We start from the raw sequence: 57476 nt of genomic DNA on the forward strand, positions 1-57476 counted from the left end.
GCAATGCAGCAAGCAGCAATAATCCGCCACTGAGGCAGCGAAGTGATTTTATTGCAAATACAGTGATAAAAATAAGGCAGTGAATAAGCACACTCAGGCACACACTGAACAACACAGCATCAACTTTGGAAACGGGAAGCAGTAAACTCATCAGGCTGATAGTTAGCGCTGTGAGTGCATATCCTCCGAAAATAGCCATTGCAAACCGGGCAACGACATTCAGTCGGTAAGCTGTAAAGCAAGCAAAGTAGGACGATAGCGGCATACTTGTTCTTTGATCAAAAATAGGGAGACGAATTATTACTGAATCGAGCTATAAATGACAGTAATTATCATTAGCAAATGCGTTAAATGTACAAATATTAATGGCAAAAGGAATATCAAATTCCGCTTGACCCAGGTTTTGGATGTTTTGTGAACTCGCGCTGACACTCTTTAATTAGAATGCGGCCTGATATACTTACAGTAACCAATGGTGTTGTGAGGAGAATATAGTCTTGGATATTATTGAGCGTGTCAGGCAATGCACTTTATGTCGGGGCACTTTACCCTTTGAACCCAGACCCGTGATCCAGGGGTTGTCCTCAGCAAAAATACTGATTGCCGGTCAGGCACCGAGCCTGAGCGTACAAAAAACGGGCAAACCGTTTAATGATGCTAGTGGTCGACGACTCCGAGAGTGGCTGGGTGTGACAGAGGCGCAGTTTTACGATCCTGCCTTGTTTGCAATAATCCCGATGGCGTTTTGCTACCCGGGCAAGGGAAAATCAGGTGATTTGCCCCCGCCAAAAATCTGTGCTCAGACATGGCGTGCACCGCTGCTAGCGGTATTTGAGAAGATAGAGTTGACCATTTTGATTGGCCAATATGCACAAAACTACCATTTAGCTGATTTTGTGAGTGTGTCGCAGGCGGTGAGTGATTGGAAAGCTCACTTACCCGGGCAAATAGCACTGCCCCACCCTAGCCCGCGCAACCAATTATGGGTGCGAAAACGCCCTTGGTTTGAAACCGAAGTATTACCAGCATTAAGAGCCAGAGTTCGTGACGTTTTGGTGCCTTTTTGCACAGAGAGAACCCAGAGTTTATAGGCTTTTTGGTACGATTATGTAAACTTTTAGAAAATGAATTAACTCATATGGGTTGCTATTTGGTACTGTATCGCTCATAATTTGGGGTGAGTTAGAATTACAAATTTTAACAAATTACATTCAAAGGATTTGAACATGTTATATCGAATTTCGGGTTGGTCAGCTATCGCTCTTTCCCTGCTGGCATTATACCCAAGCTATCAAACGGGTGCGCTGTCCGTTATTGGATTCTACCTTGGTTTATTCGCATTACTCCTCTCCTCTTTTGCCAGCCATACAGGCAATTTAATTTATTATCGCAGCGTATTTATCTTTTCTGTGTTAAATGTGTTTTTTGTCAATGATGGTACGTGCGTTATGTTATTGGCAGAGAATAATGACTGGGTGTATATCGGATCTATGTATGGGATCTTCGTTGTCATTAGCAGTATTTGTGGTTTTTTGGTTAATAAAGACAGCTTTTTAATGAGCATGGCGCCAAAGGTCAAGCGTATGCGATAATGCGTACGGGTAATGACTAAATACCGACGCGCTGGTTTACAAAGCAGCTGCAGGCTTATACACTTGTGTTGGTTTTTAAAACAGCTGAGCTGATAATGAAGATTCGCAGGGAGCGGCAAATAGTGTTCGTTGTTAATATCACTTACACCGTTGAACTGGCGGAAATCGATGCACATTTACCTGCTCATATCCAGTTTTTACAGCGGTATTATCAGCAAGGTGTGTTTTTGGCGTCTGGTAGAAAATTACCCAGAACTGGGGGCATGATATTTGCCACTGCACAAAACCAAACCGAGTTAGAAGCAATTCTACACAACGACCCTTTTTATCTCGCCGGACTGGCGAATTACGAGATCACAGAAATTGAAGTAAGCAAGACTGCCAGTGGTTTATCACAACTGCTAACCATTTAAATCAGCAACTCGGTATTGCTGAATACAACCTATGACTGAACGTTTATTGAGAACGTACATTTGTGGTGGTATAGCAAGGTGGCCACACGCCAGTTTTGATGCTTTGATATCAATTCAAGCTTACGTATTCTCTCTACTTTGCATGATATCGCTGCGGCTTTTTCTGCTTGCCTGACTCTGACTGCGCTTTGGTTACTCTGTTTATCGCTACCACTTTGCTGCAATTTATACCAATTTTACTTAATACCTGTTCAATTTGAAGGAGTTAATTTGCCGCTAACTAGGTTAAAAATTTCTCATTTAGAACCTTTTACCTTAGACATAGGTTCATAAATTTTTGCCTCGCCTATATGGGATGTAGGTGTCTCAGCGGTAGCAGAACGCGAGAGCGGTGTTATCGACCCTATTTTCTCGCCTCAAAATAGAACACTTAATTAAGCAAATTGGTATTAACTGATTGCTATAAAAGGAGAATATTATGCCCAGACTAAACAATAAAATAGCCCTGATCACCGGCGCTGCACGTGGTATTGGCACTGCGGTTGCGACATGCTTTATTGAGCAAGGTGCCACCGTGATCATCACAGATAAAAACACGAAAGAAGCAAAACAGCTGTGCGAAAAGCTGGGAAAAAATGCGCATTTTCAGCTGCTGGACGTATCTGAGGAATCGCATTGGCAACAAGTAGAAACCTTTGTAAAAACGCAGTTTGGCCGACTTGATGTTTTAGTGAACAACGCCGGGATAACGGGATTTTTGGAAACCGCAGGTCCGCATGATCCCGAACATTTGGATTTAGAGAGCTGGCACACAGTACAGCGCACCAATAGTGACGGCGTAGCACTGGGTTGCAAATATGGGATCCGGCTTATGAAGGCGTCAATGGCGGCCAGTATCGTCAATATTTCCTCTCGTTCCGGGTTGGTTGGGATCCCGGCAGCGGCGGCTTACGCAGCAAGCAAAGCAGCTGTGCGGAATCACAGTAAATCGGTCGCTTTGTACTGTGCACAGCAAAACTATCCAATTCGCTGTAATTCAGTGCACCCGGGGGCCATCTTGACCCCGATGTGGGATACCATGTTGGGTGAGGGGGAATCTCGGGAAGCGGCCATTGCCGGTATTGCCGCCGATATCCCGCTTGGTCACATGGGTAATGCAATGGATGTGGCTTATGCTGTGTTATATTTGGCATCTGATGAGTCTGGCTATGTGACAGGTATTGAACTGAACGTTGATGGCGGGATCCTGGCAGGCAGCAGCGCGTCTCCGAAGTCAAATTAAGCCATATCAAATCAGGCCGGTATAATCTTAATACCGGCTTTTGTCCGGTGAATTAGTTTGCTAAGCTCAAGTCAACCGGTATCGCAATTGCAAGGAGTTTGAGCCTATGTATTGGGGTTTAATTGTTGTTTTTATTGTGCTGGCCTTTTGGCTCCACAACCGCTATAGCTCGAGTTCTGAGGATTACCCTGCACTGGAAACCGATCCAAACGACCCTCTGCTTCTCCAGGCTGTGGCAGATGCCAAAGCGTCATTAGATGAATTCAAATCCCTGTATCGTCGGTTTCCCAAAGATGCCTTTGTTAAACTGGACTTTGAAAGCGACTGTGGCGTATCCGAACACCTTGGTGCCCATGTTGAGGGGATTAAAGGTGATGAATTAAGCGTCTTTTTGGTCACGCCACCAGTCACCCATCAGGGCAAGCTGGCGCACAATTACACTTGCCACTTCGACGACATTGAAGACTGGCAGATCACAGATAAAGACGGCAACATTTACGGCGGCTTCACCCAGCGGGCCATGTTTGCCATTGCAGAACGTGAGGGCGTAGAGCTGCCCCCTGAGTTGCAGGAAATGCAGGGCAAGTATGTTTAGCCAAACCTGTTCGCTGCAATATTGTGTTCAGGCGATCCGAGCCATACATGGCTGGCTCATGCGCACGGCTGAGAAGTTCAGGGCTGCTCGGCAAATGTCCTCAGCTCATCACCGCTCAGGCGATAGATGATCCATTCGTCCTGGGGTTTTGCGCCAATACTGTTGTAAAAATCGATCGCTGGTTTGTTCCAGTCGAGCACCACCCACTCAAAACGGCCGCAATCTTTTTCGATGGCCAGCTGAGCCAGAAATTTCATCAGTGCTTTTCCTGCCCCCTGCCCGCGCTGATCCTGGGCGACGTACAAATCCTCCAGATACAGCCCATATTTACCAAGCCAGGTCGAGTAATTAAAGAAATAGACCGCAAAGCCAATGGCCTTGCCATCTTGCTCACAGATGAGGGCGTGGGCACGTACATCGTTGCCAAATAACTTTTGCTCAATGTCGGCGACCGTGTTGAGCACGGCATCTGGCTCTTTTTCATAGACTGCTAATTCATTGATAAAGTGTAATATAGTGGCCGCATCGTTTTTCTTTGCGTGGCGGATCGTGATACTCATCGGGGTTTACTTCCATAGTTGACATGATAGTCGCACAGTGTAAGCTCAATTTTTTAATGAATAAAGTGCATAAACTGCACTGGCTAGATGCATAATATTAATGAATAAGTTGCCAAATCTGGATCTTAATCTGCTCAAACTGTTTGCCGCTTTGTACCAGAATGGCTCGGTTACGCATTCCGCCGAGCAGCTTAACCTCAGTCAGTCTGCCTGCAGTCATGCACTAACCCGGCTTCGAGAGCGACTGGGTGATGAGTTGTTTGTGCGGGTGAACAACCGTATGCTGGCAACGGCACATGCACATAGACTGGCGCAAACTGTGTTGCCTGCACTGCAGATGCTTGAACGTGGGTTGCAAGAAGCCAGCCCCTTCAATGCGAGTGACTCTCACACACTAACGATAGCGGCGACGGATTATACTGCCTGGTGCCTGCGACCTTTTGTGACTTATTTGGTTGGCATGTTTGAAAATCTGAATATCCGTTTTGTCCAGCTGGAGGAACGTATTGCAGAGCAGGCTCTGGAGGATGGCAGCCTGGATCTGGTATGTGGATTCGCCCATCAGCAGGAATTTTCGGAGGGCCTGGCCCAGCTTAGCTGGTTTGAGGATGCTTACGTGACTGCCCGTTGCCAGTCTCACCCGTGCAAACAAAAGCTGAAACTAAGCACCTTTGTGGCTTATCCCCATATTTTAATTGCCCCATGGAATGAGCGTCGGGGCATCGTCGATAAAGCGTTGGCAAAGCTCAAAAAGTCCAGAGTCATTACTGTGACAACCCCACATGTTCTGGTGGCACCAACCCTGTTACCAGAGAGTAATATGTTGCTGACTATGCCCAGGCGCTATGCCTTGCAGGTGTGTGACAGATTAAATCTCCAGCTACAGTCACCACCGCTCTCGGTGCCTGATTATCAGCTCAAATTATACTGGCACCGGACACGCAAGAGCGATCCTAAAATTGGCTGGTTTATAACCCAGTTTTGCGACTTTCATCAGCTAAAGTGTGATGAAAATCAGTTAGTAAAAAAATGATCTGTTGGCTGTTGCCTGTTAATACCGGTGTGCCAGCCAATACGTCGAATTTAGTTTATATAATTCAACATGTTAATTTAGATCAAGTTTTTACCATATCGACAGCATGGGTACTCATATAGTCACAAATAAAGTCGACGCTGAGTTTTATATTTGGGAGCTGATATTTTGCATGCTGATATACCAGGTTGATTTCAACAGTGTGTGTCTTACCGGGTGATAAGCTAAGGTGCTGTGCAACTGGTGTCACCTCATTTTTAAGGTGTGTGGGGATCAGCCAGTCGGGAGCCAGCAGCAGACCTTCACCATGCGCAAGCGCGTCCAGTAAGGTGGTGCTATCATTGCTGATCAGAACGGGGTTTATTGAGACAGGCAGCCAGTCATCCCCCTCCTGCGCCCACCATGGGACAGGGGCTGATCTGCTGCGAAACATGATGCTAGGACAGTGGCAGAGCTGGTCGAGCGACCATCTGGTGGTACCAAATTCAGTGTTGAGTTTGTCAGCCAGCCGGGTTTGAGCCCACAGTGTAAAACCACTGCGAATAAGGGGCCTGGCGATGAGGCGGGCGTCGTCAACCGGCCCGCCTCTGATGGCCAGATCAACAGAGTCTTGCCCGAACAGTGCATATTCATTGGTGTAGTCAAGGTCGAGCAGAATGTTCGGAAATTGTAGCCGAAAGTGTCGAAACAAAGGAACCAGCAGTGCCTGAGCCAGGCCGGGCGGTGCACTTACCTTGAGTGTGCCACTTGGGTTATCCATGCTCTGCGAGAGCAGTTCATCAGCGTGGGTTAGTTTGCTGAGAACCTCGTCAATATGTTGGTAATAGAGCTGGCCCAGATCGGTAATACTGACATGGCGGGTTGTTCGTTTGACAAGTTCGATCCCGAGCGACGCTTCCAGATCTTTAATCCGCCTCGAAACGGAAGAGGCGGGCACCGAAAATTCTGCGGCGACAGCGCTGAAGCTGTTTAATTCAACGACACGTTTAAAATAGCGTAGTGCTCTGAGTTTATCCATTGTGATCCAGGCAGACAGTTATCTCAAGTAATCTAGTTTATTTTTGTCATAAAGACAAAACTGATTTGTAACTTAGGCGCTTTTTAGTCAACAGAGAAAGCGCAATAATATCCGAAATATTGAAGTTATTTGGTTATAGTTATGAAAAAACAAGTTCTTATAATAAAGTCCAGCCCAGCTAATGAGTTTTCTGTGTCCAGTGAGATAGCTGACTATTTGCAGTCAAAATTGCAAAATAAGAATGAAAGCTTGGATTTTACAATACGAGACCTAAGTAAAACCCCAGCGCCGGTTTATGACAATCAAATTCTCAATAGTTTCTACGGTGATCAGAATGCCCTCACTGCTGAGCAAACTGAAGTAGCACAGCCATCACTGCTTTATATTGACGAGCTGAAACAGGCCGACATTATTGTTTTTGCATCTCCGATGCACAATTTCAGTGTCACGAGTTTAATGAAAAACTACATCGACCAGATATGTCGTTTTGGCTTAACCTTTGCCTATTCAGAGCAGGGACCGAAAGGGCTATTGGAAGGCAAACAGGCCGTGATTATTGCCAGTGCAGGTGCTGATATGTCGATGCCTGAAATGCAATCAGTCGACTTTCAGGTGCCCTATCTGAAGCAGGTACTCGGTTTTATTGGTATTGCAAACATTGATGTGATCACTGCATATGGGATCAGTATGCAGCATATTGGCAGTGAAGTTGCGACTAAACAGGCGAAAGCCCAGGTCGATCAATGGGTAGGTACTATTGCCTGAGCCTGCACCAGCCAGGCTTTATGTTAAATTAACCCTGGCTGATATTTGAGCTAGGGTTGATTCAGGCGCTTTGTTTGCTTTGTGCTTTGACGTATTTTTTGACTTTTTTCATCGCCATTTGGCGCTTGAGTGGCGACAGGTAATCAATAAACAGGTTGCCCGATAAATGGTCGATTTCGTGTTGCATCACGATAGCCAGAAACTCATCACTGTGCACTGTGATGGGTTTACCATGGCGGTTCAGCGCAGAGACAGAAACCTCGGTATAACGTTCCACTTTGGCAAAGTAGTCCGGCACTGATAAACATCCCTCTTCGCCCATTGCTTTGCTACTGCCACTCACTATTTCTGGATTAATGAGGATCAGCGGATCTTTACGTTCTTCTGAAAGATCAATGATCACGATGGCTTCTTCTCGACCCACCTGAGTTGCCGCCAGCCCAATGCCGTTGCTGGTTGCATACAAAGTCTCCAGCATGTCGTCGATCAGTGTTTGTACTGATACTATATCGCTGACTGGTTTCGCTTTTATGTGTAATCTTGGATCGGGTGCGGTTAGGATTTCTAAAACTGCCATCTTATTGTTATCTATCTCTATGAAAAGCCGAAGTTTAATGCTTAATGGGACGTAAAGCTAGTGAAACGCATGGGCTACTGGCAGGCCTGCCGGTACTGCGAGGGAGAAAGCGACTCAAACTGATTCCAGATACGACGAAAGTGGCGCGCGCTGCTATAGCCACAGGCATCTGCAATGGCTTCAATATGCAGGTTGCTGCGAGATAGCAAAGCTTTGGCATGTGCTACTTTGATGCCACTGATATACTCACCCGGTGTGATCCCCAGATTTTGTTTAAAAACCCGGTTGAGTTGGCGAACCGAGAGGTTGGCCTGATTTGCCAGAGACTGCAGGCTATGCGGATGACTGAGTTGGCGACAAACCTGATCTTGCACCTGATGTAAGGCACGGTGCATATGATTTCGATAACGCAGCCAGGGACTGAGTTGAGGGTCCTGTCCGTTGCGACGAAAATAGACCAGCATCTCTCTGGCGACCTGAGCGGCAATCTGTTCGCCAAACTGCAAAGAGACAAAATGCAGCGTCATGTCTATACCTGAGCTAATGCCCGCACTGCTGAATAGCTTGTTGTCCTGAACAAAAATGCGGTTGTCGGTCACTTTGGCGGTCATAAAGGTCTGACGAAAGCGCTCAATAAGCGCAAAGTGTGTCGTACAGGCTTTATGATCCATTAATCCAGCCTTTGCCGCCAATACGGCGCCCGAGCAAATAGTGAGTATATAGGGGTCATATCTGGCCTGTGCTTTTAGCCATTGCTGGGTACGTATCCCGGCTGCGCTGTCATAGATGGAAAACGAATGGCTGCAGCCTGGCAATATAATGACATCTGAGGGGGTTAGCTGAGCAGGGAGCGGCTTGAGCTGATGTAATGCCAGGCCACCATCCATCACCTGCTCATCCAGGGCACTGACATAGTGAATATCAAGTGACAGCCCGACACGGCGGGCTTCGAGCAACACCTGCAATGGCCCTGCCAGGTCAAGCGGTAAGGTATTTTGTAACAGGACAAAGTAAAACTGCTGCGGTGCTGGCATTTTTCCTCCTTCTTTTTAGGCTACATAGTCCTGTGGTTTGCAGATTGTGGCAAAACGTTCAGCCAATACCAGTTCGGTACGGACTTTAATTTCGTCGGCACTAAAGCGCTGACCACTTGGCTGATGCTGCATATCAAACGTTAAGGTTGCATCGGTGACAAATTCGACCTGGAAACCCAAGTCGCTCGCGACGCGAGCGGTGGTCTCGCAACACTGCTCAGTGCGGATCCCCGAGATGGCCACACAATCTATGTTATTTCTTTTCAACCACATAGCCAACCCTGTATCGGTAAAGGCATTGTGTACAGACTTATAAAAAGTTTTATCAAACTGCGTGTCCAAAAAAGCCATGGGCTTAACAAATCCGGATGCCGGATTGAAAGGGCTGTCTGGCATATCGTCACGGCTGTGCAGGATTTTTACCACTTTGTGCTGACTGCGCTGAAATGCCGCTATCAGCTGAGTCAGATTGTGCTGAAAGTCTGCGACATCTCGAGCAGACCAGTAAGGCGTATGATAGAAAGAATCCTGCGTGTCTATGACAAGTAGTGCTTTATTCATAATGTATTTTCCTGTTTATGCCGTCATGTTTTCGAGACCCAGTGTAATGTGGCTCATACTGCTGAGAGAGTCTGATTTAAGACGTATATGGGACTTATCTGGCCATACCAACTGATGCCAAATATTGACTGAGATGACAATTTAATGTGATTTGGGTTGACACCTTTTATTGATGTATATACGTTGTATATACACAGAGGGTGGTCAAACAGGCATTCCCTCCAAGCAGGAAGCTGAGCATGGCAAACAATAAAGACGCACAATTGATTGTGCGTATCAATAAAGCGCAAAGAGATGAGTTTATTGCCCTGTGCAATGAACTGGATTCATCTTCTTCCCGCGAAATCAGAAAGTTTATTAAGCGGTTTGTGAAAAAACACAAGCCAGAACAAGAGAAACCGGTCAAAGGAGATCAAGATGGCTAAGAAAGTTGATGTTAAAAAGCTAAAGAAAGAAGTACAAAAACGTACTGGTAAGATCGCAAAACATGAAGCAAAAATCAAAAAGCTGAAAAAAGCGATCAAAAAAGCGAATTAATCGCAAAAAAAAGGCAGCCAACGACTGCCTTTTTCTTTATCTGTAAGGTTTCCAATTCACAGAGCGTAAAGCCCCTTTACAAACCTATTTTAGAAGCGGCAGTAGCCAGGCGCGTTGTCATGGAAAACCCATCTGCGTTTCGCTTCCCAGACACAGCTGTTAGGGTCCTGAACAACGCGTGTTCTGGTAGTATGCTCAGTGCGATCCAGATCCCACCACAGGTAAGATGCCGGGCAAGAAACATGACCATCGTAGTTGGTTGTGACGCTGTTTGGTGCTCCCTGGTTAGGGTAATCGGTATAAAAGTGGCAAATAGTCACGGGGTAAGATTGCTCAACTGAGCAATTCTTAACATAGTAGGTCTCCCAGTAACCACATTCATCGGCAGCGACTGCTGTGCCAGACAGGGTGAACATAGCAAGCGATAGCAATACTTTTTTCATAACTGTATCCTTTTTCCTTGTTTAATTTATATCGTTTTTTCCTTCTATCAGGGGACAGCTAAACCCTAAATAGAAACACCAAAATACCAGCGTTGACATCGCTGTCAATTGAATGTTAATCATTCATATGTTTACCTCCTTACTTAGTTTGTAAAGCAGAACAACTGGCGTGCAAGCGCACCTAAGTCCTGGTTAATATCAAATCGGCCCCGCAGTGTGGCGGTCGGATCAAGTAAAAAGATCATGGTGGAGTGCGCAACCTGATAGTTGTCGGGGGCTGTATTTACCTGGAATTGTGCACCTGTGCTTCGAGCGAGTGACTCAAGGTGCCCGGGGTGACCGGTAACACCAATAAATGAAGGGCTGAAATGACGTACATATGTGTCGAGTGTTGTTACGGAGTCTCTTTTTGGATCGACGGATACAAATACGTACATGGGTTGCCGGGGGATGGAAAGTGCTGTTAACTGTTTTTCCAGCGCAGCTAAGCGGGACAAGGCGGTTGGGCAAATATCCGGACAATGTGTGAATCCAAACATCATGATTGTCCACTGCCCTTGCAGCACATGCTGATCAAACTGACCGTATGCACTTTGCAGCTCAAATGGTGCCAGAGTACGTTCGGTTTTTTGTATCATGGCCTGTGCGGTGCCGGGTTGCAGGGGTTGCGTAATGGGGAGCAGCACGCCGAGCCCGCAGCCGATAAGCAGGGTGAGCAATAGCGCGTATTTGCTATGCATCTTCGCCTACCCTCTTTGCTTGCCAGCACAACCCCAGCGCCAATAATGCAGGTAAAGTGACGCCAGCAAAATCAATCAGCAGAAAAATTGGCCCGCAGATCCCGACCAGCACCTCCCAAAAATGAAATAGCGCATGGCTGCTCAACCATAAAGCGGGAAACAGCCACAGCTGAAAACGGTAGCGGGCATAAAAAGCACCAAAGTTAAACGCGCCGCCAATCAGCATATACAACATACCGATATCACGTAAAAAGTGCTGATTGTAGAACCCCCGGTCAGGCACACCGGGCACACTCCAGTACCACTGTTGCGGATAAAGCAGCATAAACACGCCGTTGGCCAGCGCTGCCAGTCCAAGCAAGACGGCGACGGCTGTGGTGGTTTGACTTCGCATAGCATTATCCTGTTACTGAACGATTGTTGTCTGACGGCGTCAGCGTTTGCTCATTCACGACCACACGGCTGCATGCTTTGCCATATCCTAAGGTATATTTGAGGGCCGGATAGACACGACATGAGCTGATACTAAACGCGATGGCAATCAGCCCTTGCTCTCCCCACATGGCACGAATATGTGGGCGTATATCATCGGCGCCGGGATTGTGGGCCAACACCAGATCGGTAAACTCCACTATCAGAGCGAGTTCATCAGGCAATGCAGCAAGGTCTTTGTTGACGATTGCGCTAACCTGGACAGCTGGCACGCCAGCTTCCAGTGCCATATTGACCAGCAGCTGGGTACAGGGTCCGCAATCGTCCCACAATATGGCGCGTAACCTGGCGGCATATAACGGTGCCGCAGGCAGGCCACCATGAAAACCCGCCATGGACTGAAATTTCAGGTATTTAAAAAAGGCGCTCAGGTCCGTGGACAGGATGTCCTGCATATAAGTGACGTCGTAGTCATATTTTTTTTGCATCGATATGAGCATTTTGTTCAGTAGGTATTTGATCATCGGAGACTCCTGGTGGTTTGGTATTTATGGTTAGCTGTTGTACTGAGTTGTGAAAGACGCTGTGCGGGACTTTTTAACGGGCGTTGCAGCAAGAGCAGACAAAAGACAAACAGGACTGCAATCGTGCACAGCATAGTGGTGAAGGTGTCGCTACTTAATAATGCTGCACCAAGGAGTGGGCCAGATGCCACCCCTATGCTGGATACCACAGCTGCAACGGATGAGAGCTGCCCTGAGCTATCCTGCTCAGCGATGAGGGCGAGCAGGTAGGCATGCACCGCGGGCCAGGCAAAAAACAGCAGTGCCAGAGCCAGCATATAGACGAGGTCAAAATGTGCATAAATGAGCAGTAAGGCGGCCATGACACAGAGCAAAATGCTGCCGCATAAATACAGAGTGCGGTGCGTCCGGCCGGGTCTCATAATGGGTAACAATGCGCCTGCCAGTCCCAGCAAACCAGTCAGAGCAATGATTTGGCTGATCTGGGGTTGAGGCAGGCCTGCGCGCTGGCCTATCTGGCCCGCAAACGCCCATATTCCGCTCGCTGCAACCAGATAGAGCAGCATCGCCAGCAGCAACCGGGTGCTTTTGGCTGTTAAACGCAGACGTTTTGAATGCTGTTTTGGGCTTTGTGCCGCTGGCAAGGCTGGCAGCAAGGGCAAAAAAAACAAAGCGATAAAAACCAGTGCAGCCATGATATAGAAAACGGCGTAGCCACCGAGCAGGCGCTCAAGTGCAGGCACAGCATAGATCACCACAGAGCCGATACTGAACTGAATAAACAGCAAGGTGCCGAAGGCTCTGTCCGGGTTAGTTAAACGCGCGAGGATGGCAAATGATATACCGACACTAAAGCCACCCAGTACCCCGGCGATAAATCTCCAAGTCAGCAAACCTGTGTAAGTGCTCCATGCTGATGTACTAAGCTCCATAGCGCCTAATGCGATGAAGGTGAACAGTAGAGCGGGTTTCCAGGCAATATGGCGAACCACAAAAATGGCGCAGATACTGCCCACTAATGCGCCATAACCATTGCTGGCCACCAGAGTACCGGCTTGTTGCGCGGAAAAGCCAATCCGGCCTGCCAGCGCATCCACAACGGCGGGTAAAAAGTTGAGATAGGCCAGTCCGGCCATGGCAACGAATGCCAGGCAAAAATAACGTATCCCTGAGTTTTCAGCATGGTTTGCAGTGTGCTGTAACATAGTGTGTCGTCTCCTGAGTCACTTTGTCATCACTCTAAGAGGTTCCGAGAGACGGAAAAACCAGCGATTTTGCCATTTAGTCGTGAATACTATTCATGAATAATTGCTGATATAGTGAAAATATCGACGATGTTTACCCAACACACAGGACTGACTATCATGGATAAACTGAGATCACTGACACTGTTTCTGGCAACCTGTGAGGAACAAAGCTTTGCGGCAGCGGCGCGAGTCTGTAATACCGACCCATCCACCATTAGTAAAGCCGTGAGCCGGCTCGAAGCTGAGCTGGGTGTGACCCTGTTTCAGCGCTCTACCCGACAATTGAAGATCACCTCTGCCGGGCGGCATTACGCGCAAACTGTGCGCTCAAGTATCCAGGCATTGAGCAGCTGTGAAGAAGAACTCAGGCAGCACAATGATGCGCCAAAAGGACGGCTGCGGGTCAACAGTGCTGTTTGCTATGGCCATTTGTATTTGCGTCCCTTGCTTAAAACGTTTTGTCAGCGCTACCCGGAGATCACACTGGAGCTATCCCTGGATGACATGCATGTGGATATCATTGAACAGGACATTGATGTGGCATTGCGTACTGGTTACGTTAAGGACAGTCGCCTGGTTGCACGTTGCCTGAGCCCGATGGACTTTGTGGTCTGTGCGTCACCTGCGTATCTTGAGCAATATGGCACACCAGCTAATTATTCTGAGTTTACAGAGCACGCCTGGATCGGTTTTAAAATCAAAGAAACACAGCAGCTGCAACCGGTTTTTCTGCCAGACGCACATGGTGATTATCAGCTTTGTGAACTAGAACGTACGCATATCACCGATGACGGAGAAGCCATGGCACAGTTGTGTGCCGATGGTTTTGGATTTGCCCAGTTGCCGCACTTTCTGGCTAAGGCGGGACTGGAAAGTGGGTCTTTGGTAACGCTCTACCCCGCGTTCAGGGCACCTATGCCAGACAGCGGGGTGTTTGCTATTTATCCAAAACGAGAATACCTGCCTGCCAGAGTCCGGGTTTTCCTGGATTTTTTGGTTGCTGCTTTAGAAGCGCAACAAGAAACACCTACCCGTACCTGGGCAGAGCATTGGCCGTCGCGCGTCCAGTTTGACTGATCAGCTAAACAGGGGCGCACAGCTGCCCTGTGAGCGGATCTGTTGAAGCTGTGTGCTTAAATGAGTGTGCATACTCTCAAAGGCAAAGTTGCCCATACTGATCCGTTTAACCCCAAGGCCGGCAAGCGTGTTAATGTCTGATAATCCGGGCATTGCCATCACATTCAAAGGTAGTGAACAGGCGTTTGTTATGGCCAGAATGTCCGCGTGTCCGGTAATACAGGGCAGGAACAAGCCATCGGCGCCCGCTTGCTGATATTGTTGGGCCCGACGCAGTGCTTCCTCGCGGGCGTTGTCGAGATCCAGTAAAAAAGCATCACAGCGCACATTGATAAACATGTCGGTCTGTTGTGTCGCTAAGTGATGGCGTACGGCTTTTAAACGTGCTGCAAATTCATCGCTATCAGTCAGCGTGCGCGTTGCATTGATGACCACACTGTCTTCGAAATTAATGCCCACCACGCCCAGCTCCGCCAGTTTTTCAATAAATTGTGCAATTTGTTGTGGGTCGCGACTGTAACCGGCCTCGATATCAACACTCAGGGGCAAGTCGGTCGCTTTGCTGATCCGAGTCACCATAAACAGTAGCTCCTCAAAAGCCATTTGTTCACCGTCCTCGTATCCCAGTACGCTGGCCACCGCCGCGCTGGAAGTACCCAGTGCCTGATATCCTGCTTGCTGCGCTGCTTTGGCGCTGGCCGCGTCCCACACATTAGCCAGTAAAAACGGGGTTGTTTGTTGATGGAGTTGTTTGAATGCTTGCATCTTGTCTCGCTAATTAGGTTGTTGTTTACGGACCTCATAGTGCGGATATAGGCGCTTAAAGACCAACGATAAAAATCGACTTGTACTATAAGCTCTGCTTATAATACGGCTTTTCATGAAGCCGGAATTACCTCAGTCGTGTTTAAAAATATCAATTTGCTGGTGACGTTTGAGTGCGCGGCAAGACACCAGAGTTATAGCCTGGCTGCGGCTGAACTGTGTATTTCACAGGCTGCGGTCAGCCAGCAAATGCGCTTGCTGGAGCAACAGCTGGGGCAGCGATTGTTTGTCAGAGCCGGGCGTAATATGCAGCTAACCCGTGCGGGTGAAACTTTGCTGGAGCACACCGGACCTGCCTTAACTAGGATAGGTCAGGGCATAAACTGCCTGCGTCAGGAGGAGCTGGCGGGAGAGCTCAGCATCAGCTCTACCCAGGCATTTAATACCCTGTGGCTGATGCCCAGGTTGCAGGAATTCGCGAATTTGTATCCGCAGATCCGCATTCGCCTGCACTCATCTGCCAGCTTTGAAGATTTACAACACGCCCGCATTGACCTGGCGATCCGCTTTGGCACACAGGTCGAACAGCACACCCCAAGCGCGCTGGCCTGCGAGTATTTTGGTGCTTCACCGGTATTGCCGATATGCTCGGCAAAGCTAACACAGTCATTACCACTCAATACGCCGGCCGATCTGCTGGCGACCTGGCTGGTATCTTTGGCGCAGCCCGGCGCATACGACTGGCCAAGCTGGTTTGAGGCGCAACAGGTAACGGGGTATGTCGACCACCCTCACTGGACTTATGTAGACAGCACGGATATGGCACTCAGCGCAGTGGCCAGCGGTCATGGCGTGACTCTGGCGGTGCCCTACTTATGTCGTCGCCAGCTCGACAGTGGCGAACTGGTTATTCCATTCAAACTGCCCCACCCAAACCCGGTGAAGCGCTATCTGGTGTACGACCCTAATTCGGCTCGCCTGGCCCGTTTACAGGCATTTATGACCTGGTTAAAAGCGCAGGACATATAGCGTTATATGTTCTGTGCTGACATCATGCTCAGGCTTGATGTAAAACAAAGTTGATTTAATTCCTCATCCTTTTGTTTATAAATTGTGCTTTTTGTTGTTACAGTACCGCCTGTACAGTTTTTAAACACGGTTGTAATTGACCTTTAAAAACAATTGAACAGAGGAAAGGATGAAAAGGAAGCTTATTTCGTCGCTCACTATGTTGTTGTCGGTGACTATACTCACACCACTTCAGGCGCAGGAGGATAGCGTTCTCACCGCTGCCAGTCATTATAGTGCTTATATTTTTAGCGATTTTACTGCGGGGAGCGGACATGCCGAAGGTGGCCTGGCCGTGGGGGGAGATCTATCACTGAATGGCTATGGTCTGGCGACACATGCAGCCACGCTGACAGCGGGTTATGGGCTGTTGGTTGAAGGCAATGCCACTTTTGATAATGGCCGCCTTTACCACGGCCAGGTGAGAGTAGCTGGTGAAGTCAACTTTGCCTATCCCGTGTTGTCTGGATTACCAGCCGGAACAGAGATTGAAAATCAGCCTCTGGATACATCAATTATTGATAGTAAGCCTCATTTTCAGGCTGTCTCTACGCAACTTAGTGAGGCTACAGCGAATGGAACAGTGGAGTTTAAGTGGGGTGGCTTGTACCTAAAAGGAGATTGTCACAGTGACACCCAGGTGTTTACTCTGAATGGCAGTCAAACCAATGTAGCTCACACCTTTGATGTCCAGTGTATTCCAGATAACGCGACGGTTATTTTTAATATTTCTGATGACAACGTTGTCTTTAAGAATAAAAGTCTGGCGACTTTGTTGCCACACAGGTCGAGAACGATTTTTAATTTTTATCAGGCTACAGCGCTGAGTATCGCCGGGGTTAGTATTGAAGGTGTTGTGCTGGCACCAAATGCCGACATAGACGCGCCACACGGCGATGCGCAGGCAACCGTCATCGCCAACAGCTGGCACGGGTCTATGCACTTGGGTAGTGTGCGTTTTCAGGGGGATTTATCAGACCTGGTCAGCTTTAACAAAGCCCCTATTATCGTCTCAGACCCTAATATCTCGGTACAATGGCCGGACACTTATCGCTATGCGGTCGTCGCGCAAGATGCTGATCGGGATCCTATTTCTTATCAATTGGAGTCAGCACCACAGGGGGCGCAAATCAATGAATGGACAGGTTTGATCCGCTGGGAGACTGAGCAGGTCACACCAGGGCATTATTCATTTACTGTGGGAGCCGCAGATGACAAAGCGGCTTTCGATGTTCAGTCGTTCGTTGTTACGGTTAACGCTCCGGACAACTATGCTCCCGTGATCACTTCGGTGCCACCTACACTGGCTGATATTAATACACGTTATGAATATCCGGTAATGGCGACCGATGCCGACGGAGACACGTTGAGCTATCGACTCATACAGGCTCCTGTGGGTATGCAAATTAATGCACAAAGTGGTGAAATAACTTGGCCGGTCGGGGCTGCGCAAACTGGGACTCATCTGATAGTAGTGCGGGTGACTGACGGACAGGCCAGTGATACTCAAAGCTTTAATATTCAAGTGAGCGCACCAGGCAACCAGGCACCGATGATCACTTCAGTACCCATAACCGAGGCGGTATTAGGTGTCCACTATCAATATGCCGTGATAGCTCAGGACCCTGATCAGGATCCTATCAGGTTTGAACTGATTGATGGCCCTGAAGGAATGCAGATCCATCCCCAGACCGGGCTGCTGGATTGGGTAGGCGAGCAGTCTCAACTTGGAGAACATTCGGTTACTGTCCAGGTAACGGACTTAGCGGGGCTTAGTGGCATTCAGCAATTCATTGTCCGACTTACTACTCAGGGCAATCGAGCACCTGAGATTACATCACAAGCCGTTGAACTGGTTGATGAGTTTCAAGATTACCACTATCCGGTCAGTGCTACGGACGACCGGGACCAGCAGCTGAGCTATGTTTTAACTCAATCGCCAACGGGGATGAGTATCGACCCAAACAACGGACTGGTAGCCTGGCCTGCGCCTGAGTTATTGCCACAAGGGCGTTTAGCTGACAATCCCTATTGCCGCATAGTCCAGGATAAAACAACGCGTGTCAGTGGAGCCGCCGACATTTTCTTGGTTGTTGATGAGTCAGGGTCTATGAGTGGTGAGCATCGTTGGATGGATGACCTTGTGCCCGCACTAGAAGCAGGTTTACGCGATGTGGGCGTTGGCAATGCGTATAGTAATTTGTATGGTTTGGTCGGCTATGAAGCTCGTCCTTCGTACAAAACCTATCTGGAGCAGTATGTGGTTGAGGCGGATAGTTTTACCGAATTGTCGCGTCAATTGCGTTTATATGGTGGTACGGAAGATGGATATCGGGCTATGTCCGAGACCCTCGATACGTATCCTTTACGTGATGAAACCGCACATAACTTGATTTTGGTCACTGATGAAGATCGGGATAATACGCTTGCGCTGGACATAAATGGTATGTTGACCCGTCTTCGAGAGTCAAACGTGATTTTAAATGCAGTGGTCAACGCGACGTTTCAATGCGGTGACGGCACGTCTGCAATTGGTATTGCCGCCAATGGTGTGGGATATGTTGCCGATGGGCAGGGAGATTACTACACCTGTGAAAATGCCACCGCAATCTCCGGTTATGGCACGACGGTAAGTGACTATGTTGATCTGGCTATTCTAACAGGCGGTGCAGCCTGGGATCTCAATTTTTTGCGCGCTGGTGGCTTGCGGGCCTCGTCATTCTCGAAGGCATTGGTGGATATCAAAGTCAAAGAAATCGTTGATCAGCTACCACCGATCCTACAGTCTGATTTGCAGCCTAACTTACTATCGGTGAAGCAAAACCCATCAGGCGCTTTAACGCTAAACGTAACGCTTAGAAACCGGGGGTTAACAGCCAGTTTAGATGATGCTGTGGTTGCTTTTTACAGCAATGATCAGTTACTCGGTCAGGTGTCTCCCGGGGTAGTCGAAGTCGGAGCAATGACTTCGGTGCAGTTAAGCGATCTGGCACCACAAGCCATTAATGGCAAAGTGCGTGTGGTGGTGGCAACGGCCAGTGATGAATGTGTCAGCAACAATAACCTGCTGGAGGCGCATGTGGCGCAGGTTACGGTTGCCGACAGTGAAGGCCTGACCGATAGTCAGTGGTTTGCTGTAAATGTTCAGGACATTAATGCTGCACCAGAAATCGCACAAGTCGCACCGGTCACGCTGGAAGTCGGTGAGCGCTATAGCCAAACATTAGCAGTGAGTGATCCAGATTTAGGTGAAGGTTTGCTGTTTAGCTTAGTGAATAAGCCACAGGCGATGGAAATCAACCCTTCCAGTGGGGTGATCACCTGGCGACCTGGTCAGGCTGATGTAGGCCCGCACCTTATTGAGGCGGCGATAGAGGATCTCGCGGGGGAGGTTGTGACCACTCAATTTGAAGTAACCGTACTTGATTTCTTGCGCGCGCCAATTATCAGCAGTACACCTGTCAGGGATGCACAAGTAGGTGCCAGTTACTACTATCAGGTTGTCGCTGGCAGTGATCGTGGCGCAGCGCTGACGTACAAGCTGGCACTTGCACCCGAAGGAATGACGATTGATGCGCAAACGGGAGAGGTGGTCTGGCGTCCGGATATGGCCAGTACTGAGGCCGGGCATGAAGTGATCATCGAAGTGATTGACGATAAGAATCTGGCTGCCATTCAGTCATTCAATCTGGTAGTCAGAAGCACCGGTGTGGCGCCAGAGTTCACGTCTGTTCCGTCTACCTTTATGGCACTTGGCGATACCTTTAGCTATCAGATACAAGTGAGTACATCAGATGGGATGCCAGCTACATTGGCGCTGATAAGCGCGCCACAGGAAATGGTTCTGAATGTCCAAACCAGTACAGTGAGCTGGACACCGATACAGCCTGGCGTTTACGCCGTTGCGATAGCTGCAACCAGTGAAGGTGGCGTGACCACTGTACAAGCATTTGAACTTCAGGTCTCTGAAAGCATCAACCAACCTCCGGTGATTACTAGCTCAGCTCAGTTTGTGGGTGCCGACGATGGAAGCTTACAGTATCAGGTAGAGGCTTCAGATCCGGAAGGGAGTGCCCTCACCTACCAACTGGCTGAGGCACCTGAAGGTATGACTGTAGGACCTCAGGGATTGTTGGTGTGGCCACAAAGTGCGCAAATCGATGGGTTGCATACCGTACGCGTGCGGGCAATTGACGAGCTGGGGATCTTTGCTGAACAACATTTTACCTTTAGTTACTATCCGTCTAATCAGGCGCCAGGGTTTACCAGTACGCCAGTTGGTATTGCGGCTGTGGATGTTTTGTACAGTTATAAACTCAGCGCTACAGACCCGGACGGTGACCCCATTTACTTTTCGTTGCTAAGTGCGCCCGAAGGGGCTGTATTAGATGCAAACAATGAGCTGCTCTGGACACCGGATGCCGCATCACTGGGCAGCCAGCAATTTGAGATACTTGCAGAGGATGCACTTGGTGCAGGCGTTACACAGCGATTTTCTGTGTTAGTCAGAGCGCTGGCCAATAACCATCCGCCAGTGATCCATACATCGCCAGATTTTAGTGCCTTTGTCGGGCAAACTTATCTGTATCAGATCGGTGCCACCGATGAAGACGGTCACCAGCTTCTGTATCGCTTAGGAGACGTGCCTCAGGGCGTTACTCTGACTGCTCAGGGCTTGCTCAGCTGGACGCCAACTTTGGCTCAGGCTGGCGCACAAAGCATTACCGTCAGAGTGATTGATGAGTATGGGGCCTATGTACAGCAGCAGTTCAATGTGTCCGTCAATGCGGGCGATAAGCCGGCATTTACCAGCCAGCCAGTGTTGAGTGGCTATTCTGGTTTGGATTACCTTTATCTTCTTAGTGCACAGGATTTGGATGGTGACTCCTTAACTTTTGAGTTACTTGATGGACCGGCCGGTATGCAGCTGGATCCACAAAACCAGCTCACCTGGCAACCTGATGTTGCGGATTTAGGTGTTCATACAGTGCAAGTCCGGGTATCAGATCCTGTGGGTAACCATTCCGAGCAGCAATTTAACCTGACCATCCGGTATCAGGGGGACAGTCAACCGCCGGTGATCACCAGTGAGCCACCGGGAAGGGCAAAAACGGATGAAGTGTACCGATACACTTTGACGGCGCAAGACCCAGATGGCGATAGCCTGATTTATCAATTGCAAAGCGCACCGCAAGGTATGGCTGTTGATGCGTTGGGGGTTATTACCTGGCAGCCGCAGACCACACAGGTCGGGATCCACAGTGTGACGGTAAGCGTGCGTGATATTACCGGCCAGTCTGTTTCACAGCAGTTTAATATCGCGGTGACGGCACCAGGGCCGTTCAATCGCCGCAAGTGTCGTTAACAGGGAAAAGATTATGACAAACCATACAATACAGCTAGACAATATACGAGCACAGAGGCGTATTCTGGCGCTGATCACCTATGGCCTGGTGCTGTGCATGCTATTTGTGTTTTATTCACCTTCGGCATTGGCGATGCGCCATGCCATGGGGCAGCAGGACCACGAGGTAGCATATACCGATCAGCTCATGACGCAGCTCGAGGTGCTTAAAGACAACACGGAAAAAGCGCTTTATTACGTGAACAAGTATGCCGATAAGCCCGCTCAGCGAGCGCAGGCGCTGACCATATATCGCCAGTCGCTGAAGGCGATGCGAGCACAGCTGAGCACATTGGCCGCGCTCAGTCACAAAGAGATCCACGAGCAACTGGCTGAGGCAATGGCTGAGCAGGATCAGACTGCAATGACATTGAACAAGCGGATTTTGGCCGCCTATGAGGCACACTGGCCGGTGATTGCCGACAACCTCAAGCGTCAGACCCAGACGGAGCGTGCAAACCTCGCGGATGCACAGGCATTGGAGAGGTACCTGAGTAATATTCAGTTTGGTCGTTCGCACCATCAATACGACAATGACCAGCTTCCCTTTGGCCCTTTGCCAAACGTTGCACACCGTCCGGCAGACAGTATCCAGGCACTGCAAGCGAGGTTAGGCATTGCACCTCAGAGCCTGGCAATGTCTGCATTGCAGCGGGCTGAGTCTCAGGACCTCAGTGCCTATCTGGCATTGAATGTGGATACCGCACGTACGGCTGAGCTTGAACAGCTGGCAGCAAGCCTGAACTCTGATCCCGTGCAAATCTACCAATATGTATACAACCACATTGAATATGTCCCGGCTTTTGGTTCCATTCAGGGGGCGGACTATACGCGTCAGACCCAGCGAGGCAATGCGTTTGATCAGGCCAGTCTGATGATATCGCTGCTGCGCCTGTCGGGTGTGCCTGCCCGTTATGTATATGGCTCTGTCGAGGTAGATCCGGAACAGGTGAAAAACTGGGTAGGCGGTGTGGCGGTTATTGAAGCCGCACAAAACCTGCTCGGGCAAGGCGGTGTCCCTAATGTGATTATTAAAGGTGCCGAAGACTCTGTGGTTTCCTACGGTCTCGAACACGTTTGGGTGGAGTTTTACCAAGATGGTCAGTGGCATGCGGCGGATCCGAGTTTTAAGCAGTATGAGTATAGTGAGGGCGTGGATTTAAAGGCTGCACTACAGTTGGATGGGCGCAGCCTGACAGACTCGTTACTGGATGGGGCTGAGCAGAATGAGATTGAAGGTTGGGTTAAACACCTAAACCGGGGAGGGCTTGAGTCAAAGTTGCAAAGCGCAAAGTTACAATTGGAAAATGTCTTAGAACAGTCTTTTCCCGGTGCTACTGTTCAGGAGGTGTTGGGGGAAAAAGTAATACTTCAGCAAAATGGAGTGGTATTACCCACTCTGCCCTACCATACTATTCGGGCCAGTCAGGCATTAAAACACATTCCTGATAACTTACGTCACAAGTTCAAGTATGAGTTGCAATCGGGTGCTTCTGGCCTGCCTCAAACTCATATTAGGCTGGAGAAAAGTTTACCTGAGATTCTGGGCTATCAAACAGCACTGTCCTTTACCCCGGCAACAAGAGCGGACAGTGAGGTCTTAAGAAACTACTTGCCCTCAGATTTGAGTGATGTGTCACAATTACCAAAGACATTTCCTTATGGATTAGCGAACGTTAAAGCTGAAATTAGTATTTCTGGCAATACAGTTGTATCCGGGGGCAATTTTGCAATTGGCGATGAATTGCAGGCATCTATGGGTTTTTGGAGCCCCCGATTTGGCTGGGAATTGAGTGCCAGTCCCCTCATTGCGGGTGAATACCATGGGATTGGTATAGATGCGCATGGTGTTAGCAGAGAAATAATGGGAGATGTGAAAAATCAGTTCATACGCTTAAAAGAGCGACTGGAAAGTGGGCAGACGAGTAATATCTCTCGTCACGAGGCCGTAGGCAGTTTTCTCCAGGCTGGGATTTATACCTATTTTGCTAGCACACAAGCACAAAACGTCATCGCTAGCGTAGTAGATGAGATGGTGACTTATCGTCAGCCAAGTTATGGCACATTTTCAACCAATTTATCTGTGAGTTACCGGTTTGGAGTTCCTTTTCGTGTTGAACCAATTGGTTTTACGATGGATGTAGATCAATTGAGCAACAACACCGAATCCAGTACTAATTGCTGGGATACATGGCATACTTTTAATAAGCATATCGGTGGTATTTCTTCTTATCTGGAAAATCGTATTCCGGAAATTTTATTGACCAAGGGAGGAAATACTGGACAAGGTGTCAGTGCAATTGCTGCGTTAAACATCGCTTCCAATTTAGGACAAAAGATCTATACCCTGACCCAGTCCAACCTGGATTCTTTACAACAAGTGACAATTGATAGTCAGGCAAGGAGTGAAATTCTCATCGCTGTTCAGGCAGGAAAAACAGTGCTATTGCATGAGCGTCCTGTTCAGGTTGGCACATGGCATGGTTCTGGGTATGTGATTTATGATCTGGATTCTGGGGCTGGGGCGTATAAAATTTCTGGGGGGGCCAACGGGGGCTTCTTATCTGATGATGCGGCGGGAACTTTAACGTGGTTAGGATTTGTAGCTGGCGCGATCAGTACGGTAGCACTGAGCTTTTTGTTCTATGTGGCAGCAATAATTACGGTATTGCTCCTAGTCGACTTGCTCCTTGATTACCGGGCCATAGATCATCGTTGTGCCGGTTTAGGTGGCTTGATAATGCTTGCGGTGGGCGTTTCAATTGCTGGAATATTTGCTGCCCCTTTGATGGGGATCGTGTTGATGTATACTGGGCTTTTAGCTGGTAATGCACCGTTGACGGTAGCAATTAGCTCAATTTGTAGAAACTAGCTGGAGCGTGAGAGTGGCTGCACTGGATATATTCATTACCCTGATCCAACTGATATTTCTGTTGTCGGTCAGCGTTGCTTTACTGCTGGGTAAGGTTTTTATGAAAGGCCGCTGGATCTATCGCAGCGAGGGTTGGGAATACTGGGCGGCGACACTCACCCAGTTGTTTGCTCTAGGCCTGCTGCTGTATTTCTTTGGCTTACTGATACCATGAGGGAGCTGTCTGGCAGTATGAGTATCACACAGCGCCTGTTACTGGCAGTACTGGCTGTACTTTGGTTGCTGCTCCTGAAGGAAGTGTTGCTGGATGAATTCAGCGCTTATATCACGGCCTTGCAATGTAAAGAGGTGGACAGAGGCTGGCGGGTCGCAGTGTTACTTAGCACTGCATTTGTTTTTGCTGCGCTGTGCATATCGGGTTGTCTGGGTATCGTTTATTTTAAGTATACCAAAGCCAGGTGTGTATCTGTGGCCCTCGTCATAACCCTGTGTTGTGGTGTACTGGCAAGCGGCGCGGGGGTTTGGGGTATCATGTTATTACCTTGTTAAACCAGGCGAATATATCGCTGATATACAGAGGGAGAAAGTCAATGGAGATCCCCAGGAGAAAAACAATTGCTTCTGGAGCCTCTTTTGAATCTAGAAATGCATGCTATGTATGGGAATCTTTTTGACTGTCAGCTCTGATACCGGCTAGCAGTTCACAAGTGAGGTATGGATGCGTATAAATAGTTTAAAGTTCACTTGTGCCACCATCTGGCTTGCAGGGTTTTATCTGTCGTTTGATACGCTCCATATCAAACAAGACAACCACTGGTTAAGTGGCTTTTTGTTGATGTTGGCGGGTATCGCGATTTATATCGGGCTGGGTTTAAGGCATTTATCCTATCGCTCACTCAGACTGAATCTGTTTTTGCTTCTGAGCTTTTTGGTTTCTATATTGATGCCTGATCAGCTAAATACATTCAGAAACAACTATTTACTAGAGCATCAAGCTCAGGAGGCAGAGGTTTATACCTCGGTACCAGCAAATACCTGTAATGATCGTGGATTTTGTAAACCAAGGTGCCTGGTTTCGTTTGAAGCGGAGGGCCAAATAGCGAAAAACTATTTTAAGCCCGAGGTTTGTGATACGCCTTTGCGTGTCATTTATGCACGCTCCCGGCCTGATGTATTTATCGTTACAGCAAAGTAGAGACGTTTTATCACTCTGTCAGATAACAGGCTGGTTTATAAGATCTTTGCATAGCTAAGTCATTTTTATCTGGGTTGCGAGGTGCTGGGCTTAGTGCTATTTGCCGAAAAAGGAATGTGACTCAGGCATTGGATATGTTTATTACCCTGATCCAGTTCGCCTTTGTATTGTCGGTCAGGGTTGTCTTGTTGCTTGATAAAGTATTTTTGGGGTCGCTTTATGGCGTTAAAAACGCATGCTGATATTTGGGGCGTAGCGATTGGGTTTCAGATTGGCTTTGTCACTTTGAGCATCTACTAAATGGCCATGCAACGTGGTATTGCTGTCGTGCTCAATTTGGTCACTTTGCTGGCCTTGTATGGTTTTACCTTTGAGTCGTCACCTCCGTTTGTATCTTTGTTGCTTGCCTTTGCTGGCGCAGAAGTCATACATCATGTTTGTAATGGCACCAGCTTAGGCGTACGTTGCTACAAAGCTTGTCTGCATTGCTTGTGTGCGACTTATCTGTATGTGTTGTACCGTGAACCAGATGCTATCACACTGATGTGCCTTGGTTGGTTCTTATGCCTGCACCTTTGTCGCGCAAAGTATACTATCAAGTAAAGTGGCCCCATCGGTTTTTCGTACGATGCATTGTAACCTTTTTATCTTTTCAACTAATTCAATGGGCTAGTTGTTTTTTGAAGCGCCTTGGGATGGTGTGCAAGTTACGTTCTTCTTGATATTTCTATAAACATGGAAATATTGGTTGATCTAACTTTATATTTCCATAATACTGGAAATATAAAGTTAGATCAGGAGAGATGTATGTCACCAGAAATGCAGGTCATGCTTGAAGAAGCGGCCGATATGTTTGTGTTCCTTGCGTTGGAGTTAACCGTGTTATTTCTCGTTGTAAGTTATTTGGTAGGGGTACTACAGGAATACATTACGCCCGAAAAGGTGAGGGAAAATCTGAGTGCCCGCAAAGGCAAGGGTTATATGATAGCGGCATTGTTGGGTGCTATTACGCCGTTTTGTTCCTGCTCAACGATCCCTTTCCTGAAAGGACTATTGCAGGCACGTGCCGGGTTTGGGCCAGTTACCGTCTTCTTGTTTTCCAGCCCTTTGCTGAACCCCATTGTTATTGGCTTATTGATTGTCACCTTTGGACTGGATGTTGCGATATTTTACTTTTCGGTTGCTTTGATCACGTCAGTGGTGTCTGGCTACTTGCTGGAACGACTGGGGTTTGAGCGTTATGTCCGGGACGAAGCCTACCTGGCTGCGGTCAGTCAGTCGACCTGCAAGGTTGGCCAGACGAGCAAAGAGACGCCGCTTAACTCGGAAAATCGCCAATGTGGAGGTGAGAAAAACCCTGCTACAGACTTAAAGCTGGCAGAAAATCGCTGGTTGCGAATTTGGCGAACAACCTGGAAAGACTTTCTCGCTACCCTGCCCTATTTACTGCTTGGTATCACCATAGGGTCATTTATATACGGCTTCGTGCCGACAGAGCTCATTGTTGACTATGCCGGTGAAAACAAATGGTATGCCATTCCACTTGCTGCAATTATTGGTATTCCTCTGTATATCCGTGCTTCTGCGGTGATCCCTCTGAGTGCCGGTTTAGTGCAAAAAGGGATGGCTCTGGGGTCGGTGATGGCCCTAATCATTGGCAGTGCCGGTGCCAGCTTGACGGAAGTCATCCTGCTTAAGTCCATTTTCAGGACGCAGATGATCCTGGCATTCCTGAGTGTGGTACTCGGCATGGCGATGTCAGCCGGATACTTATACACCCTTATTTTTTAACTGCTTATTTATCTTGTACAGGCTGTCGACCAAACCGACGGCCTGAGTTTAGATACGATTAATCAAGAGGTAATCTGATATGAAACCAATCGAAGAGGTCATTATTATCGGTGCCGGCCCCATCGGTCTGGCAGCGGCTGCACGACTGGTGGAAAAGGGGATACGTCCCACCGTTATTGAAAAAGGTCACACCGTCGGGGCAGCAATACTCAAATGGGGACATGTGAGCCTGTTTACGCCCTGGTCTTATATGGTGGATGAGGCTGTTGCGAACCTGCTTACTCGGCATGGCTGGTCCGGCGTAGATGCCAATGTTACTCCTACAGGCCGGCAAGTCGTTGAGCAATATCTGCAACCTGCGGCCGAGCTACCAGAACTGGCTGAGCATATTCGCTATAGCACAGAGGTCTTTGGCGTGTCTAAAGCGGGGATCAGTAAGCATACAACGCTGGGTCGTGACAGTGCACGTTTCGTTGTGCATTGCCGAAATGAACAAGGGATCCAGGTACTGCACAGTGATGCTGTGATTGATGCTTCCGGTACCTGGTCGACCCCAAATCCGTTGGGGCTGGACGGCTTGCCTGTACCTGGTGAGCTGGCCAATCAGGAAAGTGTTTATTATGGTATCCCGGATATTCTGGGCACTCAGCGCAATGGCTTCGCAAGAAAACGCACCTTGGTGGTGGGAGCCGGTCATTCGGCAATGAATATCGTACTGGATTTGCTGCGACTGCAGACGGTGGCGTCCGGTACCGAGGTGATCTGGGGGTTGCGCAAAGACAATATCGATAAGCTGCTGGGTAAAGGTATTAACGACAAAGTGCCAGCGCGCAGACAGCTCGGACTGGCGGCCAAAGAAGCCATGGAACATGGTGCGCTAAAGCTGGTTTCCCAATTAGACATTAAAGAGCTCACCCGTACAGAGCATGGGTTAGATATCAGCGCCCTGGCAGCCGGAACGCATATTAAGATGCAGGTTGATAATATCATCGTAGCGACTGGTTTCAGCCCCGATCTGGAGATGCTGCGGGAGCTAAGGCTGGACTTGGACCATATCGTTGAAGCGCCGTCGCGGCTGGCCCCACTGATTGATCCCAACCTGCATAGCTGTGGCTCGGTGCGCACACACGGAGTAGATGAGTTGTCTCATCATGATAGGCATTTTTACATTGTGGGCATGAAATCCTACGGACGCGCTCCTACTTTCTTAATGCTGACCGGCTATGAGCAAGTTCGCTCTATTGTTGAGTCTTTAGCGGGCAATGATGTTGCTGCTCGCTCATCTCAGCTGAGATTTCCCGGTGCACCTGAGACGCAACAAGGCGCGTGTTGCAGCTAGAGCGATCCGCCCTGAGCATCATCGCATGCACTATTACAGCTGGGTTCGTCTGGCTGGTTAACACAACATTCTTCCTGCAAGAAGTCAATCAGTCCTATCAGTGCATCATATTGAGGCACGCAGTAAAGTGTACGGCTTTCTCGTCGTTGCCTGACCAGCCCTACTTTTACCAGCCGATTAATGTGATGCGATAAAGTAGAACCCGGCACATTTAAAGCCGCCTGTATTTCTCCAACGGGTACGCCATGTGTGCCCCCTTTCACTAAATATCGGAAAATACTTAATCGGGTGGTGTGTCCCAGTTCAGCGAGTTTATCTGCCGCAGATGCCAGTTCCATATCTTACTCCTCATTCATATAATTCCATAGTACTGGAAATATATGAATGAGGCAAAACGGAGCAGTTTGTGCTCACTTTAACTGTCTTGATACTCAGCTAAACCGATTGAATAATGCTATCTGAACACCAATTTATCGTCGAGCATACCTTATGTGAATGACGTACTCAATGTTGAACTGTAAACCCCCTTTACAGCCGTGTTGCCAATCATAATAGAGCCGTTATGGAGGAGTATATAAGGCCTGCTTTCAGCCGCAGGTACCAGATAAGAATGGTTTCCAAGGCTAGCAACTGTATCAAACTTATAGTACCCGCAGGAACAATACAGCTCCAGGGCAATTATCAGTCAAACGTTGACAATATTTCAATCTGTAACCAAATTATTGTCTGTACGTATAGGTCCACACTGATCTGCATTTGTTCTGTCGTTTCAGCAAAGGTTTCTTATAGTGGTCAAGTCCAGTGTATTCAGCAGTTTGATAATGGTGAGCGGCCTGTCAATCTTCACTATGCTAATCTGATGTGGCAGAGCCTGCATCCTTCAACGCAGCTCAAGGGGGCAGGCATAGAGCTGGAAAATTTATGGCAGCAAGGCCCGCTGGCTGGTGTATTGGTGAAGTTGCCTGCCAATATCGAGGTGCAACTGTTCAGCACTGGCAGCGAATTTAAAGCGGTGGTTATTCGCGGTGTGCTGAATTTTTTGCAGGCAAAAACACAGCAATACTAGGTGTTACAACCTGGCGATTATCTGGCTGCCAAGGAGCCGGTGCGTATAATGCTTAGTGCAGATGAACCTGCCCTGCTTTACGTGAGAACAAACGCGCCAATTAAGCTCGCGCGAAAATAGCCTTGCACATCATAAAAACCGCCCGGTATTGAACCGGGCGCGTTATGTTAAGCCGGGTTAATTTCTGCTGCAATCACTGAAATCTCTACCAGTAATGCGTCTCTTGCCATAGCCGCTTCTACACAAGCGCGCGCAGGTGCGTGGCCTTCTGGTACCCAGGCATCCCATACTTCGTTCATCTCGCTAAAGTACTGCATGTCTTTAATATAAATAGTGGCAGACAAAATGTGTTCACGATTACTGCCTGCTTGCAGCAATAGCTCATCCACTTTCTCAAGCATAGTGGCGGTTTGCTCTTTAATGCCCTGCTCTGCATCTTTACAGACCTGGCCACATAAATAGATGGTGCCGTTGTGTTTAACGATGCGGCTCATGCGTTGTTTGGTTTCAATTCGTTGTATCACGGGGGATCCTTTCTGGAATAAATAGTGGAACAAAACTCGCTTGCGATCATGGTATCACTGCCTTCTCTGGTGCGTAACTACTTTTTCCTGTCAGCCTGCCTGAGCAGCACACTTACCATTACCGCGCGGGATCACCACGATACTTGATATTTTCGCAAAAAACCTGACCTCTTTACCCAGTAAAAACGAGGACTAATTCATGAGTATAAAATCAAAAATTGACTGTCCGCAATGCGGCATGCCTATTCACTTTGAATCCAGCTTACTGCAGGCGGGGCAAGCGTTTTGTTACGCGAATCCCAGCTGTGGCGTGACCATCTCACTGACTTCGACGTTTAATTAAGCGCCCGGACCGCATTCCATGCAATGCTGGACAATATCCGGACCAAATTTGAGCCTGGCATTGAGGTTTCTCAGCGCAGTACGCAGCCCCTCTTCAATGACCGGATGATAGAAAGGCATATCCAGCATCTGGGGCACTGTCATCTTATTTTGCACGGCCCAGGCCAGCAGATGCGCGATATGCTCAGCGGCAGGCCCGATAAACTCAGCGCCCAGGAACAAACCACTGCCCTGCTCTGCATACAGGTGCATATAACCCTTATTTTTTAGCATCACGCGGCTGCGGCCCTGGTTTTCAAAGCTCACTTCACCAATGGCAAAGCAGCCACATTTGCCATAGCGCTCGTTCAGTTGTTTAAAGCTCTCCCCCACCATCGCAATTTGCGGGTCGCTGAATACCGCTGCAATTGGTGCGCGGCGCAGGCCATTGCGCACATCCGGGAAGCGTCCGGCATTTTGACCGGCAATGGTGCCCTGATCGGCCGCTTCGTGCAGCAATGGGATCTGATTGCTGGCATCCCCGGCAATAAAGATATGGCTGTCGCCACATTGCATAGTGTGCGAGTCAGCCAGCGGCACACCGCGATCATCCAGCTCTATGCCGGTGTTTTCCAGGCCCAGCTTATCGACATTCGGTACTCTGCCCGTTGCTGCCAGCACATAATCAAATTGCTCTGTTTGTGGCTTGCCGTCGTGGTCAATGTAGGTCAGCTGTGCTTTATCGCCAACCTGCTTCATATCTGAGACTTTGGCATCGCTGTCGACATAAAATTCTTCGCCAAACACGGTATTGGCATAGTCCTGAATTTGCGGATCCGTCAGCGGCCCAATGTTGCCCCCGACGCCAAACAACTTCACCTTCACGCCCAGGCGATGCAGGGCTTGCCCCAGTTCCAGACCAATTACGCCAGGACCAAACACGGCCACAGACTCGGGTAAGTCCTGCCAGTCAAACACGTCATCATTGATGATCAAGCGCTCGCCAAAGGCTTGAAAAAAGCCCGGGATATTCGGTCTTGATCCGGTCGCGATAACAAAGCGTTTGGCGGTGATCACAGTATGGTCGTCAATCTGAACCCGATTGGCATCCAAAAAGCGTGCATACCCCTTGATCCTGTCTTGCTCTGGCAGTTCATCCACGGCTTCGAGCACAAAACCGACAAACCGGTCTCGCTCGCTGCGCACCCGGGCCATCACCGCTTTACCATCGATTTCGGGCGCTGTGGTATTAACCCCGAACTTGGGCGCTTCGCTGACGCTGTGTGCAGCTTCCGCCGCAGCAATCAACAACTTGCTGGGCATGCAGCCGACACGAGCACAGGTGGTACCATATGCACCGGCTTCGATCATTAACACTTTGTCAGTAGATTGCTTGGCATTTCGATAGGCGCTGAGCCCGGCTGTGCCCGCACCAATGACGACGACGTCAGTTTCAAGTTGTTTCATGTTTTACCTCTGAGCAAAGGGAGTTGAGGGGCTGTTAAGCCCCTTTACAGATGACTTTTTGAGTTCGTGTGGTTACTGCGCGAAGTAGGTCGCCAGGTCGTCTGAACCACCAATGTGTTTACCGCCAATGAATACCTGCGGAACAGTTTCACGACCAGACAGCGCTTTAAGACTGGTCAGGGTGGCTTGCTGACCTAACACCAATTCTTCATAAACCAGACCTTGTTCGTCCAGCTGGGCTTTCGCCTTGGCGCAGAAAGGACAGCCTGGTTTGGTGATGATCGACACTGGCTGCGGTTTTACCTGCTCCGGGTTGATGTATTCAAGCATGGTATCGGCATCAGATACTTCAAACGGGTCGCCCGGTACATCCGGCTCAATGAACATTTTTTCAATCACGCCGTCTTTGACCAGCATAGAGTAACGCCAGCTGCGTTTGCCAAAGCCCAACTCTTTTTTGTCTACTAACATGCCCATGCCTTCAGAAAACTCACCGTTTCCGTCCGGGATAAGCGTTACGTTTTCTGCTTCCTGATCTTTGGCCCAGGCATTCATCACAAATGTATCGTTGACAGAGATACAGACGATGTCATCAACCCCATTTTGTTTAAATACGCCAGCCAGTTCGTTGTAACGTGGCAGGTGCGTTGATGAACAGGTCGGTGTAAAGGCACCTGGCAGTGAGAACACCACAACGGTTTTGCCTTTGAACAGATCATCTGTGCTGATATTTTTCCACTCGTCGTTTTCACGTACCGGGAAAGTGACCTGAGGAACTGTCTGACCTTCGATATTGTTTAGCATAATGTTTGTCTCCTTTGATTTCGATGAAGCCATTATCAGGTGAATCGATTCATTTGTATAATGGGTTAAATTAATTGGTTCGATTGGAAAAATGGAATGAATCGTCCAGCGTTCAGACGATGATGCTTTTAGATTAGCCGTAATTACATGAAAGTAAAACGGCACTAAGTGAAAGCAAGGGAAAGGTAACTGAGCTTAGTTATCGGATTGTGCGGGTTGTACAAGTGGTAGCGTCAGGGTCACGCACAGACCACCCAGTTTGCTGTGCGACAAAGATAACTGCCCCTGATGCAACTCAGTGAGCTTCTGACAAATTGACAGGCCCAGACCTGAGCCGCCCAGATCGCGGCTGCGGGATTTATCGCAGCGATAAAGTCGTTCGGTGAGGCGGGGTAAATCGGCATCACCGACACCCGGGCTGGAATCTTCAAAATGACAGATCAGGTGTTCAGCTTGCTGCGTAATGGTCACACTGATCTGTCCGGGCTTATTGGTGTAGTGGCAGCTGTTGCGTGCCAGGTTGTTGAAGATTTGATGCATCCGGTCTATATCACAGGCAATTTCCAGTGTGTCGGAAAGAGTATTCTGTGTGTTCAGTTTCAACTCGTGCTGTGCGATTAAAGGTTTAATGGCACTCAGTAACTCATCAAACAGAGCTTTGGCTGGTCGTATTTGCAGGTCCAGTTGCAGGCTGTGTGTGTCTGCCTGTGCCAGCTCATAAATATCGGCTATCAAAGTGTTTAACATAGACAAACGACTTTGCATCAGTGTGTAGGTGGCATCTGGGTCAGTAATTAAATTGTGTTGCAGTGCCTCGATGTTTAATTTAAGCACGGTCAGAGGCGTTCTCAGCTCATGGGAAACGTCAGCCAATAGCTGCTGTTTTAGCGTTAGGGCCTGATTGAGTACGGCGGCCTCTTTTTCCATCACTTTGCGCTTTTTTAGGTGATAGAGGTAAAACATCAGGAAAAAGTTCAACAGCACGATAATGGCAGCTGCCAGAATAACACTTTGCAGTTTATTCTGGCGTTTTTGTTCATCCAGCCCGCTTTGCAATTGATTCACTTTGAGTGTTTCCAAATGAAGCTCAGCATCACGCTTTTTGGCTTCCAGCCGGGTCAGTCGTGACTGTTCAGTTTGCTGTTGGAGCAACTCAGTCGCGTGCGTTTGATAACGTAAAGCTGCTGCAAAGTCTTGTTGCTGCAAATGCGCAAATGCGAGCACTTTAGCGGCTTCCACCATAGTATCGGTTGGTGTGACTTCGAAAAAAGAGGCCAACTGTTCGATAGCCTGAGCTGGATTTTGGTGACTCAAGGCACTGGCATACCAGACCAGGTGCTGGCTGTGGAGTGCCTGACTATGCACCGGATTGATCAAAGCCAGGCCCTGGCCGATTAAGTTAGCGGCTTGTGGGTAGTTTTTTTTGGCAAACTCTACACGACCCAGCCCGGCGATAGCCCAGCCCAGGTTACGTTTGTGAGCGATTGATTCACTGAGGACTTTAGCCTGCTCATATGCCTTATTTGCAGCAATCAAATTGCCCAATTGGAGGAATTGCTCGGCAATTCGGATCTGGTTTTGTCCCATATAGAGGTGATCATTAACCTGCTCATCATAGCGATATGACTGCATGAAGGCGTCGAGTGCGGCCTGGTGGTCACCAAAGTCGACGAAAATATCTGCCAGACCATAATAGGTTGAGGACAGCATGGCCTCGTCCGGTTCACTTTGCTGCCCAAGCCAGCTCAGCTGGGCCTGACGACTTTCCAATGCCCTGTCTAACTGGCCAAAGAGTTTGTAAATTCTGGCTTCTGTGTCAAAGGCTGCATTGTGCAAAGAAATATTGTTGTCGAGCTCAGCATAGTGCTTTGCCAACGCAATGTGCTCAATTGCATTCAGATCCGGGCTGCCCTTTGCGACGGCATTCGCGGCCATACGATAGGTATGGCTAAGCATGCGCCAGTCCTGAGTGCGGGAGAAAAACTGGCTGGCGCTGAGAAAGTGGGATTGGGCGCTTTGATTGTGCCCTAAGCGAAAGGCCAGATCGCCATGCACCCAGTGATACTTACCCTGCATAGAGTCATCAGGATGAGTGCTCAAATGGCTGGCGAGCGCTTCAAGTCGATTGCGGGCACGATCATACTCGCCCAATCGGACCAGATGCAATGCCGTGCGATGTAGCACAAAGGTCCGTTGTTGCGGAGTGAGTGTTGACTGTGTGAGTAACGCCTCGCCTTCTTGCAGTGCCGCGCGGAAAGTCTTTCGTCCCTTTAATGGGAATTGCTGCTCATAAGCGGCAAAATCTGCACTGTGTGACACCGAGGGCCACAGTGCACAGAGTTGGGCTGCAAAGGTTAAGGCGAGTACGTTTTTCAAAATCAGTGTCCAAAAGTATGACACTGAATTCTATGTGTAATGAGCATAAACGCCTATCCAACTTTTCTATTAAATTGGATAGTCCTTCGTTGCACAGACGGCATGTTGACTTCGGAACTGGCCCGGCGAAACGCCATTCCACTGACTGAATGCGCGAATAAAGGTATTGGCATCACTAAAGCCCAGCAGAAAAGCGATTTCCTGCAAAGACATGCTTGAACGCCGCAGATATTGTCGGGCTAACTCTGAGCGCAGTGCACTTAACAGTGACTGAAAGTTAGCGGATTCCCCGTCAAGTTTGCGTTGTAAGGTACGCTTACTGATCGCCAGCTTGGCGGCAACCTGCTCAGCACTCACCTGCCCCGATGGCAGCAGCTCCATCAGCAGGGCTTTGACTTTTTGGGTCATGCTGGCGCTGGCATCCAGCTCTGCTAAACGCCGGGCCAGGTCATTTTCAAAGAAAGACCACATGGCGGCGTTTTCAGTCATAAAGGGTCGGTTTGCATCCTCGGCGCTAAAACGTATCGCGACCTGGCTACTGAGGGTCAGGTGGGTGCCAAAATAGTTGTCAAAATCGTCCGGATTGTCGGGCAGTTGTGTGACATACAGGGCTTTGGGTACCACCTCTGAGCGAGTTGCCAGGCGCGCAAGCTGGGTAAAAAAGGCCAGCTCACATAAGCCCAGCGACTTGGGCAGGGGTTTGTCATACCCATAGCAGTCGAGGCGTAGCAGCAGACCCTGGTTATCTTCTTGCACGTCCAGCGTGAGCGGTCCGATCAGGGGCTTGTAGCTGCTCAGGCGATGCATAGCGCTACTCAGATCTGCACTACACAAACAGGCAAAAATGGCCGGGTCGAATGCTTCAACATTAAGGTGCTGCGCCAGTTTCAGCGGCAAAGTTTCACCGAGCTGTGCCTCCATCGCATGCCACAGATCAAAATACTGGGCCGCATTGACGGAGGTTGGTAAGGTGTGCCACAGATCGGCGGGTAGCTTTGCCTGTTTTAACAGCCGTGCCGGGTCCAGATCGAGATCTTTAAACATGATCAGGCAGTGCGGTGACAGAGTAAATTTCGCTGTGCGCTTCATTATTTTTCCATTGTGCGACGTGACATAGACAGCACCAGGCGACGAGGCAACAACGGCACAATCCAGTTTAACAGCAAGCTTAACACAGGCTCATTGAAAGCCAGTAACTGGCCTTTTTGCATGGCCTGATAGCCACATCTGGCCACAGAGCTGGCGCTTTTACCTTGCTTAAATACCGCCAGCTCTTCGAGGTTGCCTGTTTTGGCAAATTCAGTTGCCACGGGTCCCGGACACAAGGCGGTGACGCTGATCCCCTTGTCTCTGAGTTCTTCTGCCAGCGCTTGAGAGAACGAGGTAACAAACGCCTTGGTTGCATAATAGGTGGCCTGTAAAGGGCCCGGAATAAACGAGGCGGTTGAGGAAACATTGAGGATCTTGCCACGTTGGCGGGCTGTCATGTCCTGAACAAAAAGGTGGGTCAGCGCAACCAGACTATTGATGTTTACCTGGATCATCTCCAGGTCGGAAGACAATTCACGTTGATGAAAAAAACCATGGCCGCCAAAACCGGCGTTGTTGATCAGGATATCGACCTCGATACCCTGTTGTTTGGTTGCGGTGTAGATCTGCTGTGCCGCAGCCTGGTCGGTCAAGTCTGCGGTTATTACACTGGCATTGACACCATAGCTTTGCTCCAGCTCTTTTTTGAGGGCAATCAGTTTGTTTTCAGAGCGGGCAACCAGCACGACATCGCCGCCCTGCTGCGCATGCAAGCGCGCCAACTCTAACCCTATCCCCGAAGATGCGCCTGTGATCAGGGCTGTGTTTGTGTAAGTCATGATGTCACCTTGTTACCAGAAGTTATGACGTCATTGTAGAAGAAGACATCCGGTAATTCACTGGCAGAAGGTGACACTTTACTTGCAAAAAGTGACTATTAATCCCGAATATTTACTTCGCCGCGGACCTTTTCGATGCGTTGTCCGCCCGAGGTGTCGCCTGTGATGGTCAGACCGCCCGCCTCTATCACCTCGATGTCGCCGGAGTCATCATCAATGGTGACATGACCTTTAATATTTTGCAGTACCAGGTTGCCACTGCCGTCGTCTACTTTGGCGTTGCCCTGTAAGTTCTGAACGCGTACAAAGCCGGAATCATCGCGTAAATCCAGGGTGTTACCGCCACGGATCTCGACATTACCCGAGCCATCCACGATGTGCAGGTCGCCACTGAGGTCCATCAGGCTAATGTTGCCGGATTCATCGTCCAGGGTGAGCGAACGTCCGCCAATGATTTGCAGGTCGCCTGAGCCGTCTTCAATGTCCATATCGCCGCTAATATCGGAGATATAGATCTGCCCCGAGTCATCATCGAGCTTAAGCTGGCTGCCGCCTTCAATGGTAATGTCGCCAGAGCCGTCTTCGATATCCAGCATACCGCTGACACCACGGATCAGCATCTGTCCTGAACCATCGTCAATTTTGACGTTTGCAGCGCCGTTAATGCTGATATCACCTGAACCATCCTCCAGTTCGATATCGCCGGTCATGCCGGTGATGGCAATGTCACCCGAACCATCGTCAATATCCAGCATCAGGTGGCTGGGCACGCGCAGGGACAGGTCAATTTTAGGGCTATTACCGCTGTACCAGACAATACCAACCCGGGCGCTATGTTTTGCAATCAGCTTTGCATTGTTACCGTCCTGTTCAAGGCTAAGCTGATAGCTGTGCTCTTTGTCAGTCCGTATCCTGGCATCGACTTCAATCTGGGTAAGGTTGTCGACGCCCACAATATCCAGCGAACCGGCGCTGGTGTCTGCGACCAGGCTGCGCAGTTCGGTGGCGTTGAGGGTCAGGGTTTTTTGTAGTTCCACGTCTGCAACGGTTTTGCTGTGTCCGTCAATGTGGATCACACAGCCACTGAGTGCCAGCGCAGCGAATAAAGGAGAGAGTTTTTTTATCATGATGCAATTCCAATTTGTTCTTTTTTATATAAAAGGAATAAAGCAAAACAAGTGCCAATAAAATAGTTTAATAATATCAGCTGTTTAAAGTTTCTCTGAATTCCGTGCTGAACATATAGTGACTGAATGTGGTGAAATTAGCCAAATAGTGGTGTAACTATTTACAGGCTGGGGGCGAGTATGTCACGGGAATGTCAATTATTGCATCTAGCATTGTCTTTGTACCGAGTGGTGAGTATTGACGAGCAGACTGATGTTAGATTCGATAGTGACCCGGCCAGCACAGGCGCAGCCAAAGCGCACACAGCCTCAGACAGGCGTGCCAGACAGTGCGTTATTTTTGGGCGTAGGTGCGGCCAGTGCAACCGAGCTGGGGAATTCCGCCTGTGTAATTTGCTGCGACGCCCGCCCCTGGCTGCTGATCGACTGCGGCCATGATACGCTGGCGCGCTATAAACGGGCCTTTGGCAGCCAGTCGCTGCCCCGGGCAGTATTTATCACTCACCTGCACTACGATCATATTGGTGGGCTTGAACAGCTGTATTTTAAGGCCGCTTTAAGTGGCCAGACAGTGCGTTTATATGTGCCAGTACAATTGATCCAGTCACTGTTTGCCATGCTGGCGTATACCGGCCTGGCAGAGCGTCGTGAAGATGTCTGGCATACCTTTGAGTTGCATCCGGTGGGTGAGCAGTTTTTCCATCAGCAGCTCAGGCTAAACTGCTATCCGGTCCGTCATCAGGCCCCCGGTAGTGCCTTCTCTTTGCATCTTCCCGGACGCTTTTTCTATAGCGGCGATACCCGGCCCATTCCTGAGTTGTTGATCCATCAGGTGACTCAGGGGGAGATTATTTTTCATGACTGCGTGGCATCTGCAAACCCCAGCCACGCCGGGCTGGATGAGCTTTTAAAGGAGTACCCGCCAGCAGTCTTAGCCAGGCTCTGTGTATATCATTATCACGGCGCTGACGATATCCATGCGTTTGAACAGGCAGGTATTCGTTATGCCGAACCCCAACAGCTTATCTCCCTGTGTTAAGCCCCTTTACACTCAGGTGCAGGTCAGTAAGACGGGCTTAATTTGATCTCAGCCAGCATTTCTTGCTCCTCCTCATCAAAGCCGGTTTCGACAAAGCCAAAGCTGGCATAAAAGTCTTTTGCAACCGGGTTATCGGGTACGTAGCAGATAGCAATTTCTGTGATTTCTCGGTGGCTGCGGATCTCGTCCAGCGCAGCCTGAAGGGCTTGTCTGCCTATCCCCTGCTGCTGATGAGCTTTATCCACCATTAATCGCCAAATTGAAATCCGGTGCGGTTGCTCCGCCACCCACATGAGTAATCCGATTTGCTTTTCCTGGTAGTTGATAGCACGTACTTCATAGCCAGGATTATAGGCGGCTTCGAGCAAGGTCCAATCGTTGGGGGCGACTAAGGGCTTTTGTTGCTCGTGTAGTTCAAGGTCACCCAGCTGTTCGAAATTCTTCTGCCACACGGTGCTCAAATACACCTCTGGTAGGGGCTCATTACTGTGCCACTCCATCAGGTAGCTGGTGTCATTCCAGCGTCCTTTATATTCAAATGACAGCTGGCTGAGCAAGGTGCGCATTCGCTCATTGCCCTCAACATAAACGGCTGAAATAACCTGACAATCCGACTTGGCTCTGAGCCGCACTAGTAATTGTCGCAATGCCTGAGTGGCAAAACCCTGGCGCCGAAAGCGTTTGTCTATGACCAGCTGAGTGATAGTGTATTCATGTTGGGTGCCCTCCGGCTCCATGGGATGATATTGAATAAAGCCGATCAGGGTTTGCGCGTGGTAGATCAGCAGATTCCGGTAGTATGGGAAAAACGCGGATTCGGCCAGGGCTTCGGCCGGTGACGCAATAAAACTCAGATCGCCTGGCAGTAGTTGCAGTGCAAATACTTCACTGTAATTGTCTTTATTCGCTGCTTTTAATGTGATCATGGTCACTCCTTTTTTCCTTATATAGGTCCGTGTTGGTTCAAAACCAAGTCATTTTGGGGTTTTTTATACCGTGAGAAGGTACCGCGTAAGTATTTGTATTATATGGATGTGCTTGTTAAACACCAAAATTGACCTAATTTTCAGGATAATATGTGCACAAATTTCTGGTGTTTTGGGTCATTTTTTGCTATCAATGTTACTACTTTTGGTTGTATTGCCTTCTCTTTTATTAATACTTTTGTGGTTTTGATTGTCGGGAGGAGCGCAGGAGGAGTTAATCATGTTGTTTTCACAATCAGATCGCCCCGGTCATAATCAGTGTTCACTGTTTTTCATCACGATTGCCACTGTCCTGTTATTCGCGCTTACTCTCTGGCTAGCCTGATTGACAAGACTCCATGGGAGTCTGTCTGACACTAATCAGCTTTTTGCATAAGTTTAACGCTGCACGTTAATCACATGCTGCAACTTGTTTCCTACCCATATAATCTGAATATATTTAGTTATATTTCCCGCAAAGTACGTTAAAATACTCTTTTATGTTGCCTGATCAGCCGTCACGCTGAGCCAGACTACATGTTGTACTAAGGGGGAGATTGCCCCTGAAAAGTAACTGCTCTGTTCAAAGGAAAATTATGCAATTAGTTGATTTAAAAAACGATGATTTAAGTGTTAGAGAACTTTTTGCAGAAATTGACCGCCTGATGAATACCCTCTATCCCATAGCCAGCGATCAGTCTTTGGCTCTGGAAGAACTCAACCAACCCAATGTACGTGCTGTGGGGCTGCGTAATGAAGAAGGCATAGTGGCATGTGGGGCCATCGTCAAACAGTTTGATAAAACCTTATACGGTGAAATAAAGCGTTTGTATGTTAAGCCTCAGTATCGTGGAAAGGGGTTGTCGAAGCGTATAATGCAAATTTTGCTACATTACGCGGGCGATGCACAAATTCCATTGATCCGCCTGGAAACCGGGGTCAAGCAGGAAAAAGCCATCAACCTGTACGAAAGCCTTGGCTTTGAACGTTGCGAACGCTTTGGTCTGTACCGTGATAACCCACTCAGTGTCTTTATGTCGTTGTCATTAAACAAAGAGTAATCCTCGGCTTCTCAAAACGACGCCCCTCAAAATCGACTTTATCGTTGTTTTGGTCTAGTTTTTAAACAAACCAGAGGTGGAGTTAAGGAGCAACGAGTGAAAATTTTGGTTGTCGATGATATGACCCCGATGCGCCATGTGATGATCAGCATGCTGCGTCGGTTAGGTTTTACAGACATAGATGAAGCCACAGATGGAAAGCGGGCACTGGAATTACTCGATAATAAAATATACCAGCTGGTGGTTTCCGATCTCAACATGCCGCACGTAGATGGATTGACATTGATCCACGAAATCCGCTCCAGACCAACCCTCAAAGACCTTAAGCTTCTGATGGTTACCTGCGAAAATGGCCGGGACCGGGTACAGCAAGTGTTGCTACAGAAAGTCGATGGATTCGTTATCAAGCCATTTAGTCTGGCGACGCTCGAAAATCAATTAAAAAGAATGAAACTGTTAGACACCATTGAATAATTGAACAGGTGGTGGGAAAAAGCCCCGTGATCACGGGGCTTTTTTAGACTTTATAATTACTTCTCAGAGTTGACTGGAAAGCCGCGATCTAACATCAGGGCTTCAACCGCTGCGTCGCGACCACGGAACTTGCGGTACGCCTCAGCCGGGTCCATCGCATTACGCACAGAGAACAGGTAATTTACCAGACGATTTGCCACTGCTTCATCGTAGAAGCCTCCTGGCGCACTAGCGAAGGCCTGAGCCGCATCTGACGTCAGTACTTCTGCCCACAGGTATCCGTAATAACCTGCTGAATAACCTTCACCTGAGAAAACGTGACCAAAGTGCGTAGTGCGGTGACGCATCACGATTTCAGACGGCATGCCGATAGCTGCCAGCTGAGATCTTTCGAATTCAACTGGATCGCCAATCTTAGCGGGATCTGTGGTGTGGAACTTCATATCCATAATGGCTGACGCCAGATATTCTGTGGTTGCAAAACCCTGGTTGAAGTTGGCCGCTTGTTTGATTTTGTTTACCAGTGATTTCGGCATAGGTTTGCCGGTTTCATGGTGTACCAGGAAGCGTTCGATCACTTCATCAGTGACCAGCCAGCGCTCTAACAGCTGTGACTGGAACTCAGTGTAGTCACGTACACCGGAGTTTGAACCCGGATATTTCACCTTAGAAGACAAAGAGTGCAGTGCATGACCGAACTCGTGGAAGTAAGTTTCAGCATCACTCCAGGAGATCAGACTCGCCTGACCTGCCGGTGCTTTGACGAAGTTTGAGTTGTTCGAGCTCAGTACGTTGGTTTTGCCATCAAAGGTGGTATGGCCGCGATACGAAGTGGCCCACGCGCCAGAGCGTTTACCCTGACGTGCAAACGGGTCTAAGTACCAAAGGCCAATGTGCTCGCCGCTGGTTTTATCGGTCACTTCCCAGACGCGCACGTCTTCATGGAAGACCGGCACTGAACCTTCTGGTACTTCAGTGAACTCAAAATTGAACAGGCGCCCTGCAACGTAGAACATGGCGTCACGTAGCTTGTCCAGTTGCAGGTATTGTTTGACTTCATTGGAGTCAAGATCGTACTTGGCTTTACGCACTTTCTCAGAGTAGAAGCGATAGTCCCATGGCTCAATCTTGATGTTTGCGCCTTCTTTGTCTGCCAGTGCCTGCATATCTGCCACTTCTTCTTTGACACGGGCAATGGCTGCTGGCCAAACCTTATTCATCAGCTCCATGGCATTTTTCGGGTCTTTTGCCATGCGGTCTTCAAGGCGCCATTGCGCATAGTTTTCATAACCCAGCAGTTGCACGCGTTCGTGGCGCAAGGTCAGGATTTCATTGATGATGGCTTTGTTGTTGTGCTCACCGGCATTGTTACCACGGCTGTAGTAGTTCTGCCACACTTGTTTACGTAATTCACGTTCAGTGGAGTACATCAGGAACGGGGCCATGGAAGAGCGGGTGTTGGTCACCGCATACATACCTGGTTTGCCTCGTTCCTCAGCTGCGGCTGCCGCAGAGGTAATGTAGGACTGAGGCAGACCAGACAGCTGATCTTTGCTCAGGTATACGACATAGCCTTCTTCGTCGGCCAGTACATTATTGGCAAAGTCTGCGTGAAGCTTTGATAAAGCCAGGTTAATTTCGGCGTAGCGTTTTGCCGCTTCACCTTCCAATGTCGCGCCGTTGCGGGCAAAGCTGTTGTACTGTAGCCAGGTGATGCGCTGCTCTTCTGCGCTCAATTGTTTAAATTCAGTGCTTTCATACACTGTTTTAACACGCTCAAACAGGGCCTTATTTTGGGTGATCTTAGAGCGGTACTTGGCATATTTTGCCATCAGACCGCCCTGCATTTGGCGAAATTCAGGGGATGAATTGTTGGCGCTCCAGATACCAAAGTAGGTAAAAAGGCGATCCAGTGCCTGACCTGAACGTTCCATCGCAACGATAGTATTGTCAAATGTTGCCGGTGCGGTGTTGTTTGCGATCAGATCTATTTCGCTCAGGTGGTCAGCCAACGCGATATCCAGTGCTGGCTCCAGGTCTTTCAGTTGGACTTTATCAAACTGAGGCACACCCTGGTAAGGACCGGTAAAAGGCTGTAAAAGCGGGTTTTGATATTGTTTTTCAGCGATTGTAGGTGTTGCTGAGCTGCTTTGTTGTGTGCTGCTGCATCCTGCCAGTCCGATAATTACGGCTGCGCTGAGTAGTGTTAGTTTCATTTTCAACATAGTTGGATTTCGCTTGTTGGTATTTTAGTGTCAGCATACTAAAAGACTATTTCATGAAAGTGCAATCAGGATTCGATTAATCGCCAAAATCAAAGTGTAAAAAGATATGAATGGCTAAGATCTGCGCTACACTATGAGAGCTCAAAAACTTCCTCATTCTGGATCATTCAATGGAAATCGGTATTTTTATTTACGATGGCGTTGAAGTCTTGGACTTTAGCGGCCCATTTGAAGTGTTCAGCACGGCTGCTCGTTTTGTCGATGAGCCCGTAAATGTTAGCCTGATTGCGCCCAGTCATGCGCCCGTCAGTTGCCGTGGTGGCCTGTCTGTCAACCCGCATTACAGTATTCATGGTCATCCCAGGTTTGATTTGTTGATCGTTGCAGGTGGACAGCATCAGCAAGTGATCAATAACACCTCGGTGTTGGCCTGGTTGGCCGAAACGGCTACGCATACACGTCGCTGTGCGTCAATTTGTACTGGGGTGTTTCTGTTTGCCGAAGCGGGGTTGATCGACGGTAAATCGGTCACCACGCACTGGGACGACCTGGCATTATTGCAAACCAGATACCCACACCTGAAAGTGTGTCAGGACAAACGGTTTGTGATGGATCAGAATTTTACCAGCTCAGCTGGGATCTCGGCAGGCATAGATATGAGCCTCGAACTGGTAAAGTTGCACTTTGACAAAACGCTGGCAGTGAAAACCGCGCGGCAAATGGATTATAACTGGCTCTAAAGTGGCATTGATAAAGCCGTGTCATAAAGCCAGTTAATGACGGGGCCTTGTGCCTTATCCCTGCGCCTGACCAGGCCCATATCAACGGTCAATGAGCCGGGAATGTGCCGAGTAGAAAGGGTGGTGACGGCCTCGTTAAACCAGTGGGACTTAACCACATGCTCTGGCACCAGCGCCCAGCCAACACCTCGTAAAACCAGCCCGGCGATATAGTAATAACTGTCGATGTGCCAGTGAAAGGAGGAGATGGCCTGAGACTGGCTGTTGCCAATGCGGTCTCGGATCACCAACTGGCGATGCTGATTTAACTGCTCAACCGTTGGTTGTGGGCAGGATGCCAGCGGATGCTCGGGGGCCACTATCAGGCGCTGCTCAAAGCTGCCCAGGGGGGTAAAATCCAGGCTCTGAGAGAGTGCTTTTTGATGAAATAAGATCCCGAGATCGGCTTTTTGTTCATCAACCCATCCGGCAATGTCATCCTGTGAGCCGTTTAATAGTGACAGTTTTAATAACGGAAACTGCTGCGACAGTTGCTCGAACAGGGTCTCAAATGCATTGATTGGCACGGCTTCATCCATGGCCACGGTCAGTGATACCTCCTCGCCGCAGCTCATTGACAGCGCTCTGGACTGTAACCTTTGACACTGCATCAGCACGGCTTCTGCTTCTGCGAACAGGTCATGTCCTGCCGCATTTAATACGGGTAAGCGGGCTGAGCGATCAAACAGCTCAAAACCCAGGTCGGTTTCCAGGTTGGCAATGGCTGTGCTTATCCGGGACTGCGCTTTACCCAGTTTGCGGGCGGCAGCAGAAAAAGAACCGGTTCTGGCCGCACATACAAAGGCTTCCAGTTGATCGAGTGTCCAGTGCATGAGGATCTCCAAAGTATCCGAAAAGCGGATAGTAACTAACTTTTATTCATCCGGTAGTTAAGCATAATAGCGGGTATTAGCAGTGAGCGGGGAATTTTATGCAAACGCACAATGTGGAGCTAACACAGCTCAGTCAGGACCAAAAAGGTCCGACGGAGCAGCGCAGCGAGTCGGTAGCCCGAACGTTCTGGCGCTATACCATACCGGCTATTGCAGCCATGATGGTGAATGGCTTATATCAGGTTGTAGATGGGGTATTTGTTGGTCATTTTATCGGAGCCGATGGCCTGGCCGCCGTGAATATCGCCTGGCCCGTGGTGGGCCTGATAGCCGGCCTGGGTACGCTGGTGGGGATTGGGGCCGGGAGTTTACTGTCGCTGTTTCGCGGGGCTAAAGACCCTGCGCAGGCCAAGGCAGTACTGGCAACCAGCATCTGGTTGCTGCTGATACTGGCAATTGTAACCAGTCTGGCGCTTTATGCCAGTGGCAGTCTGTTGCTTGATCTGCAAGGGGCCAGTGGTGAGGTACTCAGGCTTGGCCACAGCTACCTGTCGGTATTCGGCTGGGGGGCGTTGGCGACCATGGCGGCGGGGGCGTTGCCCATGCTGATCCGCAATGACGGCAGCCCGGGCGTGGCAACGCGGTTACTGATTTTTGGCGCACTTACCAATATTGTATTGGACTATGTGTTTATTGTGCTGTTGCACTGGCAACTTGCAGGTGCTGCCTGGGCCAGCGTGGCATCGCAATCTCTGGTGGGTATCCTTGCCCTGTGCTACTTTTGTTCGGCCAAAGCGCGCGTCAGACTCACTTTAAGCGGGTTAACCTTCTCTGTAATGCTTGCCGGGCGCACCTTAGTTCAGGGTGCCTCAGGACTTGTTATGTTCCTGTATTTTGCTTTTATCACGGCGCTTCATAACAAGCAGTTACTGGCTTATGGTGAACCCTTGCATGTCGCAGCGTTTGCACTGATCGGCTATATCGGGGTGATTTATTACTTTTTTGCTGAAGGGGTAGCCAGCGGGATGCAACCGCCGGTGAGCTATTATTATGGGGCAGGGCAAATAGAGAAAATTGCTGCGACATTGAAACTGGCCTGTCAGGTGAGCCTGTCGGTTGGGCTGGCAATTGTACTTTTTCTGAATGTTTTTCCAGAGGTTGTGGTTGCCTTGTTTAGCCAGGAGCAGGCACTGTTGGACGAGGCGCAACATGGTGCACGCCTGCACTTGTCGATGGTGTTTTTGGATGGATTTATTTTTCTTGCCGCAATGTACTATGTGGCGCTCGATCAGGGGGCAAAATCCTTATTGATCTCACTGGGTAATATGGCTATTCAGGTGCCGTTTTTATTCCTGCTGCCGCGGCAGTTTGGTATAGACGGGGTCTGGCTGTCTGTGCCTGTGTCTAACCTGGTACTGACTTTGATTGTCGCACCTATGCTGTGGCGGGATTTGTCTCGGTTAAAGCACAGCTCAGTAGTTAGCAGCTAAAAAGGGGGTGGCAACCCCCTTTACATATTACAGCAACCGCCTGGTAGGCACATATTGGCGGGCTGTCACCAGGCTGATAGCCACCAGAGTCACCATCACACCGCCCAGGCTTATCGCAATGAGTGTTGGGCTGGGCGAAAACACCATTAACGTTTTAAGCCAGGGCCAGCTCAGGCCAACTGAGATAACCGCAAACGCAATACTCATCAGTGCGGGTTGCAAAAACGCACGGACTCTTGCCTGCAAAACCTGGCGACGTTTTGCACCCAGCATCAGGTGTACTTTAACCACGCTCTGTTGCAGATAGGCTGCATAACTTTGCAGACTGTATATACCATACGCGGTAATGGTCAGGATCAGCAGATTGACGAAGACCAGCAGCCAGGTGGTGATCCGCCGGTATTGATGCGCGTGGGCCACTTCATCGTCCAGCGCCCGCCACTGAGTGAGCACAAATTGTGGGGGCTGCTGTTGCAGCAGTGTGCTGAGCTGTGTTTTGCTCAGCGTCAGCCCGGGTGCCAGTTTCACCAGCAGGTAGGTGGCTGAGCCAAAATTAGGCAAGTAAAAGCGTGCGGGTGGCACAGGTTTACCCGGCAGTTGCAAATCGTCAATAACAGCAATGATGCGCTGGGGTTTTGAGCCATCAATTTCCAGGGTTTTACCCAGCACCTCGCCACCGAGCTTTTGGGCAAACGTACGGTTGACTATGACCACCGGGCGTTGCTCGTCAATGTCTTGTTCGGTGAATGTGCGCCCGGTAACGAGGCGTTGTGCCAGCACCGTAAAGTAGTCCTGATCCACGTTACGATGAAATGGCAGGTAACGGGTATCCCGCCAGGGGGCGGTGACGTTAAATTGAAAGTCGTCTTTGAGCGGAGTGCGGGCAAAACTGGCGGCCACCACTCCGGGCTCTTGTAATAAGGCTTGTTTAAAGGCCTTGGCCATCGGGGCATATGCAGACCACCCTTGCCAGTCCAGTGTAGCGACGTTAAATTCCAGCTCATAAACTTGCTGTGTTTCGAACCCCAGCGGATGACTTAGTTGTTTGAGATTATCCCAGACCAACTGCGCACAGATCAAAATAGCCAGAGAGACCAGCAACACCTGTGAGGCGACAAAGCGCCGGATGGTGGTCTGGGACAATTGTGCAGCCTGGCCTTTGCCGCTGCGTCTGAGGCTGCGCATCAGGGTGTCTGACTGACAATGTCTGTGGCTCAAGGCCATAAATAAAGCCAGGATAGCGATCCCCAACAGGCTTGCCAGCAAAACCATCGGCCAGTTGAGCGCCAGTTGTTCGCTCTGATAGATAAACTGAGATAGCCATGCCGCGCTGTATTGTAACGTCAAATGTGTTACGCCTAAAGCGAGCATAACTGCCGGAGCGATGAGCAAGAGTAACTGACAAGTTAAGGTATTACGCAGCGCTGCGTAGTTTGCGCCAACCACTGAGCGTACGGCCAGCTGATGTCGACTTTGTAGTAGCTGGAGTAAATACAGCTGTGCCAGGTTTAGGCTTGCCAGCAACAGCAACGTCAGCGTACAGGCAAATACAATTAAAATAACCGGGTGGTCGCCACGCAGTGCAGCTGTCAGAGGTTGTCCTGTCAGGCGGGTTTGCCAGTCTCTGAGGTGTTCTGGTGCGTACAAGGCTGCCAACTCGTTGGTTTTACCCTGCAACTCAGTCAGTTTCTCCTGTGCTGTTTGTGCACGTAGTAGCACGCGTATGTGAGGATCTGGGCTTTGCCAGTAGCCTTTGTATTCAGAGTTGTTGTAGCGCCAGGGAAGCCAGAGATCAGGTTGCCAGCCAGCTTTGAACAGCTCGGGCGCGTGATAATCTTGACTGACGACGCCACGGATTGGGTGATTGACACCATTGATATTAAGGTGGTGCTGTAATATGTCTGGCGTACCGCCGAAGGCGCTTTGCCACAGCGCAAAACTGATCACCGCACCTTGCGGTTGCACATCTGGTGTAGCCAAAAATTGATTGCTATGGCCGTGTATCAATTGTGCTCCCAGCAAAGCTTGCCAGTCGCCACTGACATACGCGGTGTTAATTTTTTCCTGGTAGCCTGTCGTCAGTGGGACTTCCTCTGCGTAGTAAAAGGTCAGCAACGGGTTTGTGTATAATGTACCACCTGATGCTAAAGCAGGCTGTAACATCGCGCGCTGCAGTTGCGCAATAGCAGGGTAGGGCCAGCCATGATCGTTTAGTTCGGCAGCACTGGCCTGGCGATGATGATCAAGCATCAGGATATGCTGCGGCTGAGGGTAGGGCAGCGGCTTAAACCAGATATGATAGAGCAGGGCAGCTACACAGAGCACAGCACTGAGTGTCAGTGTCAGCAAGGCAAGCATGCTAATGGCCCAGCGCGGATGTTGGCGCAGCTGCATAAGCGCTGGCTGTAAACAGGTGAACCAGATAAAGTCGCGATAGCGCTGTAGCATAGTGAATATCCCTTGTACGGTCGGTGATCAGAACTGAGTCTACAGCAAAGAATGGTCCAGAAAAATTGTATAACAATAACAAATAGTTATATATTTCATGCTGTCACTTATTACAAAAGCGGACCGCCAGTCCGGAATGAGACGAATCAGCATAATTAAGTAGCCCATCTTGAGGCGGGGAAACTTCGCGAGCATGAACAAAAATTTGGGGGCCTGTGTCTAAGGTCTCGGCTCTTAACAGGCCGTTTTTCAAACAGTGATTGACAGACTGAGTCTCTCCAGTGATTTTGCATTAATGCGGGTTGGTATTGTTATGGTGCTATTAACTATCAGGCAGGGAGAATAATCATGAGAGTAAATAAGTTGCGTGCAGTTTTGCTGACGGTGGCCTTGGCGTCTTTGATGTCCGGCTGTCAGAGCACGGGCAGTCAACGTTATCTGGCACAGTTTAAATCGGATCCTGCTCAGGCCTGCTATGATCGAGCAACACAGCCCTATACATTTGTGGTAGACGCGCATGCGCACTTTCGTCCTTTTGGAGGGGAGGCGGTGCCTTACTCTGAATTGATTGGTTATTTTCAGCCTGCTGGCGTGTTGTTTGTGAATGTGTTTGGTATCGGGCAGATGTTCAGCGCACAAAGTGGTTGTCAGCGTTTTTCATTGTGCCCGAAGGGGGAAATCAAGCCAACCATCAGAAACGATGTTATCAACGCATCCAATGCGCTGCTGCATCCGAGTACTGATATACACCTGACGTTGTCGATGAGTTTTGCCAATCTCAGTGAGCCGCAGCGTATAGTGCAGCAAATGACATTACTGGACGACGAGTTTGGGCCGGCATTTACCTGGATGGGAGAGGTGAATCTGGTTAAACAAGCATTGTTTGACCACTCACACCGGGCAACAGATCCTGCGCAAATAGATGACTGGGCACCGTTTATGGCCAGGCTCAGATCGCCAGATAGCGGCAGGGCACCTATGCCGTTATCTATTCACGCCGATATTGGCTCCGATCTGGAGCCAACCAGGTATTTGTTTTTGATGGAAAACGTACTGTCACGCTATCCAGACAACCCGATTGTCTGGGTTCATATGGGGTTGTCGCGGGAGCAAACTAAGCTGGATCCGCAGCAACACATAGCGATATTATCCCGGCTGTTAGATACCTATCCAAACCTGATACTGGACATTTCGTGGCGGGTTTTGTACGAGTCGTATTTTCGTCATGCGGCGATACGTGAGCAGTACGTGGCGTTTTTTAATCGCTATCCAAAACGCATTCTGACCGGCAGCGATTTTGTGGCAGCAAAAGGCTATAAGTTGCGGGACTATCGGCGTGAAGTCGAGATCAATAGCCGTATCAATCAGTACCTCAGCGATGAAGCGTTTCGTAATATTGCGCTGGGTCAGAACTATTTTGACTTAATGGGACTAAGCTATCGGGCGCCTGAGATATGCCAATAACGACAGTTGTACTCGATGTGTAAATGACCCCGATATGCGGGGTCAGACAGCGCGTATCAGTGGCAATAAAAAGTCACAAATGTGTGGGTGTTACACTGACCAACGGTGTCACAAAAGTGGCTTGGCGGTGGTGCCGCACCACCAACCTGGGGTGTCAATGCTGCGTCCAGTCCTTTTGCCTCGTTTGACAGTTGCTTTACATGCTTTTTGTTTAATTGTAATTTCATCGTCTTTTCCTTAGTTAAGTTGTGTTGCTTTTTTCAGCAACACCTTTAACTTAGTGGGTAAAGACTGAACTGGCAATGGCCTGTTTGTAACATTTTTTACGCATTAATCTGCATGATTCTTGTTGTGCCAGTCCAGTGCTGTTTGTAGCGTTGCGTCCTGCTCCTGATTGTGTTGTTGCTGTTTAACCACTATATCCGGCATAAAGGCCTCTCTCGGCGTGCCATTAATATGATAGAGCTTTTCTCTGGGTAACATGTAGCTGAGCTGACTGTGTGGCAGGGTTTCACTGTATATGGCACCCAGTAGTTGTGACATTTGTGTGCCAATGACCGTCGCCCGGCCCATGCCATGCAAGCCTATGGTCAGGCCTTCTCCCATGCTGCCAGTCCATTTGTTGCAAAGTACAATTAACGGTTTGTCATACTGGAAGTCGCCACGGGGAAACACAAACTCCTGCCAGGCGCGTTTCACACCAAACTCTCGCTCGATAGAGACCAACTCATGTGTCTGATATGCCTGACGAGATTTAATAAAGCGGCTCATAATGCCTCTTGCCACTTCTGTGTTGCCTCCACTTGGCGTGTGACGTAGATCGAGGATCATGGCCTGGGTATCTTTCAGCTGTTCCATTGCCAGGTCAAAAGCCCCGATCAACGCGTTATTGCCCAGGCTGTTTTCCGGGCGAATATAGCCAATTGTGCCAATGCGTTTTTGAGTTAGTAAGGGCTTTTCTGCGATCACATCCTGCACGATGGCTTCAATATCCAGTAGTTTAATTTCAGTCTTATGTTGCCAGCGTACTTCCAAAGAGAGTGTTTGCTTTCGTTTGCCGGTTAACAGGCGATTCAGTACCCAGCTTTTTGCTGTATCAAATCCAGAAGTATTCGCTTGTTCAATGGCCTGCTCGATGGGGGTGCCATCGACTCTCAGGATCTGCATGCCTGCGCGGAAGCCCTGCTGGTAAGCTGATTCGGCAAAGGGAACCGCGGTGATAATAGCTTGCCCATCGCGCCATTCGGCCCACAAGCCGGTTGCCGTGGGCATTGGCAGGTAATAGTCTTTTGGTCGTGGTGTAACGTCAGCGTGATGATCAAACCAATGTTCCAGGCAGTAATTAAGTCTCCCTGACAGTTGCAGCTTGCTTTTGATTGCAACACTTTGATGACGAACACACTGCTCAAAAGTAGCAAAATTGGTCGGCTTATCATCACGGTAGGCGTATCCGAGCCGGACATAGTCAATAAAACTCTGGAGATCCTGTTGTATTTGTGTGGGTGTAAGAAGGTTTTGCTTATCATCTGTTTTAGTGGCGGCTGAAGCATTGCTCATGCCACAGGCTGCCAGAAGTGTTGCGACGAGTAGTGAACGCATGACTATCCTTAATGTTGTAAGTTTTGTTATTGGCCTGCCAGTCGCTCTTCATATTCGTCCTGCAATTGCTGGTAATCCTGTACCGACAGCTCAGCGCTTTGATATCGACGCTCCAGGATCAGTAATTGCTTGATGTAGCGCATACTGGCAATAAAAACTTCAGGTTCAACCTTTTTAGAGCGCTGCAAGATGATCAGATGCTCATTGAGTTCGCTTAACCCTTCCAGGGAAAGGTTTTTGCTGACCAGATTCTGGGTGAGCATATTGTCCAGGTATTGGGGGTAAACGAGTGGATTGCGGGCAAAAAATGCTTGCTTGTCGCCATATTCTTCGATGTTTTGCTGGTAGGCCTCATGAAGGCTGATACTATAATCCAGGCTTTCCTCAACGACGGCTTCTGCAGCGTGGAGCACCTTAATCAGATCTTTGATTTCTTTTCGATCTGCGTCGTAATTACTGATCGCAATTGCCAGTAATACACCCACTAAGGTTGCAATTAACGTCAGGATAAAATTACAGGCGACCTCGTAACGGTGGGTAAAGGCTTTAAACCTGGAAGTGAACAATAGGGCGCTGAGAGCCAGCAATACGAGTGTCAAAATGATGTACAGCATAATGGGATATTTTTAGTTGTTTTATGCGTAAGATATTGACTTTGAGTATGAAGTGCAACCAAATGACAAAAAGAGGGTGAAGTTTGCCTGGCTGGCGACTGGTAAAGGCTTCACCCTGCTCGCAAATCTAAAGCCGTTCTGCCACCTTGCTATTTGCGTGTGTATCCAGCCACTGTACCAGGGTGTCCAGCGCACCCGGCGCGAAATCATCGGCACTTAAATACAGTGCTGCCCGCATTGGCAGGTCGGTTTTGAGCAGGCTGTGGGATGCGTTACTGATCACCTTCTGCTCCAGTGTATCTGCTGCGCCCACTGTGCTGGCAAACACCTGCTGACTGTGTTCCACATCCACTCGCATATCTGAATCGCCAAACAGTGCCAGCACAGGAAATTGAATATGCGCAAACCCGCGGCTAACATCCGAGTCGATGTTGGCACGGACAAAGTTAAAGCGGGCTTCATCCTCCAATGGTTCTGCCATAAATGGATGTAGGTGTAAGTCGCTGCCCCGGTAGGCATCAAATCCGGCCTTGAACAGCTGGTATTCCAGCGTTGTGAGCTCATTAATTTCCTGCCAAATGCCAGTGTCGTCGGCATGGATTTTCTCTTCTTCTATCAGGCGCAGCCACATCATGTACTGGCTTTGTTCTCGCCAGTTGGCTGCACCCCCTACCAGCGCGGCAAATTTTAACTCAGGCTCATTACCCAGTTCGGCCAGCACCCAGCTTGCCTGGCTGAAGCCAAGCAAGCCTATCGGGTTATCCGGGTAGCCATTTTGCCTGAGATAGCGAATTGCACTGCGGACTTCCTCTGCGCGCTGAAGCATTGTTTGCGCCAGCCAGTCGCCGCTTGAATTACCAATGCCGGGTTTACTCCACGACATCGTGGCGTATCCTTTGTCGGTGAGTGTTGTGATAATGGGGTCGAAGTAGCCATGGGCGCTGTGATCCATCGCGCCATCACCATGTACAAGCAGGACAATGGCATCTCGGCTCTGATGTCTTTTGGGGGTGACCAGCCGGGCTTCTAACGTGTTGGTGTCGGCGTTGAATGCGATAAGGCGGTCCTCAACTTGCTCCTGATTACTGTTATGGCAGCCACTGAGTAAACACAGTGCCATGCAGGCGCAGGCAACCAATACAGCAGTACTCCATCTGGACATAATGATCTCTCCTTTAATTAGAATGCGAAACTATCAACAGACTCCTACCATATAGAAAGCCCCGCAAGGTGGGTGTAAAGCCGTGTGGAAAGTTGTAATTAGCTGTAAAAATTAAGCCTGGGTAAAGGCGGTTGGCTTGTCACTGTGATGGTTTTTTACAGGTAAACACTTTTGCTGTATAGCAAAAGTGTTTACCTCCTCCGTCTATTATCATTTTTTGAGAAATAATCTACAGTGAGTACTCATAGCGCGTTGCTGATAAAACGTACTGGCACTGCGCATCCGATCACATCATTCAGGAGGATACAATGAAAAAAGTACTCATACCGGTCACAAACCATGCAACCTTAGGTGACACAGATCAGGCGAACGGTACCTATGCCCCTGAGCTGACCCATGTTGTGCACGTATTAAAAGCGCAAGGCATTGGCTATGAACTGGCGTCTATTCAGGGGGGTGAGGTGCCTCTATATGGCACTGACGCAGAAGGCGATCAGATCAATCGGCAGATGCTCGAAGATGCTGAGTTACAGGCCAAAATTGCCAACACGATGAGTGTGTCTGAACTGAAAATTGGCGATTATGACGCCATCTTTTACCCTGGAGGCTTTGGACTGCTCAGTGATCTGGCCACTGACGAACAGTTTGCCACGCTGGCGGCAACGCATTACGAAGCCGGCGGGGTGATTGCTGCGGTGTGTCATGGTCCCGCAGCATTGCTTCCCATTACTCTGAGTAATGGGAAGCCGCTCATCGCAGATAAATCAGTTACTTGCTTTACCCGCGAAGAAGAAATTGATTTTGGTACCATCAGCAGCATTCCGTTTTTGCTGGAAGAAGCCATTGCCCGCAAAGCGGCGCAGTACCGTAAGGTTCAGCCGTGGCAGGAATTCGTGATTGAAGACGCGGGCCTGATCACCGGGCAGAATCCGGCCAGTGCACACGCTGTGGGCGTTGCCCTCGCTCAGCATCTTACACAGTAAATATACCATGAATACGCTGGTCGTTTCTCTGACGGATACGGCTGGCCCGCTTAGATAAGGATCCCAGTAAGTTATGATCAAGGTACACCACCTCAACCAGTCACGATCGACCCGTGTTTTATGGCTGCTCGAAGAACTCAAGTTACCATATGAAGTCGTGCATCATGCGCGTGATCCCCACACCAGATTGGCCCCAGCAAGCCTGGGCCAGGTCCACCCGCTGAACAAAGCACCGGTCATTGAACACAAGGGCCTGGTACTGTGTGAATCCGGGGCGGTTATGGAGTATTTGCTGGATCAGGCCGATTCAACCAGTTTGCGTCCGCACAAGAGCGACCCGAATTATTACCAGTATCTCGAATGGTTGCATTTTGCAGAAGGAACGCTGGCTTTGCCGATTATTGCAACTTTGCTGATGGGGATGGAGCAGCGTGACGGCAGCGCGCCTATGGACGGGTATATAGCCAAAGAGCTGACACTGGACCTGAACTACATTGCAGCAACGCTGGAAAAGCAGGCGTTTTTTGCCGGTGAACAGTTTAGCGCAGCAGACATCATGATGACCATTACGCTGGAATTTGCTGCGAATCTTAAGTTGCTGGACGATAAGCCGCAGATACAGGCTTATCTGAAAAAAGTACAAAATCGTGAGGCTTATCAGGCTGCCAGAGCGCTTGGGTAATCAGCCCAAGCAAAGCTGCCTGGGGTACATCCAACAGCGCAGCTACTTGTATGTGTAATCGCCACAGCATTGGGTGTACTGTGGCACTTTAAGCATTAGCGCATTCTTATTTCCAGCTGCTGATTTGGCTGCGTGATCTGTACTGCCAGTTGTCCAAACTGTGGTGCACCTGCCGGGCGAGCATTATTACTGAAGCCATATGGCTCTGTAGGCATACCAAAACGATTTCGGTTTAGTCTGCCATCGTTATTGAGATCCTGATAGACCATAAAGCTGTACTGGCCGGGTTCGATATTTTTCAACCTAAGCTCTGGTTCGGCATCGGACACGATTTGTTGCGCAACGCGCCAGGCCTGATGTTGAATAAACCCTGCCGGAGAATCATAGGCAACCAGTTTTAGGGTGCCAGATTGATGTGCCAGGCCACTGAATGTGATCGTCAGATCCTGAGCCATCGCACTGGTCGACAGTGCCGCAAGTATACAGGCAAATGCAGTGATGCGAGTCAAATGTTTAGTCATGTTGGTTATCCTTTGCTGAGTCATTATGTTGATGGGATAACTTTACGAAAAGGATGGGGTAATTACGTGTGTGATCTGTCATGACCATGACATGACGAATGTCACTCCTGTTCGAAAGAGGGTTTTATTTACTATTAACGCCTTCACTGACCAAACGTTGGTACCGTGGTAAGGGCCTTTACAATCGCTAAGGCTGCAACAAGGTATTGCGCTTAATCATCTAAAAGGTGCCATGTTCCAGCCACGCTTTCAATTGATCCGTATTGTTCGGTAGCACGTATTTTTTAGTGCCCCGTTGCTGTGATATGACCAGCAGGTAGGGCCTGAAAAAATTTATCTCAATATCTTTGCAAGGCATGTCAGCTTACCCTATGTTTATGGCTGGTGAGGCCTTGGTGATAAGGAAATATGAATGGCTGATTTAATGGTAAAAGGTGTGATTTTTGATCTGGACGGCACTTTGGTGACCTCCTCACTCGACTTCGCTTTGATAAAAGCGCAAGTGGGCTGCGACCGTGACGCAGACTTACTTGATTACGTGGAGTCTCTGCCTTCACCCTATATGCGTGAAGAGGCGATGGCGCTAATTCATCAGCACGAAATGCAAGATGCTCAGCGTGCGGAACTCATCCCTGGTGTAGCAGATACCTTGTCTTTTTTACGAGCCATCGGCATGCCCATGGCAATAGTAACGCGTAACTACGCCAAAGCGGCCAGACT

Annotated in this window: 58 protein-coding genes (1 of these 58 cut by a window edge); 30 read left to right on the forward strand and 28 right to left on the reverse strand. The window is 49.1% G+C overall.

Annotated elements, in window-relative coordinates; genetic code table 11:
- Positions 1 to 497 precede the first annotated feature (497 nt).
- The 5 genes from MHN33_RS11260 (at position 498) to MHN33_RS11280 (ending at position 3882) form a co-directional block, all read left to right on the forward strand.
- Entirely contained in the window at positions 498 to 1091 is a 594-nt protein-coding gene (locus MHN33_RS11260) for a uracil-DNA glycosylase family protein (protein ID WP_239398024.1), read from the forward strand.
- A 135-nt stretch (positions 1092 to 1226) separates the two neighbouring features.
- Complete coding sequence (locus tag MHN33_RS11265; RefSeq protein ID WP_239398025.1) at positions 1227 to 1592, forward strand: hypothetical protein; 366 nt, start codon at positions 1227 to 1229, stop codon at positions 1590 to 1592.
- A gap of 95 nt (positions 1593 to 1687) precedes the next feature.
- The gene (locus tag MHN33_RS11270; protein WP_275442780.1) at positions 1688 to 2005 is read left to right on the forward strand and encodes a YciI family protein; all 318 of its coding nucleotides are present in this window, start codon (positions 1688 to 1690) and stop codon (positions 2003 to 2005) included.
- 478 nt (positions 2006 to 2483) lie between these two features.
- Positions 2484 to 3287, forward strand: a complete 804-nt coding sequence (locus MHN33_RS11275; protein WP_239398026.1) for an SDR family oxidoreductase — start codon at positions 2484 to 2486, stop codon at positions 3285 to 3287.
- A gap of 106 nt (positions 3288 to 3393) precedes the next feature.
- Entirely contained in the window at positions 3394 to 3882 is a 489-nt protein-coding gene (locus MHN33_RS11280; RefSeq protein ID WP_239398027.1) for a DUF2314 domain-containing protein, read from the forward strand.
- Positions 3883 to 3959: 77 nt separating this feature from the next.
- On the opposite strand, the gene MHN33_RS11285 is transcribed toward MHN33_RS11280, so the two are convergent.
- Complete coding sequence (locus MHN33_RS11285) at positions 3960 to 4442, reverse strand: GNAT family N-acetyltransferase (RefSeq protein ID WP_239398028.1); 483 nt, start codon at positions 4440 to 4442, stop codon at positions 3960 to 3962.
- A gap of 100 nt (positions 4443 to 4542) precedes the next feature.
- On the opposite strand from MHN33_RS11285, the gene MHN33_RS11290 reads away from it, so the two are divergent.
- Complete coding sequence (locus MHN33_RS11290; RefSeq protein ID WP_239398029.1) at positions 4543 to 5475, forward strand: LysR family transcriptional regulator; 933 nt, start codon at positions 4543 to 4545, stop codon at positions 5473 to 5475.
- Positions 5476 to 5557: 82 nt separating this feature from the next.
- Here MHN33_RS11290 and MHN33_RS11295 read toward each other — a convergent pair whose 3' ends face one another.
- Positions 5558 to 6493 carry a LysR family transcriptional regulator gene (locus tag MHN33_RS11295; RefSeq protein WP_239398030.1) on the reverse strand — a complete coding sequence of 312 codons (936 nt, stop codon included), beginning with the start codon at positions 6491 to 6493 and terminating at the stop codon, positions 5558 to 5560.
- 141 nt (positions 6494 to 6634) lie between these two features.
- Between MHN33_RS11295 and MHN33_RS11300 the strand changes: the two genes are divergently transcribed.
- Complete coding sequence (locus MHN33_RS11300) at positions 6635 to 7258, forward strand: NAD(P)H-dependent oxidoreductase (RefSeq protein WP_239398031.1); 624 nt, start codon at positions 6635 to 6637, stop codon at positions 7256 to 7258.
- A 61-nt stretch (positions 7259 to 7319) separates the two neighbouring features.
- Here MHN33_RS11300 and def read toward each other — a convergent pair whose 3' ends face one another.
- The 3 genes from def to MHN33_RS11315 all read right to left on the reverse strand — a co-directional run bounded on the left by def (position 7320) and on the right by MHN33_RS11315 (position 9430).
- Positions 7320 to 7835, reverse strand: coding sequence for a peptide deformylase (gene def / locus MHN33_RS11305; protein ID WP_239398032.1), 516 nt, complete (start codon positions 7833 to 7835; stop codon positions 7320 to 7322).
- A gap of 74 nt (positions 7836 to 7909) precedes the next feature.
- The gene (locus tag MHN33_RS11310; RefSeq protein WP_239398033.1) at positions 7910 to 8869 is read right to left on the reverse strand and encodes a helix-turn-helix domain-containing protein; all 960 of its coding nucleotides are present in this window, start codon (positions 8867 to 8869) and stop codon (positions 7910 to 7912) included.
- Between the two features lie 15 nt (positions 8870 to 8884).
- Complete coding sequence (locus MHN33_RS11315) at positions 8885 to 9430, reverse strand: isochorismatase family protein (protein WP_239398034.1); 546 nt, start codon at positions 9428 to 9430, stop codon at positions 8885 to 8887.
- A gap of 239 nt (positions 9431 to 9669) precedes the next feature.
- Here MHN33_RS11315 and MHN33_RS11320 point away from each other — a divergent pair, with 239 nt between their 5' ends.
- Positions 9670 to 9855 (forward strand): hypothetical protein, encoded by a 186-nt coding sequence (locus MHN33_RS11320; protein ID WP_239398035.1) that lies wholly within the window; start codon positions 9670 to 9672, stop codon positions 9853 to 9855.
- Between the two features lie 201 nt (positions 9856 to 10056).
- On the opposite strand, the gene MHN33_RS11325 is transcribed toward MHN33_RS11320, so the two are convergent.
- The 5 genes from MHN33_RS11325 to MHN33_RS11345 form a co-directional block, all read right to left on the reverse strand.
- Positions 10057 to 10410: a hypothetical protein gene (locus MHN33_RS11325; protein ID WP_239398036.1), complete on the reverse strand. Its 354-nt coding sequence runs from the start codon at positions 10408 to 10410 to the stop codon at positions 10057 to 10059.
- Between the two features lie 143 nt (positions 10411 to 10553).
- Complete coding sequence (locus MHN33_RS11330) at positions 10554 to 11150, reverse strand: SCO family protein (RefSeq protein WP_239398037.1); 597 nt, start codon at positions 11148 to 11150, stop codon at positions 10554 to 10556.
- The gene (locus MHN33_RS11335) at positions 11143 to 11544 is read right to left on the reverse strand and encodes a hypothetical protein (protein WP_239398038.1); all 402 of its coding nucleotides are present in this window, start codon (positions 11542 to 11544) and stop codon (positions 11143 to 11145) included. Before MHN33_RS11335 ends, MHN33_RS11330 begins: the two co-directional genes overlap by 8 nt.
- A 4-nt stretch (positions 11545 to 11548) precedes the next feature.
- Positions 11549 to 12106, reverse strand: a complete 558-nt coding sequence (locus MHN33_RS11340) for a hypothetical protein (protein ID WP_239398039.1) — start codon at positions 12104 to 12106, stop codon at positions 11549 to 11551.
- Positions 12103 to 13311, reverse strand: a complete 1209-nt coding sequence (locus tag MHN33_RS11345) for an MFS transporter (RefSeq protein WP_239398040.1) — start codon at positions 13309 to 13311, stop codon at positions 12103 to 12105. The genes MHN33_RS11340 and MHN33_RS11345 overlap by 4 nt, the downstream gene beginning before the upstream one ends.
- Positions 13312 to 13470: 159 nt before the next feature.
- On the opposite strand from MHN33_RS11345, the gene MHN33_RS11350 reads away from it, so the two are divergent.
- Positions 13471 to 14430, forward strand: coding sequence for a LysR family transcriptional regulator (locus tag MHN33_RS11350; protein WP_239398041.1), 960 nt, complete (start codon positions 13471 to 13473; stop codon positions 14428 to 14430).
- Here MHN33_RS11350 and MHN33_RS11355 read toward each other — a convergent pair whose 3' ends face one another.
- Positions 14431 to 15195: an isocitrate lyase/phosphoenolpyruvate mutase family protein gene (locus MHN33_RS11355; RefSeq protein WP_239398042.1), complete on the reverse strand. Its 765-nt coding sequence runs from the start codon at positions 15193 to 15195 to the stop codon at positions 14431 to 14433.
- A 138-nt stretch (positions 15196 to 15333) separates the two neighbouring features.
- Here MHN33_RS11355 and MHN33_RS11360 point away from each other — a divergent pair, with 138 nt between their 5' ends.
- The 9 genes from MHN33_RS11360 to MHN33_RS11400 all read left to right on the forward strand — a co-directional run bounded on the left by MHN33_RS11360 (position 15334) and on the right by MHN33_RS11400 (position 28864).
- A complete protein-coding gene (locus MHN33_RS11360; protein ID WP_239398043.1) occupies positions 15334 to 16224 on the forward strand; it encodes a LysR substrate-binding domain-containing protein in 891 nt (296 codons plus the stop codon).
- Between the two features lie 169 nt (positions 16225 to 16393).
- A complete protein-coding gene (locus MHN33_RS11365; protein WP_239398044.1) occupies positions 16394 to 21628 on the forward strand; it encodes a putative Ig domain-containing protein in 5235 nt (1744 codons plus the stop codon).
- Between the two features lie 13 nt (positions 21629 to 21641).
- A complete protein-coding gene (locus MHN33_RS11370; RefSeq protein ID WP_239398045.1) occupies positions 21642 to 24539 on the forward strand; it encodes a transglutaminase-like domain-containing protein in 2898 nt (965 codons plus the stop codon).
- 13 nt (positions 24540 to 24552) lie between these two features.
- Positions 24553 to 24753, forward strand: a complete 201-nt coding sequence (locus tag MHN33_RS11375) for a hypothetical protein (RefSeq protein WP_209051953.1) — start codon at positions 24553 to 24555, stop codon at positions 24751 to 24753.
- Positions 24754 to 24770: 17 nt separating this feature from the next.
- Complete coding sequence (locus tag MHN33_RS11380) at positions 24771 to 25088, forward strand: hypothetical protein (protein ID WP_239398046.1); 318 nt, start codon at positions 24771 to 24773, stop codon at positions 25086 to 25088.
- A 169-nt stretch (positions 25089 to 25257) separates the two neighbouring features.
- Entirely contained in the window at positions 25258 to 25734 is a 477-nt protein-coding gene (locus MHN33_RS11385; protein ID WP_239398047.1) for a hypothetical protein, read from the forward strand.
- Positions 25735 to 26034: 300 nt separating this feature from the next.
- Positions 26035 to 26337 carry a hypothetical protein gene (locus tag MHN33_RS11390; RefSeq protein ID WP_239398048.1) on the forward strand — a complete coding sequence of 101 codons (303 nt, stop codon included), beginning with the start codon at positions 26035 to 26037 and terminating at the stop codon, positions 26335 to 26337.
- A 204-nt stretch (positions 26338 to 26541) separates the two neighbouring features.
- Complete coding sequence (locus tag MHN33_RS11395; RefSeq protein WP_239398049.1) at positions 26542 to 27525, forward strand: permease; 984 nt, start codon at positions 26542 to 26544, stop codon at positions 27523 to 27525.
- A gap of 79 nt (positions 27526 to 27604) precedes the next feature.
- Positions 27605 to 28864 (forward strand): NAD(P)-binding domain-containing protein, encoded by a 1260-nt coding sequence (locus tag MHN33_RS11400; RefSeq protein WP_239398050.1) that lies wholly within the window; start codon positions 27605 to 27607, stop codon positions 28862 to 28864.
- Here MHN33_RS11400 and MHN33_RS11405 read toward each other — a convergent pair.
- Positions 28861 to 29202, reverse strand: coding sequence for a metalloregulator ArsR/SmtB family transcription factor (locus MHN33_RS11405; RefSeq protein WP_239398051.1), 342 nt, complete (start codon positions 29200 to 29202; stop codon positions 28861 to 28863). The two genes, MHN33_RS11400 and MHN33_RS11405, sit on opposite strands and share 4 nt — an antisense overlap.
- 521 nt (positions 29203 to 29723) lie before the next feature.
- Between MHN33_RS11405 and MHN33_RS11410 the strand changes: the two genes are divergently transcribed.
- On the forward strand, positions 29724 to 29930 hold the full coding sequence (locus MHN33_RS11410; protein ID WP_239398052.1) for a DUF4437 domain-containing protein: 207 nt from the start codon (positions 29724 to 29726) through the stop codon (positions 29928 to 29930).
- 167 nt (positions 29931 to 30097) lie between these two features.
- On the opposite strand, the gene MHN33_RS11415 is transcribed toward MHN33_RS11410, so the two are convergent.
- On the reverse strand, positions 30098 to 30454 hold the full coding sequence (locus tag MHN33_RS11415) for a RidA family protein (protein ID WP_239398053.1): 357 nt from the start codon (positions 30452 to 30454) through the stop codon (positions 30098 to 30100).
- A gap of 24 nt (positions 30455 to 30478) precedes the next feature.
- Between MHN33_RS11415 and MHN33_RS23865 the strand changes: the two genes are divergently transcribed.
- Together MHN33_RS23865 and MHN33_RS11420 are read left to right on the forward strand one after the other, a co-directional pair.
- Entirely contained in the window at positions 30479 to 30601 is a 123-nt protein-coding gene (locus MHN33_RS23865; RefSeq protein ID WP_275442781.1) for a hypothetical protein, read from the forward strand.
- 52 nt (positions 30602 to 30653) lie between these two features.
- Positions 30654 to 30797: a hypothetical protein gene (locus tag MHN33_RS11420; protein WP_239398054.1), complete on the forward strand. Its 144-nt coding sequence runs from the start codon at positions 30654 to 30656 to the stop codon at positions 30795 to 30797.
- Here the strand turns inward: MHN33_RS11420 and MHN33_RS11425 are convergent.
- From MHN33_RS11425 to MHN33_RS11450, 6 genes are all read right to left on the reverse strand, one after another.
- Entirely contained in the window at positions 30794 to 32242 is a 1449-nt protein-coding gene (locus MHN33_RS11425; protein WP_239398056.1) for a dihydrolipoyl dehydrogenase, read from the reverse strand. The genes MHN33_RS11420 and MHN33_RS11425 overlap by 4 nt on opposite strands.
- A 72-nt stretch (positions 32243 to 32314) precedes the next feature.
- Positions 32315 to 33046, reverse strand: coding sequence for a glutathione peroxidase (locus MHN33_RS11430; protein WP_239398058.1), 732 nt, complete (start codon positions 33044 to 33046; stop codon positions 32315 to 32317).
- A 195-nt stretch (positions 33047 to 33241) separates the two neighbouring features.
- Positions 33242 to 35422, reverse strand: a complete 2181-nt coding sequence (locus MHN33_RS11435; protein WP_239398059.1) for an ATP-binding protein — start codon at positions 35420 to 35422, stop codon at positions 33242 to 33244.
- Positions 35423 to 35491: 69 nt separating this feature from the next.
- Entirely contained in the window at positions 35492 to 36511 is a 1020-nt protein-coding gene (locus tag MHN33_RS11440) for an AraC family transcriptional regulator (RefSeq protein WP_239398061.1), read from the reverse strand.
- Positions 36511 to 37290, reverse strand: a complete 780-nt coding sequence (locus MHN33_RS11445; RefSeq protein WP_239398063.1) for an SDR family oxidoreductase — start codon at positions 37288 to 37290, stop codon at positions 36511 to 36513. The genes MHN33_RS11440 and MHN33_RS11445 overlap by 1 nt, the downstream gene beginning before the upstream one ends.
- 98 nt (positions 37291 to 37388) lie before the next feature.
- Entirely contained in the window at positions 37389 to 38417 is a 1029-nt protein-coding gene (locus MHN33_RS11450; protein ID WP_239398065.1) for a DUF4097 domain-containing protein, read from the reverse strand.
- A gap of 253 nt (positions 38418 to 38670) precedes the next feature.
- On the opposite strand from MHN33_RS11450, the gene MHN33_RS11455 reads away from it, so the two are divergent.
- Positions 38671 to 39456, forward strand: a complete 786-nt coding sequence (locus MHN33_RS11455; protein ID WP_239398067.1) for an MBL fold metallo-hydrolase — start codon at positions 38671 to 38673, stop codon at positions 39454 to 39456.
- A 23-nt stretch (positions 39457 to 39479) separates the two neighbouring features.
- Here the strand turns inward: MHN33_RS11455 and MHN33_RS24035 are convergent, their stop codons facing one another.
- The gene (locus MHN33_RS24035; RefSeq protein WP_343224843.1) at positions 39480 to 40382 is read right to left on the reverse strand and encodes a GNAT family N-acetyltransferase; all 903 of its coding nucleotides are present in this window, start codon (positions 40380 to 40382) and stop codon (positions 39480 to 39482) included.
- 635 nt (positions 40383 to 41017) lie between these two features.
- On the opposite strand from MHN33_RS24035, the gene MHN33_RS11470 reads away from it, so the two are divergent.
- Together MHN33_RS11470 and MHN33_RS11475 are read left to right on the forward strand one after the other, a co-directional pair.
- Positions 41018 to 41482 carry a GNAT family N-acetyltransferase gene (locus MHN33_RS11470; protein WP_239398069.1) on the forward strand — a complete coding sequence of 155 codons (465 nt, stop codon included), beginning with the start codon at positions 41018 to 41020 and terminating at the stop codon, positions 41480 to 41482.
- Positions 41483 to 41578: 96 nt separating this feature from the next.
- Positions 41579 to 41956, forward strand: a complete 378-nt coding sequence (locus tag MHN33_RS11475; protein ID WP_239398070.1) for a response regulator — start codon at positions 41579 to 41581, stop codon at positions 41954 to 41956.
- Positions 41957 to 42012: 56 nt separating this feature from the next.
- Here the strand turns inward: MHN33_RS11475 and MHN33_RS11480 are convergent, their stop codons facing one another.
- On the reverse strand, positions 42013 to 44181 hold the full coding sequence (locus MHN33_RS11480) for a M3 family metallopeptidase (RefSeq protein ID WP_239398072.1): 2169 nt from the start codon (positions 44179 to 44181) through the stop codon (positions 42013 to 42015).
- Positions 44182 to 44351: 170 nt separating this feature from the next.
- Between MHN33_RS11480 and MHN33_RS11485 the strand changes: the two genes are divergently transcribed.
- Positions 44352 to 44921: a DJ-1/PfpI family protein gene (locus MHN33_RS11485; protein WP_239398074.1), complete on the forward strand. Its 570-nt coding sequence runs from the start codon at positions 44352 to 44354 to the stop codon at positions 44919 to 44921.
- On the opposite strand, the gene MHN33_RS11490 is transcribed toward MHN33_RS11485, so the two are convergent.
- Complete coding sequence (locus tag MHN33_RS11490) at positions 44918 to 45793, reverse strand: LysR family transcriptional regulator (protein ID WP_239398076.1); 876 nt, start codon at positions 45791 to 45793, stop codon at positions 44918 to 44920. The genes MHN33_RS11485 and MHN33_RS11490 overlap by 4 nt on opposite strands.
- Before the next feature lie 98 nt (positions 45794 to 45891).
- Between MHN33_RS11490 and MHN33_RS11495 the strand changes: the two genes are divergently transcribed.
- Positions 45892 to 47283 carry an MATE family efflux transporter gene (locus MHN33_RS11495; RefSeq protein WP_239398077.1) on the forward strand — a complete coding sequence of 464 codons (1392 nt, stop codon included), beginning with the start codon at positions 45892 to 45894 and terminating at the stop codon, positions 47281 to 47283.
- Positions 47284 to 47310: 27 nt separating this feature from the next.
- Here the strand turns inward: MHN33_RS11495 and MHN33_RS11500 are convergent, their stop codons facing one another.
- Positions 47311 to 49731: an ABC transporter permease gene (locus MHN33_RS11500; RefSeq protein WP_239398079.1), complete on the reverse strand. Its 2421-nt coding sequence runs from the start codon at positions 49729 to 49731 to the stop codon at positions 47311 to 47313.
- 348 nt (positions 49732 to 50079) lie between these two features.
- Between MHN33_RS11500 and MHN33_RS11505 the strand changes: the two genes are divergently transcribed.
- Positions 50080 to 51195 (forward strand): amidohydrolase family protein, encoded by a 1116-nt coding sequence (locus MHN33_RS11505; RefSeq protein ID WP_239398081.1) that lies wholly within the window; start codon positions 50080 to 50082, stop codon positions 51193 to 51195.
- A 56-nt stretch (positions 51196 to 51251) separates the two neighbouring features.
- Here MHN33_RS11505 and MHN33_RS11510 read toward each other — a convergent pair whose 3' ends face one another.
- From MHN33_RS11510 to MHN33_RS11525, 4 genes are all read right to left on the reverse strand, one after another.
- A complete protein-coding gene (locus tag MHN33_RS11510; protein ID WP_239398082.1) occupies positions 51252 to 51422 on the reverse strand; it encodes a hypothetical protein in 171 nt (56 codons plus the stop codon).
- A gap of 103 nt (positions 51423 to 51525) precedes the next feature.
- Positions 51526 to 52794, reverse strand: coding sequence for a S41 family peptidase (locus MHN33_RS11515; RefSeq protein WP_239398084.1), 1269 nt, complete (start codon positions 52792 to 52794; stop codon positions 51526 to 51528).
- Positions 52795 to 52820: 26 nt separating this feature from the next.
- A complete protein-coding gene (locus MHN33_RS11520) occupies positions 52821 to 53408 on the reverse strand; it encodes a hypothetical protein (protein ID WP_239398086.1) in 588 nt (195 codons plus the stop codon).
- Positions 53409 to 53535: 127 nt separating this feature from the next.
- The gene (locus tag MHN33_RS11525) at positions 53536 to 54570 is read right to left on the reverse strand and encodes an alpha/beta hydrolase (RefSeq protein ID WP_239398088.1); all 1035 of its coding nucleotides are present in this window, start codon (positions 54568 to 54570) and stop codon (positions 53536 to 53538) included.
- Positions 54571 to 54878: 308 nt separating this feature from the next.
- Here MHN33_RS11525 and MHN33_RS11530 point away from each other — a divergent pair, with 308 nt between their 5' ends.
- Both MHN33_RS11530 and MHN33_RS11535 read left to right on the forward strand, forming a co-directional pair.
- Positions 54879 to 55553: a type 1 glutamine amidotransferase domain-containing protein gene (locus tag MHN33_RS11530; protein WP_239398090.1), complete on the forward strand. Its 675-nt coding sequence runs from the start codon at positions 54879 to 54881 to the stop codon at positions 55551 to 55553.
- 73 nt (positions 55554 to 55626) lie between these two features.
- The gene (locus tag MHN33_RS11535) at positions 55627 to 56235 is read left to right on the forward strand and encodes a glutathione S-transferase family protein (protein ID WP_239398092.1); all 609 of its coding nucleotides are present in this window, start codon (positions 55627 to 55629) and stop codon (positions 56233 to 56235) included.
- Positions 56236 to 56330: 95 nt separating this feature from the next.
- Here the strand turns inward: MHN33_RS11535 and MHN33_RS11540 are convergent, their stop codons facing one another.
- Complete coding sequence (locus MHN33_RS11540; RefSeq protein WP_239398094.1) at positions 56331 to 56756, reverse strand: DUF2141 domain-containing protein; 426 nt, start codon at positions 56754 to 56756, stop codon at positions 56331 to 56333.
- 412 nt (positions 56757 to 57168) lie between these two features.
- Here MHN33_RS11540 and MHN33_RS11545 point away from each other — a divergent pair, with 412 nt between their 5' ends.
- A protein-coding gene (locus MHN33_RS11545; protein WP_239398096.1) for an HAD-IA family hydrolase crosses the window boundary here: on the forward strand, positions 57169 to 57476 show its 5' end (the start). The gene runs 313 nt beyond the window's last position; 308 of the gene's 621 nt are visible here — the first part of the coding sequence; its start codon is at positions 57169 to 57171; its stop codon lies beyond the right edge, outside the window.

The organism is Pseudoalteromonas sp. OOF1S-7, from assembly GCF_022347765.1.
Lineage (GTDB): Bacteria > Pseudomonadota > Gammaproteobacteria > Enterobacterales > Alteromonadaceae > Pseudoalteromonas.

Coding starts and splice junctions, on each gene's coding strand:
- MHN33_RS11290 (WP_239398029.1), top strand. CDS start 4,543: ATGAATAAGTTGCCAAATCTGGATCTTAATCTGCTCAAACTGTTTGCC.
- MHN33_RS11340 (WP_239398039.1), bottom strand. CDS start 12,106: ATGATCAAATACCTACTGAACAAAATGCTCATATCGATGCAAAAAAAA.
- MHN33_RS11265 (WP_239398025.1), top strand. CDS start 1,227: ATGTTATATCGAATTTCGGGTTGGTCAGCTATCGCTCTTTCCCTGCTG.
- MHN33_RS11285 (WP_239398028.1), bottom strand. CDS start 4,442: ATGAGTATCACGATCCGCCACGCAAAGAAAAACGATGCGGCCACTATA.
- MHN33_RS11505 (WP_239398081.1), top strand. CDS start 50,080: ATGAGAGTAAATAAGTTGCGTGCAGTTTTGCTGACGGTGGCCTTGGCG.
- MHN33_RS11355 (WP_239398042.1), bottom strand. CDS start 15,195: ATGCAAGCATTCAAACAACTCCATCAACAAACAACCCCGTTTTTACTG.
- MHN33_RS11430 (WP_239398058.1), bottom strand. CDS start 33,046: ATGCTAAACAATATCGAAGGTCAGACAGTTCCTCAGGTCACTTTCCCG.
- MHN33_RS11410 (WP_239398052.1), top strand. CDS start 29,724: ATGTGGCAGAGCCTGCATCCTTCAACGCAGCTCAAGGGGGCAGGCATA.
- MHN33_RS11275 (WP_239398026.1), top strand. CDS start 2,484: ATGCCCAGACTAAACAATAAAATAGCCCTGATCACCGGCGCTGCACGT.
- MHN33_RS11405 (WP_239398051.1), bottom strand. CDS start 29,202: ATGGAACTGGCATCTGCGGCAGATAAACTCGCTGAACTGGGACACACC.
- MHN33_RS11390 (WP_239398048.1), top strand. CDS start 26,035: ATGGCCATGCAACGTGGTATTGCTGTCGTGCTCAATTTGGTCACTTTG.
- def (WP_239398032.1), bottom strand. CDS start 7,835: ATGGCAGTTTTAGAAATCCTAACCGCACCCGATCCAAGATTACACATA.
- MHN33_RS11370 (WP_239398045.1), top strand. CDS start 21,642: ATGACAAACCATACAATACAGCTAGACAATATACGAGCACAGAGGCGT.
- MHN33_RS11335 (WP_239398038.1), bottom strand. CDS start 11,544: ATGCGAAGTCAAACCACCACAGCCGTCGCCGTCTTGCTTGGACTGGCA.
- MHN33_RS11425 (WP_239398056.1), bottom strand. CDS start 32,242: ATGAAACAACTTGAAACTGACGTCGTCGTCATTGGTGCGGGCACAGCC.
- MHN33_RS11450 (WP_239398065.1), bottom strand. CDS start 38,417: ATGATAAAAAAACTCTCTCCTTTATTCGCTGCGCTGGCACTCAGTGGC.
- MHN33_RS11380 (WP_239398046.1), top strand. CDS start 24,771: ATGAGTATCACACAGCGCCTGTTACTGGCAGTACTGGCTGTACTTTGG.
- MHN33_RS11280 (WP_239398027.1), top strand. CDS start 3,394: ATGTATTGGGGTTTAATTGTTGTTTTTATTGTGCTGGCCTTTTGGCTC.
- MHN33_RS11500 (WP_239398079.1), bottom strand. CDS start 49,731: ATGCTACAGCGCTATCGCGACTTTATCTGGTTCACCTGTTTACAGCCA.
- MHN33_RS11455 (WP_239398067.1), top strand. CDS start 38,671: ATGTTAGATTCGATAGTGACCCGGCCAGCACAGGCGCAGCCAAAGCGC.
- MHN33_RS11495 (WP_239398077.1), top strand. CDS start 45,892: ATGCAAACGCACAATGTGGAGCTAACACAGCTCAGTCAGGACCAAAAA.
- MHN33_RS11395 (WP_239398049.1), top strand. CDS start 26,542: ATGTCACCAGAAATGCAGGTCATGCTTGAAGAAGCGGCCGATATGTTT.
- MHN33_RS11440 (WP_239398061.1), bottom strand. CDS start 36,511: ATGAAGCGCACAGCGAAATTTACTCTGTCACCGCACTGCCTGATCATG.
- MHN33_RS24035 (WP_343224843.1), bottom strand. CDS start 40,382: ATGATCACATTAAAAGCAGCGAATAAAGACAATTACAGTGAAGTATTT.
- MHN33_RS11300 (WP_239398031.1), top strand. CDS start 6,635: ATGAAAAAACAAGTTCTTATAATAAAGTCCAGCCCAGCTAATGAGTTT.
- MHN33_RS11530 (WP_239398090.1), top strand. CDS start 54,879: ATGAAAAAAGTACTCATACCGGTCACAAACCATGCAACCTTAGGTGAC.
- MHN33_RS11520 (WP_239398086.1), bottom strand. CDS start 53,408: ATGCTGTACATCATTTTGACACTCGTATTGCTGGCTCTCAGCGCCCTA.
- MHN33_RS11490 (WP_239398076.1), bottom strand. CDS start 45,793: ATGCACTGGACACTCGATCAACTGGAAGCCTTTGTATGTGCGGCCAGA.
- MHN33_RS11445 (WP_239398063.1), bottom strand. CDS start 37,290: ATGACTTACACAAACACAGCCCTGATCACAGGCGCATCTTCGGGGATA.
- MHN33_RS11270 (WP_275442780.1), top strand. CDS start 1,688: ATGAAGATTCGCAGGGAGCGGCAAATAGTGTTCGTTGTTAATATCACT.
- MHN33_RS11365 (WP_239398044.1), top strand. CDS start 16,394: ATGAAAAGGAAGCTTATTTCGTCGCTCACTATGTTGTTGTCGGTGACT.
- MHN33_RS11310 (WP_239398033.1), bottom strand. CDS start 8,869: ATGCCAGCACCGCAGCAGTTTTACTTTGTCCTGTTACAAAATACCTTA.
- MHN33_RS11485 (WP_239398074.1), top strand. CDS start 44,352: ATGGAAATCGGTATTTTTATTTACGATGGCGTTGAAGTCTTGGACTTT.
- MHN33_RS11320 (WP_239398035.1), top strand. CDS start 9,670: ATGGCAAACAATAAAGACGCACAATTGATTGTGCGTATCAATAAAGCG.
- MHN33_RS11295 (WP_239398030.1), bottom strand. CDS start 6,493: ATGGATAAACTCAGAGCACTACGCTATTTTAAACGTGTCGTTGAATTA.
- MHN33_RS11315 (WP_239398034.1), bottom strand. CDS start 9,430: ATGAATAAAGCACTACTTGTCATAGACACGCAGGATTCTTTCTATCAT.
- MHN33_RS11470 (WP_239398069.1), top strand. CDS start 41,018: ATGCAATTAGTTGATTTAAAAAACGATGATTTAAGTGTTAGAGAACTT.
- MHN33_RS11535 (WP_239398092.1), top strand. CDS start 55,627: ATGATCAAGGTACACCACCTCAACCAGTCACGATCGACCCGTGTTTTA.
- MHN33_RS11525 (WP_239398088.1), bottom strand. CDS start 54,570: ATGTCCAGATGGAGTACTGCTGTATTGGTTGCCTGCGCCTGCATGGCA.
- MHN33_RS11330 (WP_239398037.1), bottom strand. CDS start 11,150: ATGCATAGCAAATACGCGCTATTGCTCACCCTGCTTATCGGCTGCGGG.
- MHN33_RS11480 (WP_239398072.1), bottom strand. CDS start 44,181: ATGTTGAAAATGAAACTAACACTACTCAGCGCAGCCGTAATTATCGGA.
- MHN33_RS11325 (WP_239398036.1), bottom strand. CDS start 10,410: ATGAAAAAAGTATTGCTATCGCTTGCTATGTTCACCCTGTCTGGCACA.
- MHN33_RS11515 (WP_239398084.1), bottom strand. CDS start 52,794: ATGCGTTCACTACTCGTCGCAACACTTCTGGCAGCCTGTGGCATGAGC.
- MHN33_RS11420 (WP_239398054.1), top strand. CDS start 30,654: ATGAGTATAAAATCAAAAATTGACTGTCCGCAATGCGGCATGCCTATT.
- MHN33_RS11350 (WP_239398041.1), top strand. CDS start 13,471: ATGGATAAACTGAGATCACTGACACTGTTTCTGGCAACCTGTGAGGAA.
- MHN33_RS11540 (WP_239398094.1), bottom strand. CDS start 56,756: ATGACTAAACATTTGACTCGCATCACTGCATTTGCCTGTATACTTGCG.
- MHN33_RS11510 (WP_239398082.1), bottom strand. CDS start 51,422: ATGAAATTACAATTAAACAAAAAGCATGTAAAGCAACTGTCAAACGAG.
- MHN33_RS11345 (WP_239398040.1), bottom strand. CDS start 13,311: ATGTTACAGCACACTGCAAACCATGCTGAAAACTCAGGGATACGTTAT.
- MHN33_RS11385 (WP_239398047.1), top strand. CDS start 25,258: ATGCGTATAAATAGTTTAAAGTTCACTTGTGCCACCATCTGGCTTGCA.
- MHN33_RS11400 (WP_239398050.1), top strand. CDS start 27,605: ATGAAACCAATCGAAGAGGTCATTATTATCGGTGCCGGCCCCATCGGT.